The organism is Vibrio sp. 10N.286.49.B3, from assembly GCF_002873395.1.
Lineage (GTDB): Bacteria > Pseudomonadota > Gammaproteobacteria > Enterobacterales > Vibrionaceae > Vibrio.
Genome location: NZ_MCUV01000012.1, coordinates 5,014 through 62,684 on the forward strand (window position 1 = coordinate 5,014; position 57,671 = coordinate 62,684).

The following is a 57,671-nucleotide window of genomic DNA, read 5'->3' on the forward strand; positions in this document are numbered from 1 at the left end:
AAGACCTTTTTGGCCTTGCTCAACTTCGAAAGATACTTTTTGGCCATCTTTTAAAGTTTTGAAACCTTCTGAAGCGATTGCACGGAAGTGTACGAATACATCAGCACCGCCATTGTCTTGAGTAATAAAACCGAAACCTTTCTCTTCGTTGAACCATTTTACTAAACCAGTAGTTGCATTAGACATAGTGTGTCCCTTAATATTTTATTAATACATTTATCGAAAAATTGTGAAACGCTGATATTTGAATTATTGAATGTGACGAGAAGCTAAGGGAAATACTGAGGATAACAATTACGAAGAAATACTGAGGATTTACTTTTACTTGATGTTTCATTAATAACCCTGAACAACAGAGCGAGGTGGATATTACCCTGTTTTTTGGATTTGTAAAGCGTTATTAAAATAATATTTTATTTCTTTTTATTATTAAAAAAAGCAACCATACGCGAAGGTGTCACCTTTCTAGCCACTTTAGGTGCTAATTTCTTACCTGTTGTGACTACTCTATTCGCTTGATTTCTCAATGAAACGCCTCGTACTATTGTTTCAATCCGCTGACGATTGCGTTGAACATGACTCGCCTGCTCCACACCATCAATTAGCACTTGCTTCAAAGTATCCACCCCAAAACTTGGTTTATTTTTTGCTACGGACAGAGGGAAAGCAAGGTCGGTATTGAGAAGTTGCTGGTTATAAGTCACAGCTTGAGCGATGATTGCTGCTTTTTCACCGACTGGATTTTCAATATCATAAGGTGGAGACCATTCTGAGGTAGGGCTAAGCTTGTCAACCTGGTTAACCGCAGCAAAGATGATTGGTTTTTTACGAGAAATATTCTCTTGTGCCAAGTAAAAATCTTCAAATTGAGCACACAAACGTTTATCCAACTCTCGAGCAGACTGATTGGCCTTAGTCACCCATAAGATAAGATCTGCCTCTGTCATCTCTTTTAACATTTGAGCGCTTGTTTTTTCACTACCGTCTAAGCCTTTAGTATCAACGATTCGTACTTCATGCTCGTTAAGATTGGTTTGATAGACCGTTGAGTTATCTGTTGAGGGTAATGGATCAACCTCGGCAATATTATGCTCTTGAAGCACATTGATTATCGATGACTTCCCACTTCCGGTCTGACCCACGAGAACAACACGAATAGGCTCTAAGTCTGGAGCGAGACGCTGAGCATCTCGCTTCGTAACTTGTGAACATTGAATATCGCCCTCTTCAAAACTAAACCGTCCGCTGTATAAGTCGATAGCAACGGCTGTAACTTCATCTAATAGCGCCTCTTTCGCTTTACTCTGCATGTCATCAGCAAAGCCTTTTGTCATCGCAGACGTTGCTTGCTGTTTAGCTAAATCAGACACCACTTTTAATGGATTGAAATACAGGTTTTTGACATGATTAGCCCAAATAGCGCCATGAATGATGCGTTGGCCTGTTTCGCCATACTGCTCATAAGCTTCATAGCCCGCCTTAATATAAGAAACCTTTAAGTATTCAATCGCTGGTATATTTTCTTTAATCACCATTTTATAGCGACGGCTCACCTCTTCAAATAACTTCAAGGCTTCTGGTATCGAGAAATCTAAGGTTTTTTTATCAAATTTTTCCGCCACAAACGCTAACACATCAAGCCCTAACACATCGAGGTCACGCCATTGAGGCTCGGCTTGTAAACGCTGACGAGAATAGCTTTTTGTTGCCTGCCAAATAGCTAATTCTTGTTGAGACCAATCATCTGAAACTTTGACCAAACTATCATCTAAATCCTCTTTGCTATCCGACAAACCCTTATTTTTACGTTGAGACGCACGATTGACGACATAAAGAGGGAGAGTCACGAGTAAAGAACTAACCGCAATAGATAAAGACAAGATCAGAATATGACCATGCTGAAAAGCCAATACAAAGCCAAAACCCATAGTAATGACGATCGGCAATACTGCGGAAATGATCGCAATGCCCCACTTACCGCCCGATAAATCAGAGAGTAGACGATAGAAACCTTTAATCTTCATCATAACCAGATACTGCCTTTCCTTTTCTTAATGCATTTTTATATAACGTTTGCATCTTTTGTTGGGAAACAGGTTCTCCCTTACTCTTATGATAAAAATAAAAGCAAGCTGCTCGCCCTAAACCATAAGTAGTACCAAAACTCATCGCAGCTGCCGTCACAGAGCCAACGGTTTGTCCATAAACGGGAATAAATTTAACCAGTTGTCTTGCACCTAATTTAATTGAATACTGCATGGCAAAACTACTGCCTAATGTAGCCACTAATTCACCAAGGATGCGTTTATTCCACTCTACGCCATATTGATTTGCTAAACTGTGCAACATTTTTGCTTGGAGAGTCGGTACAGTAACCAATCCAACCGCTGGGACTAAATCACTCACACCTGCGCTGCCAGCGTACCAAAGTATCTCTTTCTCTACCTGATTAAAATTACTTTCTTCTATACTTGAATGCGTTTTATCTATTACCATCATTTCAATAATTGGGAGCAACTTAATTAAGCTATCTATAAGGTGACTACTGTGGTCATCTGAATACTTATCTGCGTGAAAATCAACGGTGACCGTTGCAAAATCCTTTCCCCATATACCGGCAACTTGGCTATGATTAAAAGCAATTAAGCGCGCTCGCTCACTCTCATCGACAAGTTGCACACCGCTATGTACTAACAACAACTGACGAATGATTTTTTGTTTTTTGATTCGCTTTAGTGCCGCAAGTAAAGAAGATTGCTCGGGATCATCGGCCTTCATAACCACAACTAACCCATGACTTGACGGGTTTATCGCATCTAAATCATCACTTGGATCGTACTCCGCCTCTCCTAAGCCTCTTGTATCAAGAAATCGCATCACAGGTTTTTCTTGAGGAAAATCATAAGCTTGCGCAGTCATGGTACATGGAGCAAAGCCATTCCCGACTTCAACAGATGAAAGCCCAGTAATCGATTGGATCAGTGACGATTTACCTGCACCGGTTTTGCCAAGTAACCATAAAGTAGGTAAATGCTGGCACTGATAGTCACAAGCTTGAAGCAAATCAGGGTTCTTACTTGGGTTCAAAGCCTTTTTTATTTTATCAAACATACCCCCCCTCCCTTAAATCTTCTTTGTTTCATACACTTGATAGCAATTAAAATAATAGTATTTTTTTTCTCATTTCCAGCAAACAGATATGAATTATGATGCACCTGATATATAGTATGTCATGCCACCAATAACACAATACTTTAGCAGATGAATATCATTTATAAGTCAGGAACAATACTACTTATCACTAGTTTACTTGTCATTTTATTCCAAATAAGTACTGAAAAGACATTTAACTTACTTGATTACCCTACCACCCTTTTTGGCGATGAAGAAAATAACGGTGGCAATACAAGAGTCTCCATTTTAAAAGGTGCTGACGATATCACTTATGAATGCCAACTTGGTGACCAGTATGCTTGGCCATTTTGTGAGTATGAGTTTACCTTGTCTGATGATGGCAAAAATGGTGTCGATTTGCGCCTGTATGATGTTGCTGAACTTAATATGAGCTTCTATGTTGGCGGGGAATTACTACAAGGTGAACCTGTTCGTATTTATATAAAGCAGTATGATTCCTCGCTGCCACCAAGCGCGGGGTTCAAAGCAAACCTTATTGAAATTGATGCGAACACCTCTAATGATGCCGTTAAAATGCCTCTAAAATACATGCGTACTGCTGACTGGTGGCGCTATGAGCATAGTATCCCCTTTGAAAAAGCTCACACCGAACGTAGCAATATTGTTTCTATCTCGATATCAACCCCAGATAAAGCTAAGGTAGGCACTTATAAAGTCATTATTCACTCTTTTGTTTTAAAAGGTAAGTATATACACAACCAAACTTTATACTTATTTCTCTCAATTGCCTGGGCTACCTTTGGTATTTCAGTTTTGATGGCTGCTTTCATAAATTACAGAAAAGAGTTATCGCAACTACAAGTCAACAACACAAACTTGCAAAAGTTAAATCAAAAATACAAATCGTTATCGACTTATGATGCATTAACTGGCGCACTAAACCGAAATGGTAGTGCAGAGCTGACGCAATTAATTGGTAAAGGTTTAGGTGGAATGGGCGTTATCTATATTGACCTAGACCACTTTAAACAGCTCAATGACAACTACGGACATCATATCGGTGATCAAGTGTTACAATCATTTGCACGTTTATGCCATAACTATCAATATCAAAATAAGCATCTGATCCGCTGGGGTGGTGAAGAGTTCATGTTATTTATTGAAAATGCTTCTGAAGATGAGAGTTACCAACACGCTAGTGAACTATTAGCCGCAATGCGAGAAGTGGACTGGCCTTACGATATTCATCTTACCTGCTCAATTGGGGTTACCAACTGCAAAGATATCAAGTATTTTGATTTAGCGATCCAGCAAGCTGATAAGGCGATGTATCATTCGAAGAAAAATGGCAGAAACCAAGTAACGAAATGGTCTTCGATTATAGAGAAAGTATAAAAGATTAATGCTCCTCACTGATAATGTTAATCAGCGAGAAGTAGATTAGCGACTTAGCTAGTATGAACAATGGCGCTATTCATTTTCTAACTTAATCGTATTGAATCAACTCAATACGCTCACTGTCAGGACCAAGGACGAAAGCGATCGTACCTGTCATACCACGTGCGCTTACAGGCGTTGGTGGTGTTACTGCTGTTGCACCCGCTTCTAGAGCCGTGTTGTAAACTGCTTCAATTTCAGTAACCACAAGGCCAAAATGGTTAATTGGTTGTTGGTATGCTTGACGCTCTGACTCTACACCATCACCAAACATTTCGATGATACCACCAGCGTCATCTTCTAGCATGACACCAGCCATATCGATAGTCATCGAGCGCTCACCTGAACCTAATGTCATCGTATCCCAACGTGTTTTCACTTTGAAATTAAATGCTTCATTATAGAACTCAATTGAACGGTCAAGATCGATAACTCGTAGTGCTACGTGGTCAAGACGTACAACAGATTGTGTTGATTGAGCAGTTGCTTGAGCATCTGATTGTGCGGTTGCGATTGCAGGTGCTAGAGAAATAAGAGTAGCAAGAAGTAAACTAGCTATGCTTTTCATGAGGATTATCCTTTAATTGAAATTATCCTTATTTTATCGATAGTTAGATTTATACAACAGGTCACTTCATGCCATCAGATACTCAGCATAAAAAGACCTGAATTGACATACACTTGTGGGTATAGTCATTTCAGACCTTTTTTAAGAAATATAGCTCATTAGATTAACGCTATTTTAGAGGATCGTTATCTGGTAAGGCTCGATGTATCCACAATGCTAAGCGTTTTTTGATATTCGCACCATCAAGCTTGCCAGCAGGAAGTGGCGTTATTTGGTTCACTTCAACTAAGAACAAATAGACTGCTTTAATCGTTGTCGGTTGTGATGTACTAGATAAATCAAAACCTTGCAGCTTTGCCATTTTTAAACCGACTTCTACTGCTTTTTTAACTAACTTATCCTCATTAAGGATCTTCGCCGTTTTTGACATATCACCACTACCCTCGCTATCCATTAGAGTGTTCAGTATATCAAACCAATATGATGGCTTGATTACCTTGATCTCAAATTGAAGATTTTTTAACGATAAATAAAGAACATTTTTCAACCTCAATCGCAAACTTGTAAGAATCCCCATGACTTTGCTAGATAATCGACCAGAGGCTACTAATATTTGTCTATCGAGAGGCGATTTATAAAATAGATACCGATAAGTTCAATAAAATACGTAAAGGGAATGAAGATGAATTCAGAACAAGAATCTTTGATACAAAATTTTGATGTTGTGATCTTACATGGTCGAGTGATGGATCCTGAAACAAAATTCGATGCAGTCAGAAATGTTGGTATTAAAGATGGAAAAATAGCCGCCATAACTGAAGAAGCAATTCAAGGCAAAGAGACCATCAATGCTAGAAATCATGTCGTTGCCCCTGGTTTTATTGATGGTCATCAGCACTGTATGGAACCTTACGCTTATCGCCTAATGTTACGAGATGGGCGTACTACCATTCTAGATTTAGAAGTTGGTGCACATGGTTCTAAAATCGATGAGTTCTATAAAGCTCGTGAAGGTAAAGCACCTCTTAATTTCGGTGCCGCTGTTGCTCATGAATTTGCCCGCGCAGAAGTCTTAGATGGTTTTAATTATTGGAAGTATCTAAATACACCTGATGCCGCAAATTCACGTAAAAGTGACGGTTGGACAAAAACAAGACCGACCCTCGAACAAGGTAATCAAATATTAGCGGTATTAGATGAAGGACTGCGCCAAGGTGGTATCGGTATTGGGTCGACCGTTGGTTACATGCGTGAAGGTGTATCAACTCGTGAAATCTATGAATTACAAAAATTATCAGGGTTATATGGTCGTCAGATAGGTATGCACTTTAGGGGGACTCCTGGTGATGATGTTGCTGAGGTAAACGGCATTCAAGAAATGTTAGCTAATACTGCTGCTCTTGGTTCACCAGCTATTGCATGTCACTTTAATAATCCTGGCTATAACTTAGTTCATGAGCTACTCGTCAAAATGCGAGAGCGAGGTTATAACGTTTGGGGAGAAATATACCCTTATGCCGCTGGCTCTACTGCCCTCAATGCCGTTTTTCTTGAGCCTGGTATTTGGGTTAAAAGCCTAGGTTATAAATACGAAGAAACCGTTCAAGATGTAGAAACAATGGAGTTTTATACTGAGGAAAGTCGTATTGAAATGCTGAAAAAAGAGCCAACTCGGGCTGTTATTGTTTATAAAATGCCAGAAAGTGCTATTGTCGATTGGTTAAAAATGCCTGGTGTTGCTATTGGCAGTGATGGCATGCCTTTGTTCCCCGATACTGGTTTAGACAGAAATACCCCCTTTGAAGATTATCCAAATACTCACCCTCGTTTTGCTGGAGCCTTTGCTAAAACATTACGCTTGGGGCAAGACAATAATATTCCATTAATGCAACTCGTTGCCATGACCTCTTACAATTATGCAAAGCCTCTTGGTGATATGGGGTTAAAATCGATGCAAGTTCGTGGTCGAGTTCAAGTTGGAATGGTCGCTGATATTACGATCTTTAGCCCTGAAGATGTACAGGATAACGCAACGTATACGCAAGGGGTTATCCCATCCACCGGGATCCCATATGTACTGGTTAATGGTGTGATTGTGGTTAATGAGTCAAAATGCCTACCCGATAATATCAACCCTGGTCAAGCCATTCGCTTTGAACCCATAACAGAAACTAAACTTGTACCCTTAACGATCGATAGCTGGAATAAAGAGTTTTATGTTATTCCTGATGACTTTGGTGGTGCAGCAATGAAATGTTGTGATTTTGCTGATGATCCAGGACATAAGCATTAAATATAGGTACTGACTAACAAAAAAAGCGAGCCACTTGGGCTCGCTTTTTAATATTCTAAAGACTAATGAAGTTTATAGCAATTCAACTGATTGTTGAGCAATTACAAACTCTTCATTAGTTGGGATAACAATGGCAACAGGAGAGTCTGCTTGAGTAATAACGCCTTGTGCACCAAAACGTGCAGCTTCGTTGGCTTTTTCATCTTCTTTGTAGCCTAAGATTTTTAGGTAGCTTAAGATTTCACGACGAATTAGCAGTGCGTTCTCACCAATACCACCAGTGAAGATAATTGCGTCTAGAGAATCTAAAGACACCATGTAAGAAGAGATGTATTTAGCAACACGGTAAGTAAACACTTGGAATGCGAGTTTCGCTTGCTCATCACCCGCTTCCATTGCTTCTAGGATACCGCGAGCATCACTAGTCAGACCTGATACGCCTAGGAAACCTGATTTTTTGTTCAGTGTTTCAAATACTTGCTCTGGCTCCCAACCTTTTTTGATAAGGAACTCGATGATGCCTGGGTCTAAATCACCACAACGTGTACCCATCATAAGACCAGATAGTGGTGTGAAGCCCATGCTCGTATCAACACTTTGGCCATCACGGATTGCACATACTGATGCACCGTTACCAAGGTGAACAGAAATGAAGCTGCTTTCTTCGATTGGCTTGTTAACCACTTTTGCTGCTTCACGGCTTACGAAGTAGTGACTTGTACCGTGGAAACCGTAGCGACGAATACCATAATCAGTATAAAGTTCACTTGCAATAGCACCAGTGAATGCTTTCTTAGGCATTGTTTGGTGGAATGCCGTATCGAATACAGCAAATTGTGGTAATGCAGGGAATGATTCAATTGCAGCTTCAATACCAATAGCGCCGGCAGGGTTATGCAAAGGTGCTAGGTCAGCTAGGTTTTTAATTTCGGTTAATACTACGTCATCAATTTTAACCGTTGATGTGAATTTCTCACCACCGTGAACAATACGGTGGCCAACAGCAACAAGTTTATCGGTTAGGCTTAATGTATCAACTAAATCAACGATACGGTTGATTGCGTGTTTGTGGTGCTCAGAGTCAGCCGTGATTGCTTCTTCTGTTTTTTCACCATTAAACTTCCAGCTAATTACGGCTTCTGGCATACCGAAGCACTCACCTAAACCACTCACTACAGCATCACCCGTTTGTGAATCGATTACTGCAAACTTAAGAGAAGAGCTACCTGAGTTGATAACTAATACTAACGAGTTAGACATGTGAAAATATCCTATTTCTGACTGATGTGGTAAAGCACAGTGCTTCCTGATTTGTAGTACCTATTATTCAATAATTTTTGAATGTTTCAACTTTATTTTATGCATAACTCGATAAGAAACCATTATATATTGATCTAGATCAATATTGACTTTGTTTCTATCACTGAAATATATCACCAATTATTTATGCACAATTAAATTGCTTTATATTTAGGCACTTTATGTATTATTAGTCGAAACACTGTCAAATTGATACTAATAAATTCAAATTACTCAACTAAATTTGATGATAATGACTAAAAAGCAGATGTTATTGCTGAGATTAATCGATGGATTAAAATTTAGTTAGCGATTTTACCATCCATAAGTATACAGCCAATCCATCCTCTCAAACTGTTATAAAGCTCCATATCATAACGTCAATGAATGTAATCGACTCTTATTCAAGCTCTATTTACTCTTTAATGATAGAAAAGTGAGCATTTAAACTGTAGACATCACAAAAATGATAAGAAATGTGACTTCGCCCTTACGTTTTATCTTCCTATTGTATTACAATATGCCTATAGACAATAAAGCATTACCAACTATGAGAGAGTTCGTATGAGCAATGACAAAGCGTTAGATGCTATCAGAAAGATGAAGCTGGAGAATGATACTTCAGCTGGTAATCTTGTAGATCTACTTCCAATTGAAGTACAAAAACGTGATTTTGACCTATCATTCCTAGATAACTTGAGCGAAGCGCGTCCTCGCCTTCTTGTTCAATCTGAAGATCTAGCTGAATTCAAAGCAAAAGTAAAAGCTGATGAATCTCACTGCATGTTCGATGATTTCTTCACAAAATCGACAGTTAAGTTCCTTGAGACTGCTCCTTACGAAGAGCCTCAAGCTTACCCTGCAGAGACAGTAGGCAAAGCATCTCTATGGCGTCCTTACTGGCGTCAAATGTACGTTGATTGCCAAATGGCGCTTAACGCAACACGTAACCTAGCTATCGCTGGTGTTGTTAAAGATGATGAAGATCTTATTGCTAAAGCAAAAGCTTGGACTCTAAAACTGTCTACTTACGATCCAGAAGGCGTGACTTCTCGTGGCTACAACGATGAAGCAGCATTCCGCGTAATCGCAGCAATGGCTTGGGGTTATGACTGGCTACATGGTTACTTTACTGATGAAGAACGTCAGCAAGTTCAAGATGCACTAATCGAGCGTCTTGACGAAATCATGCACCACCTGAAAGTAACGGTTGATCTACTGAACAACCCACTAAACAGCCACGGTGTTCGTTCTATTTCTTCTGCTATCATCCCTACGTGTATCGCGCTTTACCACGATCACCCGAAAGCAGGCGAATACATCGCATACGCACTAGAATACTATGCAGTACACTACCCACCATGGGGCGGTGTAGACGGCGGTTGGGCTGAAGGTCCTGATTACTGGAACACACAAACAGCATTCCTAGGTGAAGCATTCGATCTATTGAAAGCTTACTGTGGCGTAGATATGTTCAACAAGACATTCTACGAAAACACTGGTGATTTCCCACTTTACTGCATGCCAGTTCACTCTAAGCGTGCTAGCTTCTGTGACCAATCATCAATCGGTGATTTCCCAGGTCTAAAACTGGCTTACAACATCAAGCACTACGCTGGTGTTAACCAAAAGCCTGAGTACGTTTGGTACTACAACCAACTTAAAGGTCGTGATACTGAAGCTCACACGAAATTCTACAACTTCGGTTGGTGGGACTTCGGCTACGATGATCTTCGTTTTAACATCCTTTGGGATGCACCAGAAGAGAAAGCGCCTTCAAACGATCCACTGTTGAAAGTATTCCCAATCACTGGTTGGGCTGCATTCCACAACAAGATGACTGAGCGTGATGAGCACATCCACATGGTGTTCAAGTGTTCTCCGTTTGGCTCTATCAGCCACTCACACGGTGACCAAAACGCATTCACACTGCATGCATTTGGTGAAACACTGGCTTCAATCACTGGTTACTACGGTGGTTTCGGTGTTGACATGCACACTAAATGGCGTCGTCAAACGTTCTCTAAAAACCTTCCACTATTCGGTGGTAAAGGTCAATACGGCGAGAACAAGAACACGGGCTATGAAGGTCACCAAGATCGCTTCTGTATCGAAGCTGGCGGTACAATCTCTGACTACGACACAGAATCTGATGTGAAAATGGTTGAAGGTGATGCGACGGCTTCTTACAAGTACTTCGTTCCTGAAATCGAATCTTACAAGCGTAAGATCTGGTTCGTACAAGGTAAAGTATTCGTAATGCAAGACAAAGCAACACTTTCTGAAGAGAAAGATATGACTTGGTTAATGCACACTACGTTTACAAATGAAGTCGCTGATAAAGCATTCACTATCCGTGGTGAGAACGCACATCTAGACGTGAACTTCATCAACGAATCTCAAGACAACATCACTTCTGTGACAAATGTTGAAGGTTTCGGCGAAGTTGACCCATACGAATTCAAAGATCTAGAAATCCACCGTCATGTTGAAGTGGAATTCAAAGCATCTAAAGAGCACAACATCTTGACTCTTCTTGTTCCTAATAAGAACGAAGGCGAGCAAGTTGAAGTTTCTCACAAATTAGTGGGTAACACGCTTGAATTGACAGTTGATGGCGAAGTAGTCACTATCGAGCTATAAACGACAATTAACCGTTATATTCTTAAGCCTCAGTGATTTCACTGGGGCTTTTTTGTCTCTATCACTATCTACTCACAAAACGACAGGTATAAAAAAGCCTCTGTATAAGCAGAATACAGAGGCAAAGCTTAGTCAAATTCACTAATCAAATTTTGTTCTCATTTCCCCCCGAAAAATCAAACTGGTAGCGCGTCGTATAGTTATATTCTTGATCTGGATATAAAATACAATTCTCTTGCTTAAAATTTATATGATTAGGTGAATCTGGTAAGAACTGAGATTCTAGCGCAATTCCAGCGTAATTGTTATAGTTATCACCCTTTCGATTCGGTGTTCCGGATAACCAATTACCGGTATAAATCTGCACACTAGGTTTATCTGTTATTAAACAAAGGCTTACTTTATCATCTGGTGAAGTTAATCTGACCGCATACTCTTCATTTTTAACCAACAAAAAGGCATGATCATAACCATTCGTTAATTTTTGCTGCTCATCAATTAGCCAATCTGTTTTGATTTCCTTCGCTTTCGTAAAGTCAAAACTGGTATCAAACACAGATTTCAACTCACCATAAGGAATTCCCACCTCATTAACAGGTAAGTAAGTCTCTGACTTTACTTGCAACTGATGGTCTAAACAATCAAAGTCTGACTCCGCGCCTAATAGATTAAAATACGCATGGTTGGTTAAATTAACTGGCGTTGCTTTATCTGTTTTGCCGCGATAGCGAATAATGACTTCATTATCAGAAGTTAATTCATAGCAAACAGAAACCACTAATTGCCCAGGGAACCCTTGATCACCATCTTCTGATACTAATTTAAATTCAACATAGTCCGTATTTTGTTTAACTATTTCCCATCGCCTTTTATCAAAACCATCCACTCCACCATGTAGGCAATTACCGGCTTGATTAATTGATACCTGATAAGCAATACCATCAATATCAAACTGACCAGCAGAAATTCGGTTAGCATAACGACCAACGGTAGCGCCCAGATAACATTTTTGCTGATAAAAATCGTCAATGGTGGACACACCCAGCAACACTTCCCTATTTTGCTGTGCCATTGGTAGCCTGCAACTTAGCCATGTCGCACCAATATCCATAAACACCACACTCATGCCATGAATATTAGTCAGCTGCACTAAATTAGCCTTATGACCATCAGTTGCTACACCTTGTCTCATTGTAGTGAAAAGAGGTGATTGAATTTTATCGATATTTTCCATACTTATTACCTGGGACGCATTCATAGTAATACTCTTAATTATAAAGTAACGACACCAGCACCCTCTTTTGCCTGGCATATATAAATGGACTCTTTCAAACCAGTTTGTGCTTGGTATTGCGTTTCAACTGCAGCAATTAAACCATCAACCATTGTAGGTTTCACTAAGGCAACAATACAACCACCGAAACCACCGCCAGTCATACGCACCCCACCTTCAAGACCAATTTCTGCTTTAACAATATCAACTAATGCATCAACTTCACGAACAGTAATTTCAAAATCATCACGCATAGAAACATGCGATGCTGCCATTAGGCTTGCTAACTCAGTCATATTATTTTCCGACAGGGCTTTAGCTGCTGCAATGGTACGATCATTTTCGCTGATCACATGTTTTGCACGTTTAGCGACAACAGGATCAAGTTGCACCTGACTCGATTCAAACTCACTTAGGCTGATATCGCGCAGCGCCTTAACCCCAAATGCCTTTGCAGCCTCTTCACATTGTTCACGGCGAGTGTTGTATTCACTATCAACCAAGCCACGTTTTTTATTACTATTAATGATAACCACAACCATATCTTCTGGCATTGATACCGCTTGAGTTTCCAATGTACGGCAATCAAGTAACATCGCATGGTTCTCTTTGCCTTCAGCAGAAATCATTTGATCCATGATCCCACAATTACAGCCGACGAACTCATTCTCCGCTTGTTGACCATTCAGTGCGATTTCAGCTTGACTAATTTCAAGTCCATAAAGCACTTTAAACGTCTGACCAATAACAACTTCCAATGCAGCTGAAGAACTAAGACCAGCACCTTGAGGGACATTACCACTCACTGAAATATCAGCACCGCTGAATTGATAGCCACGCTTAAGCAAACAAACCACAACACCACGAATGTAGTTAGCCCACATTTTATCTTGCTGAAAAGTAATCGGTTGTGTGAGATCAAACTGATCAATTTCATTACCGTAATCAACCGAAACAACACGAACCACATTGTCATCACGTTTTGTTGCTGCAACAACCGTTTGATAATTTACTGCACACGGTAAAACAAAACCATCGTTATAATCGGTATGTTCACCAATCAAATTAACGCGACCTGGCGCTTGAATAATATGAGTTGGCGAATGATCAAAAGTATTTTGAAAAGCCTGTGTAACGTTATCAATTAATGTTTTCATCGGTATACTCCTAATCTAAATTATTGTTCTTTATAGTGAATATCGCTAAGATCTCGCAAACGTTGTGCTGCTTGCTCTGCTGTTAAATCACGTTGAGACTCTGCAAGCATTTCATAACCAACCATGAATTTTCTCACTGACGCAGAGCGTAATAATGGTGGATAGAACAAAGCATGCAATTGCCAATGATCGATATCTGTACCTTCTTCAAAGAAAGGCGCATAGTGCCAACCCATTGAATATGGGAAAGAACACTTGAACAAATTATCATAACGGCTGGTTAGCTTTTTAATCGCAAGCGCAAGATCATCCCTTTGCTCATCGGATAGTTCACTCATTCGACGAATATGTGTTTTTGGCAATAGCATCGTTTCAAATGGCCACGCAGCCCAATATGGAACGACGGCAATCCAATGCTCTGTCTCAACCACAGTACGAGAACCATCTTTCATTTCTGCTTGAACATAATCCACCAGCAGATTGCTACCATATTTTTCACTGTACTCTTTAAGCAGTTTTTCTTTACGTTCTATTTCATTGGGTAAAAAACTATTTGCCCAAACTTGTCCATGTGGATGAGGTTGAGAACAACCCATAGCCTCGCCTTTATTTTCAAAAGCTTGCACCCAAAGATAATCTTTTCCTAGCTCTTCAATCTGATCATTCCAAGTTTCAACAACGCCACGAATTTGCTTTGTACTTAACTCTGGCAGTGTTTTGCTATGATCAGGTGAGAAACAAATCACACGACTAAGACCACGTACCCCTTCTGTTCTAAATAATGGAGAATCGGATTGTGGCGCTTCCGGTGAGGTTGGCATCAATGCAGCAAAATCATTATTAAAAACATAAGTGCCAGGGTAATCAGGGTTTTCATCACCAGATATACGTGTATTGGTTGGACATAAGAAGCACTTGCTATCATATTTTTCTAATGTTGCCGTCGATGGCGTTTCATCTTGACCACTCCACGGTCTTTTCGCTCGATGCGGAGAAACTAAGATCCACTGCCCTGTTAATGGATTATAACGACGGTGTGGATGATCCACTGGGTTAAATTGAATATCAGACATATTTTTTCTCTACTAAAATTGGTATTTGCTTAAGATGATGGCTTATGCACATCACCTTAATGATTATTCTTGATAGCCTTGAGGGTGCTGTGATTGCCAGTTCCAGGTATCTGCACTCATCTCGTTAATATTGCGCGTCGCTTTCCAGCCAAGGTCTTGCTCTGCTTTATCAGTACTTGCGTAACATTGAGCGATATCACCAGGGCGGCGCTCTTCTATTTTGTATGCAATATCATGCCCACAAGCTAATGAAAATGCATCCACCATATCAAGCACGCTGCTGCCCTGACCGGTTCCCAAATTATAGGTATGTAGACCTATGCGCTTTTGTAATACTTTGAGCGCTGCAACATGCCCATCGGCCAAATCCATAACATGAATATAATCACGTACACCTGTGCCATCCTCTGTTGGATAGTCATCACCAAAAATAGACAAGTGTGTTCTACGACCAACTGCTACTTGTGCAATAAATGGCATTAAATTATTCGGTATACCTTGTGGATCTTCACCCATAGATCCTGAAGGATGCGCGCCCACAGGGTTAAAATAGCGGAGTAAAGTGATGCTCCAATCTTTCTCTGCAGCAAAAAAATCTCGTAAACACTCTTCAACCATATACTTACTACGACCATACGGGTTAGTCGTTGCGCCCGTTGGTGAAGCTTCAGTAATAGGCACTTCTTGAGGATCGCCATAAACCGTTGCAGATGAACTAAAAATAAGACTCTTCACATTGGCTTTTTTCATGCAACGTGCGAGAACAAGTGATCCGTTGACATTGTTATCATAATACTCAAGCGGTTTTTGTACGGATTCACCTACCGCTTTTAACCCTGCAAAATGAATAACAGCTTTAATATCATGCTGAGCAAAAATAGAATCAAGAAACGCCTCATCGCGAATGTCACCACAATAAAAAGTCGGTCGGTGCTGAGTCAATGCCTCAATACGCTCCAGTACCAGCGATTTACTATTTGATAGGTTATCAACAATAATCGGCTCCATACCTGCTGCTATCATTTGAAGACAGGTATGACTACCGATATACCCCATCCCTCCAGTCACTAATATCTTATTCATCGAATCATCCTTACTTTATCAACTCGCCTTAGGGTAATCGTTTACACAAAGATTATCTTAAACGCATTCGCCTTATCTGCTGAGTATTCTAGCAAGCTATGACGGTAAAATACTGTGAGCTAGATCCATTAGTGGAAACGTTTACATAATTAAGTACGTTCGCTCATACAAAAGATATGTCATGTACTTAAAAGTTCATCATTTCTTAATAATGCTTGTTTAGAGTTGCCAGTTACTGCCAATAAGAAGTTCTAATGTGAAAGCACTCAAACGTTATCAATACGAACGATATGCCGTATTATGCAATCTTGCTTACCCTCGTGTATTTAAACAAACTCGATATGGTTTTGATCCAAATGGGCAACGTATTATTCGTAATGCTTCAGGCAAAACAATGATACGAGTTCTGTGGTCGCAAAAAAGTAATGAAGTCGTTGTAGTGATTAAGGGTTCTCACAGCATCACGGATTGGTTATTGAACCTGGCATTATGGTCTAGGAGTTGTAAACCATTGGGGCTAGACTACCGGATGCATGCCGGTTTTTATCACCTTCTTTTTCAAGAAAGCCAACCAGGTCGTAATGAAGATAAATTAGGTCTTAGCGTACTGGAACGGTTAGAGGCAACGCTTATTCCTTTAATCTCACAGGGAAAAAGAATTACTATTACAGGTCACTCATCTGGAGGGGCTATTGGCTGTGTTTTTGCTGACTACTTTGAAAAGAAATACCCTAAAAGTATCAAGCGAATCGTCACATTTGGCCAACCCGCTGTCGGTAATTGGCGCTTTAAGAAGAACTATCAACTGAGTATGAAAACCTATCGAATATGTTGTGATATCGATATTGTCACTTTTATGCCCCCTATTCCATTTTTATACTGGCATGTAGGGAAAATGCTATGGCTCTATAATGGTCGAATTTATGAAAACACGCCGACATTAATTCGCTTAGGACGATCAATATTCAGCTGGCTTATTCGCCCTTTCTCATATCATTTAATGAGCAAGTATATTCGCAATAAGGATTTCTTTGACGATAGATAGATAGATAGATGTTTTAACAGAAGAAAATAACAGGGATATCACAGGTAAGAATAAATAATGGAGGCGCCTCCCGGAGTCGAACCGAGGTCCACGGATTTGCAATCCGCTGCATAGCCACTCTGCCAAGGCGCCATTATTTATTATCAATATGTATAGCATTACTGCTAAATTTGCCTTTTGAAAGCAAATGAAAAGATGGTGCCCCGGGCCGGACTTGAACCGGCACAGCGCGAACGCCGAGGGATTTTAAATCCCTTGTGTCTACCAATTCCACCACCAGGGCACGCAATTTCTTGCGATGCCGCTTACTGAAAAGTAAAACACCATCTGTATCTCACCGCATGAGCCATGAGATTTTAATTCTTTATGCTCATCAAGTTCATAAGCTTTGTTTTCATAGGTTGCCCTTGAGAACGAGACGTACTTTAACGTATTTAAAAATTGAGTCAACAAATAAATGCGCTTTTTTATTTAAGTGATTAAAAAGCGATCTTGCCGGTATAAATCACCACCGATACGTTCAAATAAACCACTACACACTCAAAGGATATGTATTTGTAGAGAATAATAAAAATATCTTTCATCTCTATTAAAAAAATAAAGCGAATGACTTTCATCATCCGCTTTCATTTTATTGTTGATAATGCTGCTAGATAGCCCAACCACCCAGATAAAAAATAATAAGCGCTATCGCGATAGAGACGATACCAACATTTAACTTTTTATATTCACCCGCAAATAAGCGTCCAACCACGAGTGTCGTAAAGCCGATCATGATTCCGGTAACGATATTGGCAGATAAAATGATAAATACAGCACATACAAGACCAGACAAGGCATCAACTGAATCATCAAAGTCTAATTTTGATACATTGCTTAACATTAATAGGCCAACATACATAAGAGCTGGCGCCGTCGCATAAGCAGGAACAAGGTAACTCACTGGCGATAAGAAGATCATCACCAAAAATAGCAAGCCGACAACCGTAGCTGTTAGACCAGTCTTACCACCAGCTGCCGTTCCTGCTGCCGATTCAATATATACCGCTGCAGGTGCTCCACCAACAAACCCAGAAGCAATCGAACTTACAGAATCAGCGGTTAATGCTTTACCACCATTGATGATTTGACCATTTTCATCCAATAGATTCGCCTGACCAGCAAGAGCTCTAATGGTACCTGTCGCATCAAATACTGCCGTCATAACCAAGGCAATAACCACAGGTAAAATAGCAGGACTCAGCGCTCCCATGATATCCATTGAACCAATTAACGAGCCACCATCAGCAGACTGCAAACTTGGCAGGGCAAAAAAACCGTTATAAGTCACCGTAGGATCGAAAATCAGACCCAAGATAGAAATAGCAATGATGACAAATAAAATACCACCAGGAACTCTTTTCTTTTCTAGCCCAAAAATAGCAGCTAAGCCTAATACTGACATAATGACAGAAAAAGAAGTGATATCACCCAGTTCGATAGGCAAACCTGCATGAGTATTTTTAACAATTAAGCCAGTGCTATCAGCAGCAATAAGCAATAGGAAAAGACCAATACCAATACCGGTCCCGTGCGCGATACCTGTAGGTAAATTATTAAGGATCCATTGACGTACACCTGTCACGGTTATCAGAGTAAATAGCACACCCATGATAAATACCGCACCAAGCGCGACTGGGATACTCACGCCCTGCCCTAAAACTAAACTAAATGCGGTAAAAGCCGTTAAGGATATAGCGCAACCAATTGCCATCGGTAAGTTTACCCACAAGCCCATGAGTAATGAACCAAATGCGGCAACTAAACAGGTCGCTATAAAGACGGCTCCAGCCTCAAAACCGGCAGCACCTAGCATGCTAGGAACAACAATCACAGAATAAACCATCGCCAAAAATGTGGTTAAACCTGCAATCATTTCAGTTTTAACCGTACTCCCACGCTCTGATATTTTAAAGAAACTATCGAGCTTATTATTTAGGTTGGACTGAGGTGCAGTTTGTGGAGCATTGTCCTGAGACATGGGTATATTCCTTACTATATATCTGGATACCAAAAATTCTGAGCGCATTCTTGCATAATTTACTAAAAAGACAAATAAGCAATCGTTATCGTCAGCTATATAAAATGGAGTGAATACACATAAGAGATTGAATTTATTTGATTAATTTACGACATAAAAAGATAACTATTTTAATAAAACTTGGAACTTAAAAAGTCTTTTTAAAAGATAAGCTTCAATTTTCAATTAACCATTCACCAAGCAGATAATGTACGCCACTCTTCATCGGTTATTATTATATTAATTGATACTTACAGCCACTTTCCTTGCAACGCTTGGTTAATGCTTCAAAAGTTAAAGGTCTGTCAAAAAGATAACCTTGAGCAATGCAGCAACCATCATCTTTTAGGCTCTGGAACTGCTCAATAGTTTCAACCCCCTCAGAGATAACTTTCACCTGCGAAGCTTCACTAATTGCAATAACAGCCTTAACTAGAGACATGCTTTGTGGGTTAGTTAGCATTTTATCTATAAAACAGCGATCTATTTTTATTTCCGTGATTGGCAAAGTATTTAGATAACTCAAAGATGAGTAGCCAGTTCCAAAATCATCTAAAGATAAACCAAAGCCCTCTTTACGTAGCTTTTGAAAAATAGGAACCACTTTGTCAAAATCACTGATAAAGACATTTTCTGTTATTTCTAATGTAATTTGTGATACATCGATAGCTATTTTATTAACGATACCAATTAACTCATCGGCAAAATTGACACTCATAAGTTGTTTGGGTGATATATTGACTGACAAGGTTACATTATCCAGCGAGCATATTTTAGATAACTCGATAAAATCATTGCACGCCTTGGTAAAAACGAATAAACCTATATCATGAATAAAACCCGACTCCTCAGCCAATTCAATAAATACATCCGTTGGAACAAAGCCCATTTTATCATTATTCCAGCGAACCAATGCTTCAACCCCTACAATTTGTAAAGAATCAAAGTCAACTTGAGGCTGATATAAAACAGTTACTTCATTTTTAACAAGAGAGGAACTCAGTTGCTCTTGCAGTTGAAAAGTCTTTTGTACCTGGTCATTAATAACCTGATCATAAAAAATAACAGCCCCTTTATTGAAATCCTTCGCCCTATGTAAAACAATATCAGCTTTACGAATCAGTGTTTCAACTTCCTCACCATCATCTGGATAGATACTGACTCCGATACTACAATCTATTAATAGGGAATGATAAGGGATATCAAAACTCGTATTAAAAATATCTTTTATTAATTTTATTTTGTATTCTGCTTCTTTTAGGCTATTTAATGATGAAAAGCAGAATACAAACTCATCACCACCAAAGCGAGCCACAAAATCATCATCGGTCAATACTTGGTTAAATCGATAAGCGACTTCTTTTAGCACTTTATCACCTACCGAGTGACCTCTTAAGTCATTAATTAACTTAAAATTATCTAAATCTAAAAATGCTACTGCTAACTGTTTATTCGAGCGATGAGCATGCTTCATACTACTTTCTATATACTCAATGAGTAATGATCGATTAGGTAGTCCCGTTAATTCGTCATGCAGTGCCATATGCTGCATACTATCTCTCGTATTTAAAAGTTCGATAATATATGCATTAATTCTTTCTTGAAATCGGAAAAAACGTTTAGAAACTTGTATACTTAACATTAATGAAGTTGCCATAACAGCTAATGTCACGATTAATGATAGCATACCAATTTGAAATGACTTTTTATTATTATCTTGCTGTAATTCAATTTGCTTATAACGTATATATCTCTCTAAGTTAGAAAGATTGAATCCAGCGCCTATTGTCCACCCCCACTCATCAACCTTTTCTATATAATATATCATTCCGTTTTTTTCTGAATTGACCGGTTTGTACTCGTAGAAGTCACTATCACCTTCTAAATCATGCATGACACTCCAAATATCACCTTTATCTTTAAGCTCTGATATTGATTTACCGATCAAGCTTGAATTATTATGCAATAGTAGGACATTGTTGTCATCAACAATAAAAATATTACTTTGTTGCTCATTTCGGTAACTGTTTACTCTCTTTAATATCTCACTTTTCAAATCACTTTCAACATCTTGGACATATTCGCCAGTACCAATAAACCAATCATAATAAAGAAACTTTTTACCATAACCAATTTTTTCAAATTCAATATCCTGTTGCTCACCTGGTTTTATATACCACCATTGATAATATGCCTCACCATTTTTTTCAATTAAGGCAATATGATCGCGGAGAATATAAGTCCCCCTACTGTCTTGTGAGTCCCATTGTGATTGATTTTCAATATCAGGCCGGAGTGCATGCATTACATTAATGCCATTCATTTTGAATATAAAAAAATATCCCCTACCTGAAAAAAATCGAATCGGACGAAGTGCATTGTTAATAAGAGCGGTCACCTCAGATTCAGGTTTACCTTGGTTATGATTATAGATATTCAAAGCAATTTGATACGCCTCTTCAACTCTGTTCTTTGCTTGCTTCTTAAGCTCAAACTTAGTCTGCGTATCTTGATACCTTGCCTCATGTGATATATGCATCACTTCCTGCTGGATCATGACTTTATGGCGCTCAATGATCTCATAGCGCAGTTCATCCACACTGTGAGCGGCTTTGTCATGATTATCAACAATTGTCAGAATGCTTATTATAATGCTTACAATGCCTATAATAATGACGGGGATGTATCTAATCAGTAGTAATAGCTTTTTTTCATTGATAGTGTGCATCTATAACCAATTAAGCGTGTCTAATAAAGCAATTATAGATGTAGATATGAGATCAGGTTGATAAAAGTGTAGGTAAAATGAGAAAATGGTTAGTTTCAAACGAAAAAAAACCAGCATAGAATGCTGGTTCTTTTAAAGATGGTGCCCCGGGCCGGACTTGAACCGGCACAGCGCGAACGCCGAGGGATTTTAAATCCCTTGTGTCTACCAATTCCACCACCAGGGCACGCAATTCATTGCGATGCGCTAACTGAAAAGTTAAACACCATCTTTACCTTACCACCTAAGCAATAAGATTTTAATTTGGAGCGACACACGAGGTTCCCGATCTTCGAGGAGCTAGGCATGACCTCAACCTTGGCAAGGCTAAGTTCTACTTTAAACCTGTATTTCGCATATTTCTCAACATACATCAAGAAAACTTAAATTGGAGCGACACACGAGGTTCGAACTCGTGACCTCAACCTTGGCAAGGTTGCGCTCTACCAGCTGAGCTAGTGTCGCATTGTTTTCTAAGGTTTCCCTTGAGAACGAGATGTACTTTAACTGATTAAAAATATGAGTCAATAGTTTTTTACTCTTTTCTTTTCAATCGGTTAAAATAAATACAGAGTGCACACAAAATCATCAAATGCATTGTGAGGGGTGAATAATAAAAAGGAATTATTATTTAATCGTCCATTTTTCGCATCGATAACTATACTATAAATTAGAATCATTCTTAGGTTAAATGATTGATGTTAGCAAAACATCAAAGCAGAGAATACATCCACTACCCTAAAGAGGTATTTAAAATATATAACTTTATAATTCATCGACACTTAGTTTCGTTTTTACTACCATCATCAACTTTTATAATCGCCAACAACTAAATAGAACGATAAATAAATGCCATTTTTTTTAAGATTTCTTTTGCTTGTTTTATCTTTTTCAACCTGCGCAGAGACGCAATCTGAACCAGTATCAAAGCAAAACTGGTTCGAGTCAGTATTGGCTTTTTTTGGGTCAAGTGATGAGGTTGACGTCAGTAAAGGCATTGATTGGGGTGTACTACCTGGCCCTTTCTCAAATCCTGAACAAGGAACTGGTATAGGTATTGCAGCAGTTGGCTTATATGCACCTCAAGGACTAGAGTCAGGAAATCAAATATCAACCCTAACGATTAGTGGCTATGCTTCATCTAAAGGCACCTATGGTATAGGTGTTAATAATTCGACTTTTTTAAATGAAAATCAATGGAAAATAGGGTTACAAACCCATCTATCATATACACCAAGTTTATATTGGGGTGTAGGGAGAGAGGCAGCCAAAAAAAATAGCAATAAAACAGAACATACCGCTTTATATTTTGATTTTGAACCTAGTATTTCCTATCAATTTATCTCCAATTACTTTATCAGAGTAGGTCTCAGCTCAGCATTTTTATTCAACCAGCGTTCCGATGGCCCAGCCCTAAGCAATGAAGACCTTGAAAACACCTCAAACTTGGGTGCGATTTTAGGCATTGATTATGATACACGAGATTACGAAAATAACCCTTACAGCGGAAGACTTATTAGTCTCGAGCAACGTTGGTATAACCATGTTTTAGGCGGTGATTTTGACTATAACCAGCTCACCTTTAATTATCGAGAATACATAAATATTATTGATGACAATGTGCTTGCTTATGACGTGTTTTTTCAAGGCTTGAGTGATGAGCAAGAGTTACCTTGGTTTGCATTAAGCCAATTAGGTGGCGATAAACGTATGCGCGGTTACTACACTGGTCGCTATCGTGACCGATACCAATTAATGGCTCAAATCGAATATAGGCATCGTTTTTCCAAGCGTAATGGCATGGTTGCCTGGATTGGTGCAGGAAATATAGGTGGTCATTTTGATGAATTATTTCATGATAACTGGTTACCCACCTATGGCGTTGGTTATCGCTTCGCTTTTAAGCCTAGAGTCAATGTCCGTCTCGATTTAGGCTTTGGTGATGAAACCACCGTTTATTTCAATATTTATGAAGCATTCTAAATGTTTAGCTCTTCCCACATATATGAATAGAGGAACGATATGAAATTAAAGACATTAATATTAACGAGTATTTATCTGCTCTCCCCTATGAGTCACGCAGAGGAAGTTCCAACGCCTTCTGGACTTCGCCCTTGTTGTGCATTTGGCATTAATATGAAATCTGAGTTAGGCGTCATTCCAGTTCCATTTTTTAAAGTCAAAAATATTGTTGAAACAAAAGAATTAGCCACTCATCGTTATAATGATGGTAGCCAAAGTATTACCAGCAGTTTAGTCGGTAGTGGTGATGAGGCGAATGGACTTATTTATACCAGCTATGGTGGGATCATAGATACCGCTCATGTTCGTGATACGGCTGATAATACTTTTTATCTTTTTAGTGAGATAAGAGGGAACTTAGGCACCTACAAAAGTATTGAACTGGATGATGAACTTCGCCACCGAGTCGTCACCCTTCAATCTGCTCCTGTCAATATGATGGCAAAAGATAAATTAGCAATAGAGATAAAATTAAGTGGCTTGCTCGCTTTTAGACTTGCTCAATGGCACGAAGTTGCACAATGGTTTGGTTTTACCTCGGTGGCTGGGTTTAAAGAGTACCCATCAGCTTACTCGCCTGAAGACCTCTATTCAAATATGCTTGGTAGCTTGATTACTATTGAGGTTTTAGAAAATAATCCCAATGCAACTAAAGATGAATATCAACATTTATTTTCTACTATATTTCTACGTCGATTAGATGAACTCGGTGCTCAAGATGCAAAAAAAACTGAAGAAGTAATGAATGGACTTGATGGTTATTGGTGGGATAGCCATAAAAGGCTGCCTGATAAGTGGGTGGTTAAAACAAGGGATTACCAGCCCCGCTTAACCCTTAAACCGCACTGGGGTGAAGAAGCAACAAAAATAACCTTATCTCTCGAGGCGTTTTCTGAATTGGAAGTTTGGGGAAATGCCACATTTACCGCATCGAAAAAAGAAAAGCACTTCAATAAATTGCCTGACAAATTGAAACAAAAAGCAGTATGGAGCATTCAGGACTTAGAATATATTGCAGCCTATGCAAAAGCAGTGGATGATAAAAATGACTTGAGCAACAATCAGCTTCTTGATGCCCAATAAAGATGTTTTTCTCTTATAACTGACTAAAGCCTGTGCTGTACAGGCTTTAGTCTCTCTTAAGTGGTTTGACAATACTGTCTAAACCTTCCACTTTTAACGCTAGGCAAAGTTGCATGAGATCGCCCAATTCACCCGGTGGAAAGCCTTTCTTATTGGCAAACCATAGCAAATACTCCTCAGGTAGATCAATAAGCACTCGGCCACTGTATTTTCCATACGGCATAACCACTCTGGCAAGTTTAACGATGTTCTCTTTATCTAACATTATTCGACTCATTTAAGCTGACAAAAAACGGTACAAGTGAATAATTAACTCGGCATTAAGACTAATGGATTACTCAACATAGTATCAAATAATTTTAATTTTATCTATAATACATACAGAGCCAATAAAATTTAACTGTTAAGGTAAAAAATTATATGAAGAAGTGCACATATGGTTGCCATGTTATCATTTACCTTTTACCGCTATTTATTGTCTCAATTGGCATTTATTACCTCTCGGACAAAAGCATTCATAAAACCCTAGATGAGATCTCAACAAAGTACGTTATTAACATTGATCGCACTTTTGAGGGAATCATTATCGAAAACCAAGTGGCATTATTTAATCCTAATGATTGTGATTCAAACTATCAAAGTTTACATAACCAAAAAGGAATTGATGAATTACTCATTCTATATAAAGGTCAAGTAATTTGTTCCACAAAAAAGAAAGAAGATAGTCTATTATCAAATAATTTTCATGATATTAATCATCAACTTTCCCTCATCCACTGGTATAGCGATCTTAAAAACCAAACCGTAAGAGTTGCAACTTATAGCCCTAGTGATTCTGACTATATGGCTGTTAGCTTACTTAACCGGGATTATATTCGTGCTAATGTCGGCTATAAAACGGAGCCTCGCCTATTAAGATCATTATTTTTTGTCAATGGTGAAAGTACCTCTGCTGATAATGCTAGGCATGGTAGGAATCCTATCAAAATCACAAAGTCAATAAACTATAACTATGATATTTTAATTGAAGCAAGTGACGAGTATATAAAAAATGAGCGCGTTTTTTATATACTATCGGCGCTTCCTCTTCTATTTACTATTTACCTCTGCCTATTTGTAATGCAGCGCTACCTACGCACACATACGAGCGCCAGTCGTGAAATTAAGCAAGCCATTAGACGCAATGAATTTATCTTATATTATCAACCTATAGTTAATGCATCGACTAAACAAACATTTGGTCTTGAAGCGTTAATTCGCTGGCAACATCCTACACGGGGTTTGATTCCACCTAATATTTTCATTCCTTTGATTGAAAGTTTAAACTTAATGAACGATATGACGGATATAGTTTTTTCATCTGCATACGAAGACTTAGCGAAAATCAAGATAAACGAAAGCTTGCACATAAGTATTAATGTTCCAGCATGCTATCTTTCTGACTCTAAAAACCGCGCAGCTATCATTGATTACTTTCATAAATTTAAGACAATGAATATTCAGCTAGGTATTGAACTTACAGAAAGGGAATTAATTTGTGATGACACACGTCTATATCTAGAAGAAATGCGTAAGGTGGGTATTGAGATATTACTGGATGATTTTGGTACCGGCCAAACCTCCTTGTACATTTTAGAGAAAACTCAATTAGATTACCTAAAAATCGATAAATGTTTCATTGACTCAATCGGCAACAATAGCGTCAATTCACCGGTCCTTGCCGCAATAATTAATGTCGCCAAAGGGTTGGAAATAAAACTTATCGCAGAAGGAATTGAAAAAGAACATCAATCCAAACACTTATTGGCACAGGATGTTTTTCTTCACCAAGGTTATTTATATAGCAAGCCTATGCCTTTAGACCTTATTAAAAAAAATCTCGAGTGTAATCACGATTCTTGATAAGAGTTCTTTGCTTATCCCTGCAGTGTTTGCTAGTTTTAAAGAGCGAACAAAAAGAATGAACTACTTGTTACCTATTCAAAGGGACTGTCTATGAAAGTAAATATCCAAACTCATCATGTATCTATCAATGATGACTCAAGAAAAGAAATCGAACAAAAATTCGACAAGATATCTTCTCATTTTCCTTCATTAATTAGTTGCGATATTATTATTACGCAAGAGCATAACCAACATCATGTTGAAGTGTTTACAAATTATGAAGGCGTTCGTGTTTCCGCTAAAGCAACCAATGATGTCATGTACCCTGCAATTAGCGCTGTATTAAAAAAACTTGAGACTGGGTTAAGTAACCGAAAGGGACAATTAAAAGCCGATCTGCATGAGAAGCCAACTAGCACAAAACCTGAGATTGCCTCAGATATAATTCAAGAAATGAAGCTCGTTTAAACCTCATATTAAAATAATTTTTATATCAAAGCCAATTCATTCCGAGTTGGCTTTTTTGTTTTGCAACGAATTAACTAGTGACTCTTAATGCATCTCTATAGCAAACCTAATTTCCCCTATTGTTATATGCTTTAACTCCAATACAGTGCGCTGTGATGTTACATATTCTTGTATTACAAACTAACCACCACATGAACACACCAAACTGTAATGCTTTTGGCTTGATTTTCACAGCATCAAACTCTCCTGTGTAGCAATAATACCTCTCATACAAACTCAAATAACCAAATAAAACACGTTCAAACAGCACCTTATCGCTACATACCTACCCAATTAGTTACATATGATTACAATTCACTATGTTTTGTGACTTATCCATCACTTTACACGGACAAATTCATTTCACTGTGAGAGAGATCATTTTATAGCGCATGAATGATTGATTGATAAACTCTTATTGTCTAACAATATGACATAACAATTACAAAACACATTACTAAACACATATTGAATAGGACGTTCTAATGATGCAAATCACCAAAATTGCTGCAGCCATTGCTCTTTCAACGGGTTTACTTGCTGGTTGTAACACAGACTTAAGAGATCCGGTTGAGCCAGTTGAACCGCCTGCTGCAGTATCACCACTACTTGGTGCTGCTTGGGATATTGGCGAAGCGGCTACCGCTACGGTTTCAAGTTTAGATGTCACTGACTTACCAAACGTCTACGTTTTTAGTGGTACGAGCCAGAAGTACTACAACGATGACGATGACCACGGTACATACACACTTTATTCTTCTGAATTTGAAGAAGATATTGACGCTGGTACTATTACTTTTAATTATTATGGCAATAGTGAAGATCTCACTGATGTTACAGAGGTTGAAGGTAAGTATACGGTAAATAGTGATGGTGTACTGACTATTACAGAAACAAACCTAGGCGAATTAATTGCTGCTGATAACTCTGATGATACTGCTGTCGCTGATGCTATTACTGCTGCAAATTCAGAGGCAGGTATTAATGGGTATGTGCAAATTCTAGATACGAGAACAGATGATACAGGTGAGCTTCGTATCAAGCTGTCTGAATCTACTGATGTCTCTGAAATTGCATCAGGTAAGTTGACTGTCGACCTAGTTTATCAAGTCGATGAAGACTCTGAAATTGAGCCTACAAGTAAAAATGCTTACATCTCCTTCTATGCAGAAAAAACTTCAAACTCAAATCTTCACGGTGAAGTGGCTTTCGAAGATGGTGTAATCAAATACCGTGATGCTAGCGGTGCTTTAACTGAAACTGATGGTACATTTGATCTAGGTGAAACATTAGAAGTTGAAGTGACTTGGGAACCAAATTCTTTCTCCTTCTGGGTTAACGGTACCGAATACAACACTATTGACTTACCTGTTGCTGACGGAACAGCGGTTACCAATATTTCACTGCGTTTAGGTGATAACAGCGGCACGACGCACTTTGAACTGCTAGGTGATAACCTTTTTGTTTACTCAAATGATACTGAAGCAGATACGCTCGTTCTTGAGGAAGACTTTGATAGCTACGCCGCTGGCACAGATCTGTCTACTATCTACAATAGCAACTCAAGTGAAGCGGTTGTCTTCCTTGACGGTGGTGATACTGACCCAGAAGAGCCAACGGAACCAGGCGACATAACTGACAACTTCGATTCTTATACAGTGGGTACGCAAATCGATGCAGCAAACTCTGCTTACACCGTTTCTAGTGGAGTAGATGGTGTAGATGTTATTGCTAATATCAGCGATGACGTTGCAAAATCAAGTTCAAACTCGTTGTACATTGCAGACTTCAGCGATACGACTAAAGGCGTTGTATCAAGAGCCTTTGCTGAGGGCGCTGCTGAAACTGGTTCAGTATCAACATCTGTTTATATTCCTGCAGATGGTTATGTGAAATCCACCTACCTATACCTTGGTGGATCGAATAGTGGTTCATCAGGTGAACGTTTTACAGAGGTTGTTTTTGGTGGAAGTGACATTAAATTCCGCGATGAAACAGGTTCTCAAGTGGATCTAGTAGAGTACACGCAAGACACTTGGGTTGATGTGGAAATTTCTTGGGCACCTGCTGATGATGCAACCTATGACATCACAGTAACTATTGATGGCGATGTATTCACATCTCTAAAAGCTGAAAATGCGGCAGGTGAAGGTCCGGCTCTATTTGCACTTTATACTGGTGATAACGGCTCTGTTGGTACCTACTCATATTTTGATGATTTAGATTCTGAACAGTTCTAATAATTAAATTATTGGTCAGCTGGTTAATTATTAATTAGCCGCTGGCCTTTACAGTGACATTAAATTTTGATGCATACGTGCGATACCCCCCAATATTATTGTATTGCATGGATACTTATTGGGTACTGGATGTACCCACACTATATAGTGAGAAAATAACATGAAAGCCGTAACAAAAATCGCAACACTTGTAGCAACCACTCTTTTAGCTGGTGGTGCTGCCGCGACTAGTCTAGATTACCGCGCTGAATATAAACATGATTCTAAAGAATATACCCACCGCATTAAATTGGGTGATAGCACCACAATTAATGATAAAACTAAACTTAGCTTTGGTATTGAGCAGAAGTTTAATAGCCAAGATAAAAGCAACTACTGGGATGAAATGGTACGTGGTGACTCTGAGTTTGATTGGGGCGTTCGTTATGCTTTAAATAAAAAATGGTATCTTCAACCTGGTATGCCAATCACCTTTGCTAGTGATAAAACAACTTATAAGCCTCAATTTCGCGTAGGTTTCACCTCTTCTTTTGGTCTAACGACAGCACTACGTTACCGCCATGAATTCCAAGTTTATTCTAGCGAAGCAGGTACAAAAACACTGACTGATGGCACAAAGGTAAGCGTTGCAAGCAAAACAGTAGAGCAAGGTAAATTAACATTAACCGGTTCATACAAGTTTGCTGATAAAGAGCTGCAAAAGATTAAACTGAGCTACGAAGCGAACTACAACAAAAACTATGATGAAGTGCGCTTATACAATGGTGATAAAGATTGGCAATGGGATGCTGGTATAATTGCTGGTTACCAAATCGGTGATTTCCGCCCATACGTCGAGTTATGGAACGTTCAAGTAAGCAGCTCAACTGACGAGCGTCAACTAAGAACTCGTCTAGGTCTAAAATACTACTTCTAATAGAAAGTTAATTCTTAGATAAAAATAAAAAGGTCTAGTATTTGCTAGGCCTTTTTACATTCTCACATTTAATACATTTAGCAACTTCTTGTCTTTATTAAAACATAGCACTTTTAAAATCAACAACCCTCCCTTAACATTAATAGCATTCCAAGTATGAGAAGTTTTATCGAAATATAATCGCTATTGTTATAGATGATAAAAATTGATCCATGTCATGTTTTTATTTAATTGGTGTGTATTGATAATATTAACAGCAGAATATTATTCGATATATCTACGAGGTTATATTGTGCCAACATAAGGACAGAAGCATGCGAATATCACAGATTATACCAATACTGATCACTCTAATATTGTCGGGTTGCTTTCTCGACAATGAGCCAGAAGCGATTACCAATCCAGACAATGCAAAATTAGCACTAGGAGAATACGATTACACAACCAGAGAAGGCGATGAAGGAGTCATTGCCACTATTAACTATAATGTGACCTTAGAGGCTGAAAGCCCTCAAGATGTGATGGTTGATATCTATCTACTTCCTATACTAGATAATAATTCCACCGAAGATAGTAGCGAACTGGATCCTGATGAGTATTCATTGCTGACACGAGTTACTGTTGAGCAAATGCCTCCAGGTTTAAACTCTTTATCTCTAGAGGTACCGATTAGCGATCTTAAGCATGATATTGGTGAATACGAAATTGTGCCTGTTCTTAATCCACTAGAGTTAATCACTGGAGATGACTTCTCTAATAATCTACCCAGTCATATAGGGAGCTCAGAACCTCAAACTAGTGATATCGATGGGGCTATATTAGTTAATGGTACCTCCATACCAGCAGAGGAGATCCACGACAATGTATCTGTTCTTTTATTAGAAGAACAACATGTTTATGAAGATATTGTTAACGTTGATATAACCTCCGATGAACCAACCGTAATCATTAACTATACCAAGTATGATTATAATAATGAACCTCTCGTTTACTTTTATGACTCGGAAATAACAGGTGACGTTATATTTCAAGATGAAACACTATTGTTCGAAATTGATAGTCAAACGAGCGAGGTGATTCCACATACCTACTACCTTACCGCGCAAGCTACTATTACAAATCAAACCTACCCTTTAAAACTAAAACTGTGGAATAAAACAGAGCAGCAATATTGTAGTTATCAAGAGATTGATATTACTAGCACGGAAGAAGCTAAGTTGGGCTACGCCATTGAGGTGTATGATATGTTCAATGAAGCGTTTGGCGACATGTGGCCAACCGAAGATGCTTATGATACCAACTATTTTTGGGGCTATATTGCAGCAGATCTGGCATTTGACCAACTTCCAACGAATGAAGCTCTTAATTTCAGCATTCAATTCAACCTTATTAAGGCTTCTGATTTACCATCCGATATTGCATGCGATGAAGTTATAGATACTGAGCCTGCGTTCTCTAATCAATTATCACTAGTTAGCTACTTTTTTGAAGACCCCTCTTTATTAGATATAAACGGTAGTGACAATAGGTATGCAACCAAGTCAACCGATATAGATTACGAACTTTTAAGCTTTGACAAATCATTCAAAAAAGGTGACGAAGATAAATTTCAAGCTGTTGTTGGTACTGGCTTTGAAGTTAAATATAAAGCCGATGTTGATGATGAAGATGAAGATGAAATAAAGGCTGGGATATTTTCCGAAACAAACCTAGTCACTACCGTATTTGATGCCGAAAATGAACTTATCACTTTAAATGGTGAGGTTGGTCTTACTGGCGCAAATACAGTTGGTTATACTTTCGAGACAAGCGTACTTGGCTTTGTAGTATACAGTTCAAGTCCTGAAGATGTTATTGACTGTAACGATACAACGTGTCAAGAGGATAAAAAGTTTCTATCCTTCGATGAAGAATGGGAAAAAACAGCGGAAGCCTCTACTTCAACATTTCTAATTGGCCCAGTCCCCGTTAAAATTTCTGCTGGTGTTACAGGTACCCTTGAATTCAATACAGGAATTGGCATAAATGAGGAATATGGTTTATTTGTAGGTGCTATAGATACCAGTTCTATTATAGCGGTTGACTTCGATGGATATTTAAAGGGAGGGATTGATCTAGCATTAATCTACGCTGGCGCCATCGGGCAAATTGATGTCGTAGAAACCAGTATTGGTAGTGTGGCTTATATTCGACCATGGGATAATGTTACCTCAGGTATAACTGCGCAATTAGACCTAGAGCTCATTAAAGGTCAAGTTGGCGCTTATGCCGATGTTAAAGCTTTTAAGTGGTGCTCTAAGAAGATATGGGGCAAATCTATTAAGTATATTTGTGGTAAAGAAACTAAGAAATACACATTCTGGATATATAACACACCAGCACTATATGAAAAAGAAGGCTACGAGTTATTTGATGTACAAAAAAACTGGTAATTTTCATCTAAATACATGCCCTCTTATGAGGGCATGTATTCACAGGCATTTATTATGATTCGATTATATTTTTTTATACTCTTTATTTTCTCAATACCTGCAGTGGCTTGCGATCCGCAATATTCTCTGTCTTCCACCATTAACAGTAACAATTCAACTTTGCTTGGTTCCTCAAAGACAGACTTTTCTGCTGTAATCACGCTCAAACCTGTGACATTACAAGGTCAACCTGGATGGTGGGCTATAAAAGCGGATCAAGTAGCTATTAAAGACAATCCGCATTTAATTAGAGAAACATATGAGCTTCCCTTTGCTTTTTACATCAACGAAAATGGTCTCATAGATCGCTTCTGGTATCCAAAATACCTCAACCGCGAACAAGAAATCACTTTAAACGGTTTTGCACATTATTTCCAATTAAAACAAACTGAACAACAAGGTGAATATTCAACGGAAACCGAGTCTAATAATCGTTACTTGTACCAATATAATACCGATAGCACTTCAAATGAACTGGTCAAAGTAAAAATAAGAAAACTCTCACAAAAGGGGGCTAAAAAAGAAGCTTCAGATTACAACATTTTAGAGTCGGAGAACCGATTCACGTTAGATAATTGCTTTTTTTCCAATGCTAGTGGCAATGAAACCATTGATGTCACCTCACCCATTTCTGCATTCTCAGCATCCGTGACCTATCAATTTTCACTACAAAGGACTCAAGTTCCAATAAAAACGTTATTACAAGATCTACCAAATGAGCTTAATGACTGGCCATCATTTAGCGAAAATATATCGACAACCGAATTAGAACGCCAAAGAAAAGAGCTAGTAAAAGTCGTCACTCGTTTTAGTGCCACTACAACCGATGTGTTTACACTTGTACAGCAACTAGAAAAAAATGAAGCAGCTCTTGCAAGCATCACTGATATTCTGGCTGAGAATAAACTCGCTAAAACTGAAAATATGCGACTATTTAATGCTCTTGGAGTGATGGATAGTGATAATAGCCAGTTATTACTTCTTAATATTGTCAATGACTCCGAACTCGATGATAGCTCTCGTTTTAGAGCTTTACAGGCCCTCACAGGTGGAAGTAACCGCTTAAGTGATGACGTAACAAACAGCATAAATAGTTTATTAATACAAGGTGTTAACACTGAAGATCCAGTTCTCATTAATAGCTTACTACCTAGCCTTGGCGCTACAATTAGTTCTCGACCTGATGATCATAATACTCAATCACTGCTTTATACACTTGAAAATGAACTAAGTAATGAAGTGACCCCTCAGAGAAAGAGTCATTTACTACTGGCGATTGGTAACATCGGAAGTGAGCTTCTTACTGATAGTGTTATTGAATCGACAAATAATGATTCCGCTCATGTGAGAAGTAGTGCTGCGTATGCACTTGGAAAAATTCAAACCGAGCGTTCTTACCAGGCTCTCGGAAACATGTTGAATGAAGAAAGTAATGACAGAGTAGAACAACGTATTATTGAATCTTTTAAAGGCTACACTCTTCAAGATAAGGAAATGCAGCAGATCCTTAGCATTTCCACCGCTTCAAAAAATAACCAATTAAGAAAACAAAGCATCAAAACGATTATCGCTCAGCCAAAAGATACTCGCACACCTGCACTGAAAGCACTATTGCAGTCAGAAACAAATCGAAATAACCAAAAGCTAATCATTAATGCAATACATGGAAATTAAAAACATCAAAATCACCTGATAAAGCGAAACAAGGGCACTACCTCAGTGCCCTTTGTTACTTTATTGCTCGATATTTTTTTATGGTGATATTTTAAGATCACTACCTTGCCCTGGTTTTCATGAACAAAAATCTGCTTGGATCAGCCGCGCCCATATTAGCATTTAATTTATTTTTCAAGCTCAAATTAAGCTAACTTAATTGTATTATTAAAATACATGACGTACTCGACAAATTAGAACAAAACACTCATTTTTGAGGGGGGATAACATGCAAAGTAATTGCCTAGATATACGGCTTATTGATAATGTACTTTTTAAATTAAATACCCTCAAAAAGAGATAGTCATGAAAAAGGCACCAATTTTATTAATCGCAGGTTCTTTGCTGCTAACGGGTTGTATTTCTAATCAAGGAAACACAAATCAAGTAACGCAACCAACATTGGTTATGGTCGATCAAGGCGTTGCTATCGCTTCAATGCAACAAGTTTTAGAGCTAAGAGAGAGCATCTTAAACGCTCAAGATGGCGATGTAATCAGCATTCAAGCCGGTCATTATAGAGATTTGGGTAGCGTCACTTTAACGGCAAACAATGTAACGATTAAAGCAGAGCAACCAGGAACGGTTATTTTTAACGGTTCAACTCAGTTCATTATTGAAGGTAATGACAACTTAATTGAAAGCTTGGTATTTACCGACGGTGGTGCAACCTTAAGTACTGAAAGCCATGACGCAAACATCATGGGTGTATTTGGTATCTTCGGAAAAAATAACACATTAAATAACTCGGTAATTTACAAGTTCAACGACTACGAATATGTCGCGGACGAAAGTGGCAAATACCCGAACATCAGATGGGTAACGGTTGGTGGTGAAAACAATAAGATCACCAATAACACTTTTGAAGGTAAGTATAAGCGTGGTGCTATGCTTGTGGTTGCTACTTCAGATAAGTTAGAAAAAACGCTAATCGAAGGCAATATATTTAAAGATTTAACCGCTTTAGATATTGAGTTAATTGAAAACTCAAACCCTAAAATGGTAAGAACAAATCGCAATGACAGACAAGCAATAAGATTTGGTGATAGCCACACTTCGTTATTCGATTCTCAGAGTGTTGTAAAAAACAACTACTTTGACAACATCAGTGGTTACTTAGGTAAAAATGGCTCTGGTGAAATTGAATTGATTTCCGTTAAAGCAAGTGGTGTGACATTTGATGGAAATACAATCAAAAATAGTACTTCTATGATTTCGTTAAGACATGGTCACAACAATGTAGTAACCAACAACGTGATCTTGCCAGGTACAACGGCTAACTCTGGCGGTATCAGAATCTATGATGAAAATCACTTAATCGAAAATAACTATATTGAAGGTACATTAGGCAAAGGCGCATACCGTGGCGCACTTGTTCTAAATACCGGTATCATTGATGTGGCCAAGGGTGAAGTGTTAAGTAAAGATTCATCCGATGGTAAAACATTGCAGAAACAGTGGACGCCTAAAGACGTTGTTGTTAAGAACAATACCTTAATCAACAACACGCAAGGCATCTATGGCAGTAATGCTGTTCACCGAGTGAGTTTAACGGATGATACTCGATCTGAAGCTATTTTCCCTGCTGTCGATACCGTATTTGAAAACAACTTATCGATTGCTGAAACGGCAGACACAAATGCATTCAAACAATTTGATGGCGAAAAATTCAAGATGGTAGGTTCTCAATTTAAGAACAATATCTTCTATGGAGAAATCCAAGGGCTAGACGCACCTTTACCACAAGGCATCTCAACTGATGCTCCAGCGATGGAAAGGGATGAGCAAGGGTTAATTAAAGCAGTAGGAACCGTTGGCGCAACTAACTTAACGGTACTCACTGAAGATATGGTTGGCTCAACTATAACATTCAAGTAATAGATTTATCGAATCTAACTACTTACGGGGCTGTTCTTAATTTGTATATTTAAATGTAAATTAAAGAGCTGCCCCATTTTTTATTTGTCGATTAGATAGAGACGAGGTTAACCAACGTATACCCCTATCCTAACCACCCTATTCAGCGCTAAAATAAATATCACCATAATAGGACTCTGCAATCGTACCGCTATTATCCGTATCGGTCATGATAGCGATAACGTCTATATAACGATACGCTTCCATATTCTTTTCTACACTTCCCATATCACCGAAAAAATCGATCAGGTCTCTATACACGTCACGTTTTTCATTATACCAAGTATCTACATTCGACTGATGCCCACGAACAGCGATCATTCTAACACTCGATCCTGCATAGGGATTATTCCAAACCTCTCCGACATTTTGCGAACTGGACCAAACGTAATTGAGCGCTTTCGTTTTTAAGCCCATAAAACCCTTTTCAATGACGACATAGATCCTTGCAGCGTAATCATCACCACTTTTACTACGTTCATCTAATATTGGAAGCATTTGTGACACTCGCCAACGCCAACTCATATAAGGTGTATCAAGCAAATCAATACGCGTTTTTAAAGCGACACCCGAGGCACTGCGATGACTTAGCGCCTTTAATACTTGCGCACCCTCAAACGAAACTAACTCATATACAGTTTCACCTGCAAAAACCTGCTTATCCCATGTATCAATGTCTGTCGTATCAAATGAAGTTATATTGATATTTGCACTGGTAAAAAAGGAAAGTACAGATAATGTCAAACATAGGAATTTATTCATTCGTTCAGCCTTATTTTCCTTGTCTATTAATATTAGACAGAATTACTAGAGGGAAACTTTCACGAAGTCACATAACGCTAAAAAACCACTTAAGAAACAAAGCTTAACTCACAAAAATACTGCATAAGTGTGTAAATATGCCAATCTAAATGTGATGTAGATCACACTGCAACTGATCGCTTAAGCTTTTTTCTAATTTATATTTAGAATTAGAGTGCAACAACTCAACCAGCAATTCATCGCACAAATACATTTAACATCAATGTATCCTTTAAAAAAGCTTGGAACTATACATGAAATTTAATGGAAAAAAGTTACTGCTAGCTTCTAGCGTTGCCGCCGCATTAGTAATATACATTAGCAACAATTCAACTGACGATACTATCAGCATGGATTTACGCTTAATGGAAACAACTGATATTCATACTAATATCATGCCTTATAACTATTTCTTAAGTGCTGCTGATAACAATGAAAAGATGCAAGACTGGGGACTAGCTCGTACTGCGATCGTGATTAACAATACTCGTGATGAGGTTGATAACCACATGTTGTTTGATAACGGCGATTTAATCCAAGGTAGCCCAATGGGTGATTACATGGCTAACCTAGGTGTTGATCATGTTAGAAGTAATACACACCCTGTTTATAAGGCGATGAATGCCCTTAACTACGACGCAGCAAACTTAGGCAACCATGAGTTCAACTACGGTCTTGACTACCTAGATGAGACTTTAAAGGGTTCAAACTTCCCTTATGTCAGCGCGAATGTTTGGAAATACGATAATTCACTAACAAAAGTATCTCAAGCTGCTGATGAATGTGAAGTTCGTGTAGATGACGCATTTTATGCCAATGCTGAAACCATGTACGCACCATACGAAATTCTAACTCGCGAATTCACTGCAGAAAATGGCAATAGTTACACGGTCAACGTTGGTGTGATTGGCTTCACTCCACCTGACATCATGGGCTGGGATGCCACTCACCTAAAATGTAACGTGCTCGTTTCAGACATCAAAAAGACAGCAGAATACTTTGTACCAAAAATGAAAGCAGAAGGCGCGGATATTATCGTTGCTATTCCGCATTCAGGTCTAACGGATTCAAATAACGAATTTGCTGAAAACGCAACGCTACAACTTGCCTATGTCGATGATATTGATGCCCTCATGTTTGGTCACGACCACCGTGAATTTCCGAATACAACCGGTGAATACGGTCACATTGAAGGTGTTGATCCTGAAGCTGGTACAATTAACGGCAAGCCAGCAATCATGCCTGGTATGTGGGGCGCTAAATTAGGCGTTATCGACCTAAAACTGACGTCTTCTGATAAAGGTCAAACATGGGCAATCGCATCAAGTACCACTGAATTGCGTTCACTTGTGGAAGATCAATCAGATAAAAATATCGAAGCGGCTGTAGAAAAAGAGCACCTTGGCACCATTGAATACATGTCTGATGTTATTGCGCAGATCGATTCAAATGTGAACAGCTTCTTCCCTCAGTTAGTCCCTGATCTTTCTATGCAGATTGTTAATGAAGCTCAGTACCACCAGCTAAACAAGTGGAAAGAAAGTGGCGAATTTGAAAACGCCGATGACGCAATTTTCTTATCGGTTTCAGCGCCATTTAAGAGTGGTCGTAATGGTCCGACTGATTTCACTAATATCCAAGAAGGTGAACTGACGAACGCAAGTGTTGCTGACCTTTACGTGTTTGATAACAATACACCAGCAGTACTTAAATTAACCGGTGCTGATCTTAAAAACTGGATCGATTGGATTAGCTCAAACACTTATAACCAACTGCCATTAGCTGACAATGAAACGTTCTTAGTTGAGTCTTACCCTGGTTATAACTTTGACGTTTTCTACGGCGGTTTTAATGCTGAGCAAGAAAGTCGCTTACACTATGTTATCGATGTAACAGCAGAGTCGGCTTTCACTGATATCAATGGTATGGAATACACAGCAACAGGTAGTACTCAAGTTGTGAGTCTAACTTTTGATGGTGCCGAGATTGCTGATGAGCAAGTGGTCTATGTCGTCACAAACAACTACCGTGCTTCAACGAACAAAATGCCTGGTGTTGATAATGCTAAGGTCGTAAAAGAAGAAGCAGCCTTCAATAACCGTGAACTGGTTCAGTACTACTTAAGCGATCTTTTAGAAGAGCAAGAGGGTGAGACTAAACTTGAGTTTGTTAATGCAAAGAACTTCACTTTAGTGGCTGAAGGAATCAAGAGTGTTAACTTTGCATCAGCAACAACTGATGAAGCTTTCCGTTGTGCCGCTGAAATCACAGGTCTTTCGACTAATGAAGAGCTTGTTGATAAAAATGGTACGCCTGGTTTCACTACCTTTAGTTTCAATTTTGATTACTCAGGTAACTTTGACTGTGCAGTAAAGCAAGACTAGTGACATTGAATATCTAATATTAAGCCAGCTATCCATGTAGCTGGCTTTTTTTATTTTTGTATGATGATAAAGCCTCTATAGACTGAGCATTCATTGCATTTAAATCGTTAAATGATTATCCCTTATACATTTTTTGTATATTTACACTTTGGATAGTTAGCGCAACCAAGAAATGAATTACCTTTATTTGGCCCTGACTTAGCTACTCTTTTTACTAGTGAAGCATTACAGCGAGGACAAACACTACTAGAGTTGTGCCGGATATTAAGTGAATTAATATGGTCTTTTGACGTAAGTGTCGTGGTAGCAGCATACGCCTCAATCAACTTAATTATATGTTGCTCTTGTTGATAATCAATTTGTGGAACCCTAAATGATTTTATATACCGACCTAAACCATTCGTCATAACATTTAATGGCAAAGAGGTCCGTAGGCTACAATCCCCACAAAAATATACAGCCGTTCTAATTAAATCCTCATCAAGGTTAAGAAACTCAGAAAGCACCTTCTTTTGTCTATATGTCTGTCTTAATGGATTTTGAAACCTAAATTTTTTTCGATGAAAAGATTGTGTCCATTGAGCTGAATGTTCATCACCAAAAATCCAACCTTTCATATTCTTAGTTTCAACAATAAACAAACCATACTTAGATACGACTAAATGATCTATTTGAGCAGTACCATTATATGATGGCAGTATTAGATCATGAAAACGTGTATACGTTGCTTTATCAAGAGAAAACCACATGCTGACAGACGTTTTCTTTTCGCCAAACCAACCTTTGAAAATATTAAACATTTGTAGCTCGATTTTTAAAATATATACACAAAATAAAACAGACCTTGAAATATATCTACACCACCTATTCTATTGTTAGCAGTGTATTAATAATGTTGGAATGCTATATTTTTAGTAGCTTACGTTTTTTTTCTTCATATTCACTAGCTGAAATTGCACCCTTTTGTTTTAGCTCAAATAGCCTATCTAATTCTTCGGCAGGACTAAATTTGACTGATTCTCCTTTTGTAATGAAGCACCAAACAAGTGCGATAAACCAACCCAAACCATAGATTAGTCCGCCCAACACATTAAGAAGAATTATGGCTGTTTTATATTGGTGATCTTTTCTGACAGCAATGATACTTGGAAGTAAAAATAAAAATATTCCAATGGTTAATAAAATAATGAATTCCAAACTGACTACCTCTACGGTTTACGCTGACATAAAAGTCCATTTTCATGCATATAAAAGAATTTTACATTTTAAACTTACACCATTCTCTTTACTAGGATTGTATTTACTACTAGCCAGAGTCAACTATCTGAAAAAGTAGGCTTTACATGATTTCTTACAATTGATATATCTACTTAGTCATATGAACCAAGGAAACAATCAATAATTTAACTCATATGGTAACGATAAATAACATTCACCATTAATAAAGGCCGAGCTCTGTGAGGTCGGCCTTTCAATCATTAATATGCTTTATACAATTCAGCTTCTTTACTATTTTTTAAGCTAATATATGCGAGCAAAACTGCAAGCGGTAGTGCAACTTTTAAGAAGTTAATACTCGCCCCATAAAAGTCTTTTAATCCTGCAAAAATCGACCTAGATTGACGAGGATCAGCTACTCGAACACCATCGACTTGATAAAAGAATCGATAGACATTTTCGAGGTCCGATAACTTTGTATAGCCAATGTAATCGTACATAGGAATAGCAATATCGCGCAGTTGATAAATACATTCAATTAAGGTTGCCATTATCATCAATGGTACAACGCATAAATAGCCTAGCACTCCGATATTATCACTGGCAACAAAGAGTATTCTCACATAGTTAAATGAACCCGTTACAAAACCCAAAACAAGCACTGTTATGGCGATAAAACCTAGCGTTCTCCATTTAGCTCGCTTACCGACCTCTTCGTTATAAATCCCAGCTCTATCTAGTTTAATTGACCAGTAGATATTAAATAGATTAATACAAATAAGTACAAACGAGATAAAAACAGCAAGGGTTGGCGCAAGAAGTGCGCGATACTTCATAGTGAGATTATGACTAGAGTTCTCTACATTATATCTTGCAATCGATGGAGCTAGGGCCATTACCTGATCTCGGCTAACTCGGATAGTCGTTAACCTCTCCTCGGTAGCCGAAGTAAAGTTCCAACCTTTTGTAGCGGTTATAAGGCTGGCTTGCACATCGGGATGACGAAGAGGGTTCCGGCTCTTTGTATCGACCAAGCTGACACCTAGACTTCTTAATGTACGAATACTCTCAGCCTTAACTTCACGAGCCACTTTATCATAGATAGCATTTTTTGCTCTCGTCACCTGCTTGTGATTCCAATTACTGATTCTCACTCCGCGCTTTGATAACTCTCTCAACATTATCGAAGTGATACGAGAATCAGACATTTTTGGATTCTTTGCAATAAACTCTCTATATGGCGTACGATATTCAAGATAAGCAGCCTGTTGACGTTTGGCCAACCGAGCGGGCTCTAGATTTAAATACGCCATATTTGCCATCCAACTTTGCATATAAAGTGCATCTAACATCGTCAAATTAAAGAAATGCCTCGGCTTATCAAATTTCTTGATCGCCTCTGCGTTACGAGTCCGATCTTGATATAGTTTTTGAAGTTCAAGATGGTTTTCATAATGCGGCCTTGGTAAAGCTCCCTTAGCAAAATTAGATCGTGTGTACAGATCATAATTATTGCTCAACTCAAACCTAGCTACTTCTGTCATTTGCTTAATGCGTTCAGATTGACTCAAATTTCCCGTTTCTAAGCTAAAATCTGCGATACCAGAGACAACTAAAAAAGGCGCCAAGGCAGACTGAATAATGGCTTTAGATGAGTAATTACCGTCAATGCCCTCATTATCTTCTTTTAGTAGTTGAACTTGATGATATTTTGCATGCATGAAGTTCTCAATCACTGCAATTTTATGCTGATGATATGTCTGCTTGGCTATTTCATCGACAAACTTTTCCTGTCCGTAATAAACGACAGCGATGATGACCGCAAATGTAGGAACACTATAGAAGAATAATTGTCCCGCATGAAGTTTACCTTGAGTGGTTAATCTATAGCGCCAAGCTTTTATCACAATTAAAGATATACCGATTCCAGACAGCAATCGACCAATTTTGTCGACGTTTTCATAGAAGTGAAGTCTATCAAGGGCAATTATTTCAAGTAGATGTAAATTAAACGAAATTTCAAAAACTAAGTAGACGACGGTACCAACAATGAGCGCGATGGTAGACTTTCTCACCTTTTTACCACTCGATTTTACTACCTTGATAGCTTGATCATTGTTAGATGCTTGTTTGAAAATGCTCCCCCACTCAAGGCGTTTAAGCATAATATAAGCAGTGACATAAGAAAATAGTGCAAACAATGCCGTTAATATAGGATGAGTAAGCAGGTCATAGAAGCCGCGACTCTCCATGATCTGATGGTTGTAAAAATCACCATTTTGTATAAGAGCGAGCAGAAGGTTGATAAATACTTCTCTGGCACATAGAGCAGAACTAAACAGTAACGCAAAAAAACTAGCACCACCGAAAAATAATGCGACTTTTTGCCCACTTTTATTTTTACAGTATGAATAAAACTCTAAACTCCACAGCTTTGTTCTTTTTATGAGGTATTTACCAATAAAGAAAAATAAACCTAACACCGCTAAGTAAAATATGCTTTTATACATGATACTGCCAGGCCAACAGAGCACCTCTAGAGAGAGCCCCACACTAGCAAAAACTGCCCTAAATAATCCAAAGCTGTGAAGGTAGTGAAATACTATATTTATTAATAGGAATAAAAAAGACGCCAGTAGTAAATTACGGACGGGGTAAGGGATCTTGAACATAAGCAACCAGTTAAACCTTAATGGAATGGTAAAGTCAGAAATCTAACTTACGCATTGTACTCACTAACCTCTTTTAATTATTGATTTTTAATGGCTTTGACATACTTGCTTACGAATAAACCCGCTCACAATTTTCATCATCACTTGGTTCTTCAAAAAAGCTATCAAATAATTCTATATCTTTCTGTTCTATTTTAAATGAATGTACATCATTGCTAGCATTTCGAATTAAGTTACGATGTAACCTTACATCTAATGGTATGTCAAAGTACTTAAGAATGACCTCATAACCTAAACTAGAAAAGTATGCACTTACCTCGTTTCGAGATGATTTTGACCAAAAACCCCAATCCAAATTCACATCAATGTCATTTCTTAAAAATGCCAACGCTATTCCTTTAAGGTAATTTCTAGTACCAGTATGTGAACTATCAAGCTCTTCACGTGTAGGGTTCTGACCAAAGACTGAGAGATGTAACTCATCTACAGATAAAAAAACTGTACCATCGGATTTTTGTTGATTACGAGCGAAAGTTGTCTTTCCACAGGCTACCTTACCAATAAGTAACGTGACTTTCGCCCTACTGTTATTTCCCAACTTATAACCACCTTTGTTTGATAATAAATCATTATATTACTATGCATGCGCATCGGCGTTTTTCAAGCTAGCCTCTCCTGCCTTGTGAACAATATCAAGGCGATGTACCCACCATACAAGATCGCACAGTTTACTGTACAACACTTAATCCTTGTTATTATACGTGTTCTTTTATCCTTGCCATATGGTAAACAGATACGTATTTACCATTGCGAAATGCAAATGATTTAGACTCACCCTCGATTGCAAAACCCAGTTTTCTGTAAAGGTTTATTGCCCTTTCATTATCAATATAAACTGTCAATTCTATACGCTTCAAATTGAGCCAGTTATCCGCTAAGTCAATAGCTGTTGTCAGTAATGCACTTCCAACACCGCAACCTTGCATAGTATCTTTTACACCCATGCCAAACGTAGCGACATGTCTACGACGAGGATTTAGCTCAAGCATTAATCCTAAGTTTCCGGCAATTTCACCATCAACGGTTGCAACATATGAATAAACATTATCTGGTATATTACCTATGCGCTTTTCCCAAAGTTCTAGAGATGGGTGTGGGAGTTGAAGGGTTCCACTATAGGCATTTTCACACTCATATATTTCCTTGATTGCCCTAGCATCGGATGCTTCAGAGCGTCTAATTTTTACTTCCATGATTTATGATTCCTATGTTACTTGTACTACTCGTGCCCTGCTGTCGTTATCTTAACGCTAGCTAAGAAGCATTACCGCTTACTTTATAAACAACACCTTACCAACATCACACACCAAGATAAATGCCTTATAGTCAATAATTCTTATTTCGCGTGGTATGTCTTAGTAAGTTAACTGCTGTTGCTAGCATGAGGTGGTTTGCGTGAGAATAACTCGACCGAGTTAGTTGAAAGGTGAAGACAATAAGGATAATGGCTGGAATATAATTAGCTCAATTGAGCCAATAAAAAATGGACAAGCCATCTTATACCACGTTTCGAACATATTGCGCCCCACAAAATACATTTCTATTATATCAACAACTTAACATGATAAAGCCGCTCTCTGGGGCAGTGTTGGGGCGAAATAAATATGACAGAAATTCGTCAAAATTCAGATTTTTCTGAGTTTAAAAGTCGCATAATGCGACCTGACATTTAACAAAATAGCAGAAAAAACGAGGTAGATCCTAATATAAAAATCTAACCTCGTCATCAAATCATCGCTGTTATTTCGGAGTATCCCTAAAGGGTATGTTTACAGCTAACCGGTATATTTCATATAGTCGTTCTCTTTTATAGAAAAGCGACCTGGCTTTGGAGTGATCAACCTAGCACCATACTGATAAATAATTACACCAGAGCATTGTCAAATCCACTCATTAGTTTTCATTATATCCAAATGTTTTTGAGTGTAATGTTTTCTTCCACCAGGACTCTCGGCTTAGAATGAGCTTGTCATCAGTCGTAGATTTAAAAATCTCTAATATAGAGTACTCAAAGTTCTCTTTAATATGCTCAAATGGCAGTACTTTAAGTCCTTTATTTCCCCCATGCCCATTTTTCACATACGATTGCCAGCGACCCAGTAGCATATTTTCACCACTCGCAGATCCAACATACCCCTTTCCATTAGTACGATCTGTAATTAGATAGACACCTTTTTGGTTTCTTAGAGCTGTAACCCAATTAGACTTATCAATAACTGCAGATAACTCATCCCATTTAAGCCTCACGTTTTCATAACCTGGGAAAATGTCATTATCAAATTTGTCTGGCAAAATCTCTAGTACTTCACATTCATCAATAACACTTGTTGCTTTGCGAACGGTCTGTTGCACCTTGTTTTTAAATCGAATAACTAAACGACCCAAATACTTTTCATACTCTGGCAAAGGTTCATATTCATACCCCATCCCACCTAAAATGTTCAGATCTTTTGTTACACGCCCTACGTGAAATAATAGCCACTTGTCAGCTTCTATCCTCATAAAACCAACCGTAATTTGTCCTTCTTGATAAGATTTATGACCTTTCCTATTGTAGTAATGACCATGCATCAAATCGTCAAATTGTCCTCTCTTATATAGTTGAGTGGGTTCCCAGTTACCACCAAACATTAAATTGAATCGGATTTTAACGTTATCTAAGTCTTTCAGATTTAGTACATCATTTAACTTTATCATTAATTTAAGCCTTAATTTTTAATCTTATTTCTCTAGCTATATTGCGGTGTTTTCATTTATTTATTGATGTCAGCTCTAGATCTAACTGTGACCAAAACTTTAAATATCGAACCAATAGAGCCACTCACCAAAAGTACTAAATGTCATATTCTTATGCCCAATAGAACCGTCATCTAGCACTTTAATATTCTCTTCAATACATCCATTGTGTTTTACAATGATCGTCTTACCCCTTAATACCGCTTCATAGTTTTTCTTACCAGTAACTAAGCATTCATTATTATTAAAATATGCGATGACTTGTTGAGTTATATCATTTCCCATTATTTATCCTCTTAATCAAGAACCAAACGTAACCCTGCTACACTCAGAGGGGTTCTGACGCTAGTTCAACCCACTTACCCACTAATTTATATGCTACCATCGCGCATAAACGTTCAGCGTTATCTCGAGTAACACCTATGATATGAAGTTCAATAAGCATTAGATAAGCGGCTAGTTTATTTTTATCTCCTGTTTGAGCCAAGCGATTAACAGTAGATTCATAGTCCACATATTCACCTTTCAAATCTTCATCAAAAAACTCAGGATCATAAACGCCTATCGGATCCCATTCAGTTAACAACACATGACTCACCGTTTGGGCAAAGCGATTATCTGGCTTCTCAACTGAGAGATTTTCTTCTAACTCCTTGAGCATAGTAGCAAACCCATCGGTAATAACTGATGTTGTATTCAGTTCACCTTCGTAACTAAAATTATTGTCATCAATTAACTCACTAGGTGAATCACTCCAACCATCTAAGTAGGTGTAATACCCTACTAAAGCATTCTCACCTTTTGCTGCATTGAAATCGACACAGACCACCTGATCACTTAAACATTCTGGGAAAAGTGTCGGTGCTAATGTGTAATGGCCCACGACTACAGGGAAGAGCAAATTTTGTTTGTTAAACGCTATTGCGCCTTTTGCTAACTTTTGATTAGGGATCATATCGGCTTGCCCGGTCGGAACTACCGCCAGATCTTGGTAAGTTTCTAAAGAGTATTCATCCTTCCACCATGCCGCACGGATATGGTGGCGCTGGATACCATTTTTATCCTTAAAATAACAGTCAGTAGGCAATGAAACTTCAGGACCTTTGAGTAGTACTTCTATAAGCGTATAAAGCTCATGACTAGGGTTAAAAGCATCAGTCCAGTGTACTGATTTCAAGGATCGATCGGAATTGAGGTATTTCTCTAGTTTCTCAATACTCGGTTCATGCCAGCAAGCATGTATAGCTCGAATATCACCAGCATTAATGTAAAGCGGTAGTGTCATAAACCACTCGATCCACTTTTTATGTAATAGTGAGTCTTCTCCGATTTGAACTAGGAAATGGGCATGCTGTTTCTGGTTTCCGATTTTAGTACGATCACGTAAATAGGTACCATTAGCATCTTTTAAATACCAACCAATGGCATTGAATTCGTGATTACCCATTAAACACAATGCTTTTTTTTCATCAACGAGTTGCTTTACCTTATTTAATAAAGCTACATGATCAGTATCTGATTTCTCACTGTTATCAATCAAATCACCAATAAACACAATTTTTGTGTCTATATCAGCATCAATATCATTCAAGCCTTGATCTTCTAATAGCGAGTTAAGCTTATTCGTTTGTCCATGAACATCACCAATAAAAAACAAGTTTTCTAATTTATTGATCTCTTTAAACTGTAATCCCATTTCTAACTGATGACAGCGTAATGATAATGTCGGGCGCATGTCTGCAAACCAGTGATCTATATCTAACTGCCCTCCAGACATTCCTCCTTGGTTCAGCGCCTCTATGTAAACGACACGTTGATCTTGTGAGTCATCATTCGATATGGAGTTAGTCAATGCCTCAACATATTCGTCGACCTTGTCCATTAAATGTTTAGCACTATAAGCGTCACCTTTTTTTATTAGTACTTCTCGGATCATTTCCCATAATGCACTGTTGCCTCGCAAGCTGTAGTTATTGAGATCGCTAAACAGTGTTTCAAAATATTTTTTTGTAATTAAAGCCAAGGTGTTTACTCCTGCTACTGGCGTTGTATACGATATAATTAGTAATATTTACTGCACGTTACACTCTATATTTTGCTTATCAAAAAACGTACTCATTTTGCATCTATTTAGCGAGCCCATAAGGTATTGAGCGATGTATTGAGCGTCTTTAAAATTGGCTTGCCCACCATCGCCTGCTAATTTGAAATCACCTTGGCTTTTGATAATAACTTTTCGCGTTGTTTGCTCTTTCATTGGGTAGCACCACACGCTGACCTCAACGCCTTCAGGAATATCCTTTTTTGAAACCGTGCACAGTTTACCATCTAGCCATAACATTAACTCGTTGTAACTTGTAACAAATTCATCAGAATAACCAAGTGCCATTTTCCAAAATGAATCAATTGGAGTAGGAACACTACCTTGACTCTGAATTTCTTTAACCATATTTTCAATCGAAAATGCTAGCAGAGCACACTCATCTATTGAGCGACTTATTCTAAAAGTTGAACCTTGAAATATATATAAATACGTAGCTAAATCACACGCTTTGTTCGTGTTTTGAGGGCTACCTATCAACAAACGGGACACTTCCTCAGTCATAAGCTTAAACAATGCTTTTTCACCAGGAACGGTAGGTAGTATTGGTAAGGGGTAAAAGGTCAACATCTCCTTTCTTATCCTTCGGACTATCTCTAGGTTATGGTTACTTTCTTCAATAATGGCTTTTATTGCTGGTCGCATTTGAAAAAGTTGATGTCTAATGTGATTTCCTGCTGAGTTTGCCGGTTGATAGGAGCCAATATAACTGCCTACTTCATCCCAAGCATAGCCATAGTCGCCAGTCTCAAATTGAATAGCATCAATAACTTCATTATCGAGTTCAATCCAAGTAATATCGTAAGCGGTATCAATATGTTTGTACCATTGTTCAAATGAGTTGATCAATTCTTGCTGGACCGCTCGGCTCGCACTTTCTGGAACAGAACTGTGGCTTAATAAGCTTTGATAAATGGCCAAATGAACAAAAACTGGATCGATATAATCTACGAATTCTGGGTATTTATTACAGTAACTCCCCCATAATTCGTTACAAAAATCTCTTGCTACCGATGGACTTGCTTTCATCATTATCTCTCCCTACTTATCCACAAAATGACAATCTTAAAAAACTATGGCTGATCAACTTAAATACACCTTCGGTTTCATTGTCTTCTTAGATAAGGTCATTTCATCTAATATTTGCGTATAAGCTATGAAGCGACTGTGCCATGTTATTCCTTATAAACTCGATTCTCATACTCGCCATCATAATTACTCCTAAGGGTGTCAAACATTCTATTGAGCTTATCCTTTGATGGAGTGAGCATCAGCAACATTGCTTTTTCCTTGATATGATAGTGCCACGCTAGCTTCTCTAACCAAGTTGAAGGGAGTTGGCTGTAACCATAAAACGCACCAGCTAATTGACCGTAAATCGCTGCTGTTGTATCCGCATCTTCACCCAGATTAGCTGCAAGTAGCGCACCCTCTTTAAAGCTATTACTGTTTGCAAAAGACCAAAGTGCCGCTTCCAAAGAGTGAACGACAAAACCTGTCCCACGAATTTCCTCTCGTGACTTAGTAATGAAAGATCCGTTTACTATGTTAATTAAATCTTGATGTATATTGGCACTGCCCCAATAGTTCGATAAAAAACTAAACAACGATTTTTTATCTAAGGCCTGCTCTGTATCATCAAAAATTTGATAAAGTAACCATGCCATAATTTGGCAAGACTCTATTGCTCTTTGCTCTGCATGCGTTGTAATTGAACTTAATTTAGCAGCCTCAATAACCGCTTCTGGAGATGCATTTCGGAATACTGAATTGAAAATAGCAACAGGTGCTAAACGCATTAAACTGCCATTACCAGCACTGTATTCACTCGTTGACCCTGCATTCGCACAACCTGTCTCTTGAAAGTAATTTAACGCTTCAGCGACAGTGTTCCCTATATCAAAGCAGGTACCGGTAACTGAATTACTACCATCTTGCCACCACTGGCAATAGCGATTCATTTGATCGTCTGCATCATGTTCGCCCTGAGCCAATAGGCTATCAGCTAAACACAACATCATTGAGGTATCGTCTGTCCAATTACCAGCCTTTAAACGGAAAGGTCCACCACCCACAATATCCGTTAATGGTGAGTAGCTATCCTTAGGTTTAAATTCTAGAGTAGTACCTAATGCATCTCCCAATGCGAGCCCTATCATTGCACCTTGCGCTTTGTCTAACATAAACTGCTTGTGACCTTGGTTATCCATTGAATTGCTCAAAAAAAGCCCTCTTCTAATGCCTTCAAATACAATTCTATCCAATACTCTACCTTCACATAAGTGTCGTATTTTGGTACATGCTAATATTTGATACAGTAATTATTCGTTTATTGACCTACCTCTTAACACTTAAATTCCATTTTGGTGCATATTACTTCATCGACGTTCTGGCATTTAATACGAATAGCTAACTCTGCAACAATATTGACCAAAGTTGCTCTAACGCTATTACAGATAATAATGAACTAACCAAACTTTATGTGACTCTATCTACCTTTGTAATATATTAAAAACTGAGAACATCAATGAATAACGGGCGCTTTACTACAACGGCTAACATTAATAAACAAACATTATTACGCTATCAATTAATTGAAATTATTGCCTATTGGGAAGGAAGAATTACCACAAAGCACCTCTGTGATGGGTTTGGTATTGGACGCCAACAGGCATCAAGAGATATTAATACCTACCTTAAAGAGTTTGCCGCTGAAAACCTGGAATATGACATGCAATTGAGAGGTTACAAGCCTACCTCTTGCTTTCGCCCTGTTCTTACGCAAGGGCATGTGAATGAATACTTGCAGTTGCTGACTTTGAACCAAAGCCTAGTATCTAAGAGTAACATCTCCACACTTGGTCTTCGTCACGTCAATACTGTTACTCCACCACCACGATTTATTCGACCAGAGATAATGAGAGCGATTGTGCGTGCAATGAGCGAAGGTCGCAGACTCGAAGTTGACTATGTATCAATGAGTTCACCAGAACCTGAAACTCGAATCATCGCCCCTCATTCATTAGTAGAAACACCTCTTCGTTGGCATGTTCGAGCCTATTGCGAAAAAAATCGATCCTATCGTGATTTCGTATTGAGTCGCTTTATCAATGTGCCTGAGATATTAGACCGCTCACCCAACCCTCTCAATGACGATCTCAACTGGTGCTCTCCTATTTCACTGATCTTGCAAGCAGACCCTAGGCTTAATGCACACCAAAAAGCACTCATAGAAACCGATTATGGGATGGAAAAGGGTCAATTAGTTGTACCATCCCGTTTAGCGCTCATTAATTATTTGATCGACTCATTAGGGCTTAATCTCAATAGCGTGAATGCCGAACCAAATTACCAACAGATCTGCATAAAAAACATCATTGAAATTCGGACTCGACTTGGTGAGAAAGGGCTACTAAAAATAAACTAACTGTCGCTTTATGCGACAGGCTACATTTTAGGGCACTTACAAAACAAAGTTTGAATCTATAGAGTGAATGTCATACCAGCATACTCTATAGGGTAAACTATGCTTAAAAATATCAATGAAGTGAACAAACAGGTAGAGCCTATTTATATTAAAGTTTCACCTACGTTACCAGTATTACCACAAACACTTGAAGATGACTTAACCAAAGAGCAAGAACTCGCACTACTTACTAGATGCCCTAAGATTTACCTATCAGCGGAAACAAACCTCCAGCAGATAATCGAATTTTTGATTGACCTTTTCAGTTACTACTTTGAGTTACCTAAAAACATGCTCACTCCAGAAAGTGACTTAATAGATGATATTGAGCGCCAAGTATGGGCAAGAGAACTCGGTGTACCTTATGACGATGTAACCTACGGTCGAATCTTTTGCAGTAAAGACGATAAAGGTAATATTGTTGGTGGCATAGAAGATCGAGGGCTTATGATCGCCACTATGTTTATGTTGGACTTTGCCGATCTCATCGGTATCAAGGAAGTCAACAATGTATCCGATGCCACTTTTGAGGCTGCCAATGACGAATTTGGCAATTACTACGATTGCAATACGATTTCTGACCTAGCAAATTTGCTTTATACAGTTTGCATGAAGCTAAAAGATCTCGCTTAATAAAACCAACACGGTAAAAATTAGTGGTTGAAATGTAATTAAAGGGGAAAAGACCACAATAGAGAATGAGAAAAGTATCAAGGCGATACACCCACCATACAAGATCGCACAATTTACTAATAATAAGTGGCTTCGGACTTGTTCAACACCCGGAATTAAGTGTTGGCTGCGCAACACTTAATCCTTGTTTATTAGGCATTGGAACCCAAAGGTCTGCCATAAACTGAGTCGAAAGCTTGCTCTGCCTGTTCTCGCATTGTTTTACTACTGCCCGACATACTATGAGTAATAACTTTCCATTGGTAGTTATTAAATGGCTCTTTATTTATGTTTATTCCGTTTTCTCCATTAAGTTTCATACAAACGGTGTAGTTGGTTCTATCTCTATTTTCATTATAGAGGGTGTTGTAAAGATGACTTTCAACACGCTTTTTTAACCTCGTGCCATGTCCTCTGTAAATTGCCTTCAACCCATCAACACATAGTGAGCAAGGATTTTCGTCTAACTGATAATCCGTAAAAATAACATATAAGCCGGTACCATAGATAAGCTTTGAAATATCTTCATGGCTATCTACATTGACGACTTTGACTCTTTCCCCTGATATATCAGCGTAATCGAAGCCTTCAAAAAAGGCTGAAAAGTGCTCATGAAATAGTGTTTTAAGCTCTAATTCTTTCTTAACCAGTCGTTCGATATCGTACATTTTTCCTCCGAAATACCTAACATTACTATGCATGCACATCGACACTTTTCTCGTGTCAATTTACCACCAGCAACAAGCTGATTATTAAGAAAAACAAAATGCGCATGCTCACTTTTATTTTTCTCTTATACCACCAAAGCACTACCTCTATCTACTATTCATCTGATCTCGCTATCTTCATATAGCCCAAACAGAAGCATTAATAAATATTTCGTGTGGTATATCTGATTTATTAGTCATTTAACTGCTATTTTAAACATTAAACAGCACCGATTTGAAAGCCAATCGAGACGGGTGCGTATTTCGGTGATTGCGATCAGGGGGAAATAAGTGATCGCAATGCTCCGAAATATGCATTTGGAGGTGATCAGCCAAGCACCATACTGATAAATAATTACACCAGAGCATTGTCATATCAGCGGGAACTACACTCGAATACTATAGGAAATCGCCTTGCAAGCCCACTTTAAACGTATTGTTTTCAAAGTACAAAACAACACCATGCTCGGCTTCTAGCACACTATCAAAAAGAATCCCCCAATCACCCGTTTGCTGTATCAAAAACGTTGTAGGAACAAGGAGCGAGTCGACTTTAGTAGAATCATCAATAGCTGCTCCTAAATTGTCACGTAAATACTTAAGTAACATTACCTCATTATCTACAAGTATCCCGTCTAGATTTGACCAATATTGTTGATATGTTTGTCGTTGCATCCGACTAATCCCTTCTTCATCAAGGTCACTAGCACTAATGCGTAACTGGTATTCATTACCCCATAAGAAAGCATTTGCGTGCTTTTGCCAAGCATACTTATAGGTCATCTCACCAAACGTTTCATCTATAACACTTTTCATTTTTTACGCTCACTAGTTTAACTTTGTTGTTTCTTCTCAGAAATTCCTCCTGAGTGAGGAACGTTATTGTGTACTTCTGAAGGTACTAGTTGAAGAGTTTTCATATCTTCACACTCATGCCAAGTTAAATCATTATCTTTACGGTATTGTTTTACTTCACTAGCTTTCCAGTCTGTACGCCCATCTTTACCTTCCTCATTCCATTTATCGGCCGTTGCCCTATCTGCTTGAACAAAGTTCAAATCTCGATTTTCAGTAAAATCTTCAATCTCAACTGTTTCTTCTGCTATATCAGAGAAATCAGGGTAACCGTCCTTAAATGGAATTGAATCGATATCATATTCTTTTAAAATCTCAGACCAAGTCTTACCATCAGGATTTTGACTTTGTGGAACATAATCTCCATCTGGTTTCCAATCTGAGTCCCCAGGAACGCCACTCCATTCACCGTTGTTTTTAGGTAAGTGGACACCTTCAAAACGGCTTGTATTATCATCGCTTCGGTGGATTTCTTGTCCATCATTCGAATTAACTAAAATTGGAGAATCTAAGTTATCTATTTCCACAGCATCGTAGTTTGAATCTGCTGCTAAATCGTTATCTAGGTCAGCATCCCCAAAGCTTAACTCTTGAGAAAAAATCGGTTTATCTAACTCATTCAAGTCAATATGCTCACTGCCTTGTTTGGGTTGCAAACTTTTACTTTCCATATTTTGTTCGATGGCTGCATTAGTAAAAATTGATGATTCCATCTTCAGAAAAACTCCTTCTTAACCATCTTGTTCCATTGAGCATAAGCCTGTTTATACAGTTCTCCTTGACCTACTAGTGATCTGATCAGCGCTTGGTTAATCATGAGCACATGCTCCCTAGGTGTATCGGGGCATCTAGTTAGTACCAAAGACTCCAACTCATCGTTTAATGCCTTAATATTACTAATATCTACTGGGATTTTTTGTAATTGTTGTTTGCAATCCAACAATATCGAGGTAAGGGTAGAAAACTCCGAAAAATCTCTAACAGTAATGCCTGTATTTAAGTAGTTAATCAAACGAATTTTATACTGTATTGGCAACGTGGAACGCTGCATTGCTTCAACAAGTGCCTCTACACCAAAAGTAGAGGTTTGTTGGTTGTACTCTGAGAGTAAATGAATCAATACGCTGGAGCGAAAACTGCTCTCACACCATGTGCTAAGCAAGCTTGGTTTATGTCGATAAAGCCTCTCGCAACCAGAAAAGCGGTTCACTTTACATAGCACTGCTTCGAGCCATTCGTTTTGATAAACAACGGCAACGCCACGAGGAAGGCGAGCTAATTCGTCAAGTTGGTCATCATTTAGAGCAGCAGACTTACCAACCAAGATTCGGTCTGTTTCATCAGGTAAGCGCATAATCAATTTTGTATTTGTATTTCTGATTGCACTTATATGAACTGCTGACGGTGACTGATCTGCAATAATAAAGCCTTCACCATACGTTCTCATTTCCGCAATCGCATTGGAAATCATTTCAACAGACTTTTCAGCTAACTCACTTCCTCCGCCTTGATGACTCGCTCGAAGAATGTTATGAGCTTCTTCTAAAACCGTAACATGGCGAAGTGGTTGGTTCATTACTGATTTTTCAGCCCTGTACTCACTTAACTTGATTACAAGCAATCCCATAATTAAAGACTTGGTTTCAGCTGAGCCTACTCGACTTAAGTCAATAATGACATTGCTATCAAACAACTCTTCATTTGTAAGCTCATTACTTGTAAATATTTGACCATTAAGACCATTAGCTAATGAGCGAACTCTAGTAAGCAACGCACCAATATAATTACCTTTCATTTCTGAAGAATAAGCAGATTGCTCTATAACTTCCTCAAGTTGAATCAGTAAATCGGAGAAAGTCGGGAAAAAGTCTGTTGAATGCCTGCTCAAGGAAGAACTCAAGTCCCAACCACACTCATCATAACTGCGTAATAATGCATCTTTTAGAATAGCAGGCATTGCAGCATACATAGGCCAACAAACATTAAACACTTCGATAAGCCTATCTACGTGTTCAAGTACATGGGTCTCCAATGGAAATGAGAAAGGGTTTATATTCAAAAGCTTTGAATAGTTAGCATTAGTACCGAGCACTTGCACATCATCACGATGACCAAAGACATTTTTGTATTCCCCTTTTGCAGGCTCAATTACCAAAAATGGTATTTTGTGATCCTGCAACTGGTCAAGTAGCTCATAAACCGTATTGCTTTTACCTGAACCTGTCGAACCTGTTACAAATACATGGCTAGCAAGATTATCAATATCCAACTTGATTGATTGCGGAAGATCTGTCCATAAATGACGAACATTGCCTAATGTAATTGCACGGTCACCTGATTCCCCTGCTTCTGAAAGAGACTGAACTTGCCTTCCAAAAGCTGCTGCCTCTTGAACAACCACTGTGGATGTAGAGCGTCTAGGTAAGCTAAGCTGAATAGCCATTTCTTTGCTGGAGACTAATGTGGCTGGTGTCAGGTAATTGATTTTCGCATCTGCACTAAAACTTGGCTTTAGTCGAGGGTGCATGAGTTGACCAAGCCAAGAACTCACTTCGTTACTCTTTGTTCCTGACCATGTAGTTAATGCAAAGTCTTCAGTCGAGGATTGGCTTCCTCGGGTTAACCCCAAATAAATACTAGCGAGGGTTTCTGATGATGCTGGAGAATCACTAATAAAATAAGCTGTACTCAACCAACCGCCATGACTTTTTGCTTCATCAATGCGCTTCAATTGGTGATCAATTTTATCCAACATTACAGCAATACCTTTATCGGAGACTTCATAACTTACTTGCTGAGAAGTTCCTTGTGTACTTGTTGTACCTTGAGTATTAGTGGTAGACGTTGTATCAGTTTGAGTTTCCGTTTGACTCTGAGCTGTAGAGTGATTAGTAGATTTAGATTCTGTGGTTCCAACAGTATTAGACTCTGATGACCCTTTACTATTCGTTTTTTGCAACCCTGACGAAATAACACTTGCAGCTAAATAACTTGCTCCTCCTGTAACTGGAACAGCGAGCGTACCTAACGCCATAGCACCAATACTTAAAGCTTTACTAGCCAAATCTGGAGAAGATGAACTCTCATTCAAGCCATGTGTTTGGGAGGTAGATTCTGATGTACTTTCACTGGTTCCGAATGTTTCTGTTTTACCTAAGCTTTCACCTAAAGAACGACTTAAACCTTCACTGATGCTATGGTTTACCGCTTCACTATCTTGCAATCCATAGGTGTACTGACGCTTTGAAAGACTGGAGAGTTGAGTAGCTACTTGCTCATATCCCGTTCTGACACCATTAAGTGCCTGCATAGATACAGGCTCAGCCAAAATTAGACCTTCGTAAACACGATTTTCTGCTGCATCAATAAACTTCTCCAACCCTTGCATGAAATGCTCTTGGTCTACAGTAGAAA

44 protein-coding genes and 4 tRNA genes (1 of these 48 running past the window's edge) are annotated in these 57,671 nt (G+C 38.5%); 16 read left to right on the plus strand and 32 right to left on the minus strand.

Annotated features, from left to right (window positions below; all coding sequences use genetic code 11):
* The 3 genes from BCU68_RS06515 to BCU68_RS06525 form a co-directional block, all read right to left on the minus strand.
* The coding region (locus BCU68_RS06515; RefSeq protein WP_102563984.1) for a cold-shock protein at positions 1-186 on the minus strand (186 nt) is incomplete at its 3' end.
* Positions 187-413: 227 nt separating this feature from the next.
* Positions 414-2,027, minus strand: coding sequence for a GTPase (locus BCU68_RS06520; protein WP_102563985.1), 1,614 nt, complete (start codon positions 2,025-2,027; stop codon positions 414-416).
* Positions 2,014-3,111 (minus strand): GTPase, encoded by a 1,098-nt coding sequence (locus tag BCU68_RS06525; RefSeq protein WP_102563986.1) that lies wholly within the window; start codon positions 3,109-3,111, stop codon positions 2,014-2,016. Before BCU68_RS06525 ends, BCU68_RS06520 begins: the two co-directional genes overlap by 14 nt.
* A 150-nt stretch (positions 3,112-3,261) precedes the next feature.
* Between BCU68_RS06525 and BCU68_RS06530 the strand changes: the two genes are divergently transcribed.
* Positions 3,262-4,530, plus strand: coding sequence for a GGDEF domain-containing protein (locus tag BCU68_RS06530; protein ID WP_102563987.1), 1,269 nt, complete (start codon positions 3,262-3,264; stop codon positions 4,528-4,530).
* Positions 4,531-4,621: 91 nt separating this feature from the next.
* Here BCU68_RS06530 and BCU68_RS06535 read toward each other — a convergent pair whose 3' ends face one another.
* Together BCU68_RS06535 and BCU68_RS06540 are read right to left on the minus strand one after the other, a co-directional pair.
* Positions 4,622-5,140 carry a VOC family protein gene (locus tag BCU68_RS06535; protein ID WP_102563988.1) on the minus strand — a complete coding sequence of 173 codons (519 nt, stop codon included), beginning with the start codon at positions 5,138-5,140 and terminating at the stop codon, positions 4,622-4,624.
* 169 nt (positions 5,141-5,309) lie between these two features.
* Positions 5,310-5,570, minus strand: a complete 261-nt coding sequence (locus tag BCU68_RS06540; protein WP_102564037.1) for a DUF5062 family protein — start codon at positions 5,568-5,570, stop codon at positions 5,310-5,312.
* Between the two features lie 252 nt (positions 5,571-5,822).
* Between BCU68_RS06540 and BCU68_RS06545 the strand changes: the two genes are divergently transcribed.
* Positions 5,823-7,433 (plus strand): amidohydrolase family protein, encoded by a 1,611-nt coding sequence (locus tag BCU68_RS06545; protein WP_198591696.1) that lies wholly within the window; start codon positions 5,823-5,825, stop codon positions 7,431-7,433.
* A gap of 72 nt (positions 7,434-7,505) precedes the next feature.
* On the opposite strand, the gene BCU68_RS06550 is transcribed toward BCU68_RS06545, so the two are convergent.
* Positions 7,506-8,693 (minus strand): acetate/propionate family kinase, encoded by a 1,188-nt coding sequence (locus tag BCU68_RS06550; RefSeq protein ID WP_102563990.1) that lies wholly within the window; start codon positions 8,691-8,693, stop codon positions 7,506-7,508.
* A 603-nt stretch (positions 8,694-9,296) separates the two neighbouring features.
* On the opposite strand from BCU68_RS06550, the gene BCU68_RS06555 reads away from it, so the two are divergent.
* Positions 9,297-11,375, plus strand: coding sequence for a DUF4962 domain-containing protein (locus tag BCU68_RS06555; protein ID WP_102563991.1), 2,079 nt, complete (start codon positions 9,297-9,299; stop codon positions 11,373-11,375).
* A gap of 145 nt (positions 11,376-11,520) precedes the next feature.
* On the opposite strand, the gene galM is transcribed toward BCU68_RS06555, so the two are convergent.
* The 4 genes from galM to galE form a co-directional block, all read right to left on the minus strand.
* Positions 11,521-12,609 (minus strand): galactose-1-epimerase, encoded by a 1,089-nt coding sequence (gene galM / locus BCU68_RS06560; protein ID WP_102563992.1) that lies wholly within the window; start codon positions 12,607-12,609, stop codon positions 11,521-11,523.
* A 38-nt stretch (positions 12,610-12,647) separates the two neighbouring features.
* Entirely contained in the window at positions 12,648-13,805 is a 1,158-nt protein-coding gene (gene galK / locus BCU68_RS06565) for a galactokinase (RefSeq protein ID WP_102563993.1), read from the minus strand.
* Positions 13,806-13,825: 20 nt separating this feature from the next.
* Complete coding sequence (locus BCU68_RS06570) at positions 13,826-14,878, minus strand: UDP-glucose--hexose-1-phosphate uridylyltransferase (RefSeq protein WP_102563994.1); 1,053 nt, start codon at positions 14,876-14,878, stop codon at positions 13,826-13,828.
* Positions 14,879-14,941: 63 nt separating this feature from the next.
* Positions 14,942-15,961, minus strand: coding sequence for a UDP-glucose 4-epimerase GalE (galE, locus tag BCU68_RS06575; RefSeq protein WP_102563995.1), 1,020 nt, complete (start codon positions 15,959-15,961; stop codon positions 14,942-14,944).
* Positions 15,962-16,217: 256 nt separating this feature from the next.
* Between galE and BCU68_RS06580 the strand changes: the two genes are divergently transcribed.
* On the plus strand, positions 16,218-17,006 hold the full coding sequence (locus BCU68_RS06580; RefSeq protein ID WP_102563996.1) for a lipase: 789 nt from the start codon (positions 16,218-16,220) through the stop codon (positions 17,004-17,006).
* A gap of 58 nt (positions 17,007-17,064) precedes the next feature.
* Here the strand turns inward: BCU68_RS06580 and BCU68_RS06585 are convergent.
* From BCU68_RS06585 to BCU68_RS06610, 6 genes are all read right to left on the minus strand, one after another.
* Positions 17,065-17,138, minus strand: a tRNA-Cys gene (locus BCU68_RS06585).
* 64 nt (positions 17,139-17,202) lie between these two features.
* Positions 17,203-17,289 (minus strand) — tRNA-Leu (locus BCU68_RS06590).
* A gap of 366 nt (positions 17,290-17,655) precedes the next feature.
* Positions 17,656-19,026, minus strand: a complete 1,371-nt coding sequence (locus BCU68_RS06595) for an NCS2 family permease (RefSeq protein WP_102563997.1) — start codon at positions 19,024-19,026, stop codon at positions 17,656-17,658.
* Positions 19,027-19,300: 274 nt separating this feature from the next.
* Complete coding sequence (locus tag BCU68_RS06600) at positions 19,301-21,793, minus strand: cache domain-containing protein (protein WP_102563998.1); 2,493 nt, start codon at positions 21,791-21,793, stop codon at positions 19,301-19,303.
* Positions 21,794-21,932: 139 nt separating this feature from the next.
* Positions 21,933-22,019: transfer RNA gene (locus BCU68_RS06605), tRNA-Leu, on the minus strand.
* A gap of 202 nt (positions 22,020-22,221) precedes the next feature.
* A tRNA-Gly gene (locus tag BCU68_RS06610) sits at positions 22,222-22,297 on the minus strand.
* 384 nt (positions 22,298-22,681) lie between these two features.
* Between BCU68_RS06610 and BCU68_RS06615 the strand changes: the two genes are divergently transcribed.
* Complete coding sequence (locus tag BCU68_RS06615; RefSeq protein ID WP_102563999.1) at positions 22,682-23,815, plus strand: BamA/TamA family outer membrane protein; 1,134 nt, start codon at positions 22,682-22,684, stop codon at positions 23,813-23,815.
* Positions 23,816-23,854: 39 nt separating this feature from the next.
* The gene (locus BCU68_RS06620; RefSeq protein ID WP_102564000.1) at positions 23,855-24,937 is read left to right on the plus strand and encodes a DUF4056 domain-containing protein; all 1,083 of its coding nucleotides are present in this window, start codon (positions 23,855-23,857) and stop codon (positions 24,935-24,937) included.
* A gap of 46 nt (positions 24,938-24,983) precedes the next feature.
* Here the strand turns inward: BCU68_RS06620 and BCU68_RS06625 are convergent, their stop codons facing one another.
* Positions 24,984-25,202, minus strand: coding sequence for a DUF3820 family protein (locus BCU68_RS06625; protein ID WP_102564001.1), 219 nt, complete (start codon positions 25,200-25,202; stop codon positions 24,984-24,986).
* 155 nt (positions 25,203-25,357) lie between these two features.
* On the opposite strand from BCU68_RS06625, the gene BCU68_RS06630 reads away from it, so the two are divergent.
* The 7 genes from BCU68_RS06630 to BCU68_RS06660 all read left to right on the plus strand — a co-directional run bounded on the left by BCU68_RS06630 (position 25,358) and on the right by BCU68_RS06660 (position 36,546).
* Positions 25,358-26,839, plus strand: a complete 1,482-nt coding sequence (locus BCU68_RS06630; protein WP_102564002.1) for an EAL domain-containing protein — start codon at positions 25,358-25,360, stop codon at positions 26,837-26,839.
* Between the two features lie 93 nt (positions 26,840-26,932).
* The gene (gene raiA / locus BCU68_RS06635) at positions 26,933-27,289 is read left to right on the plus strand and encodes a ribosome-associated translation inhibitor RaiA (RefSeq protein ID WP_102564003.1); all 357 of its coding nucleotides are present in this window, start codon (positions 26,933-26,935) and stop codon (positions 27,287-27,289) included.
* A gap of 524 nt (positions 27,290-27,813) precedes the next feature.
* The gene (locus BCU68_RS06640) at positions 27,814-29,568 is read left to right on the plus strand and encodes a hypothetical protein (protein WP_241901296.1); all 1,755 of its coding nucleotides are present in this window, start codon (positions 27,814-27,816) and stop codon (positions 29,566-29,568) included.
* A 160-nt stretch (positions 29,569-29,728) separates the two neighbouring features.
* Positions 29,729-30,484 carry an oligogalacturonate-specific porin KdgM family protein gene (locus BCU68_RS06645; RefSeq protein ID WP_102564004.1) on the plus strand — a complete coding sequence of 252 codons (756 nt, stop codon included), beginning with the start codon at positions 29,729-29,731 and terminating at the stop codon, positions 30,482-30,484.
* Between the two features lie 314 nt (positions 30,485-30,798).
* Positions 30,799-32,916, plus strand: coding sequence for a hypothetical protein (locus BCU68_RS06650; protein ID WP_102564005.1), 2,118 nt, complete (start codon positions 30,799-30,801; stop codon positions 32,914-32,916).
* 54 nt (positions 32,917-32,970) lie between these two features.
* Positions 32,971-34,629 carry a HEAT repeat domain-containing protein gene (locus BCU68_RS06655; protein WP_157935174.1) on the plus strand — a complete coding sequence of 553 codons (1,659 nt, stop codon included), beginning with the start codon at positions 32,971-32,973 and terminating at the stop codon, positions 34,627-34,629.
* A 345-nt stretch (positions 34,630-34,974) separates the two neighbouring features.
* Positions 34,975-36,546 (plus strand): polysaccharide lyase 6 family protein, encoded by a 1,572-nt coding sequence (locus tag BCU68_RS06660; protein ID WP_102564007.1) that lies wholly within the window; start codon positions 34,975-34,977, stop codon positions 36,544-36,546.
* Between the two features lie 138 nt (positions 36,547-36,684).
* On the opposite strand, the gene BCU68_RS06665 is transcribed toward BCU68_RS06660, so the two are convergent.
* Positions 36,685-37,347 carry a DUF3047 domain-containing protein gene (locus BCU68_RS06665; protein WP_102564008.1) on the minus strand — a complete coding sequence of 221 codons (663 nt, stop codon included), beginning with the start codon at positions 37,345-37,347 and terminating at the stop codon, positions 36,685-36,687.
* Positions 37,348-37,640: 293 nt separating this feature from the next.
* On the opposite strand from BCU68_RS06665, the gene BCU68_RS06670 reads away from it, so the two are divergent.
* Positions 37,641-39,770, plus strand: a complete 2,130-nt coding sequence (locus tag BCU68_RS06670; protein WP_102564009.1) for a bifunctional 2',3'-cyclic-nucleotide 2'-phosphodiesterase/3'-nucleotidase — start codon at positions 37,641-37,643, stop codon at positions 39,768-39,770.
* Between the two features lie 122 nt (positions 39,771-39,892).
* Here BCU68_RS06670 and BCU68_RS06675 read toward each other — a convergent pair whose 3' ends face one another.
* From BCU68_RS06675 to BCU68_RS06720, 10 genes are all read right to left on the minus strand, one after another.
* Complete coding sequence (locus tag BCU68_RS06675; RefSeq protein ID WP_102564010.1) at positions 39,893-40,570, minus strand: NERD domain-containing protein; 678 nt, start codon at positions 40,568-40,570, stop codon at positions 39,893-39,895.
* A gap of 103 nt (positions 40,571-40,673) precedes the next feature.
* A complete protein-coding gene (locus tag BCU68_RS06680) occupies positions 40,674-40,967 on the minus strand; it encodes a superinfection immunity protein (protein ID WP_102564011.1) in 294 nt (97 codons plus the stop codon).
* 281 nt (positions 40,968-41,248) lie between these two features.
* Positions 41,249-43,660: a hypothetical protein gene (locus tag BCU68_RS06685; protein ID WP_102564012.1), complete on the minus strand. Its 2,412-nt coding sequence runs from the start codon at positions 43,658-43,660 to the stop codon at positions 41,249-41,251.
* A 109-nt stretch (positions 43,661-43,769) separates the two neighbouring features.
* A complete protein-coding gene (locus BCU68_RS06690; protein WP_102564013.1) occupies positions 43,770-44,258 on the minus strand; it encodes an ATP-binding protein in 489 nt (162 codons plus the stop codon).
* A 157-nt stretch (positions 44,259-44,415) separates the two neighbouring features.
* Positions 44,416-44,913, minus strand: a complete 498-nt coding sequence (locus tag BCU68_RS06695) for a GNAT family N-acetyltransferase (protein ID WP_102564014.1) — start codon at positions 44,911-44,913, stop codon at positions 44,416-44,418.
* A gap of 700 nt (positions 44,914-45,613) precedes the next feature.
* Entirely contained in the window at positions 45,614-46,417 is an 804-nt protein-coding gene (locus BCU68_RS06700) for a GIY-YIG nuclease family protein (protein ID WP_102564015.1), read from the minus strand.
* A gap of 99 nt (positions 46,418-46,516) precedes the next feature.
* Entirely contained in the window at positions 46,517-46,741 is a 225-nt protein-coding gene (locus BCU68_RS06705; protein WP_102564016.1) for a hypothetical protein, read from the minus strand.
* A gap of 43 nt (positions 46,742-46,784) precedes the next feature.
* Positions 46,785-48,479: a metallophosphoesterase gene (locus BCU68_RS06710; RefSeq protein WP_102564017.1), complete on the minus strand. Its 1,695-nt coding sequence runs from the start codon at positions 48,477-48,479 to the stop codon at positions 46,785-46,787.
* Between the two features lie 48 nt (positions 48,480-48,527).
* Positions 48,528-49,589 (minus strand): hypothetical protein, encoded by a 1,062-nt coding sequence (locus BCU68_RS06715; protein ID WP_102564018.1) that lies wholly within the window; start codon positions 49,587-49,589, stop codon positions 48,528-48,530.
* 143 nt (positions 49,590-49,732) lie between these two features.
* Entirely contained in the window at positions 49,733-50,779 is a 1,047-nt protein-coding gene (locus tag BCU68_RS06720) for an ADP-ribosylglycohydrolase family protein (RefSeq protein ID WP_198591698.1), read from the minus strand.
* A gap of 305 nt (positions 50,780-51,084) precedes the next feature.
* On the opposite strand from BCU68_RS06720, the gene BCU68_RS06725 reads away from it, so the two are divergent.
* Together BCU68_RS06725 and BCU68_RS06730 are read left to right on the plus strand one after the other, a co-directional pair.
* Positions 51,085-51,984 (plus strand): WYL domain-containing protein, encoded by a 900-nt coding sequence (locus BCU68_RS06725; protein ID WP_102564019.1) that lies wholly within the window; start codon positions 51,085-51,087, stop codon positions 51,982-51,984.
* Between the two features lie 99 nt (positions 51,985-52,083).
* Positions 52,084-52,656, plus strand: a complete 573-nt coding sequence (locus BCU68_RS06730; protein ID WP_102564020.1) for a hypothetical protein — start codon at positions 52,084-52,086, stop codon at positions 52,654-52,656.
* 191 nt (positions 52,657-52,847) lie between these two features.
* Here BCU68_RS06730 and BCU68_RS06735 read toward each other — a convergent pair whose 3' ends face one another.
* The 4 genes from BCU68_RS06735 to BCU68_RS06750 all read right to left on the minus strand — a co-directional run.
* A complete protein-coding gene (locus BCU68_RS06735; RefSeq protein WP_102564040.1) occupies positions 52,848-53,363 on the minus strand; it encodes a hypothetical protein in 516 nt (171 codons plus the stop codon).
* Between the two features lie 438 nt (positions 53,364-53,801).
* A complete protein-coding gene (locus tag BCU68_RS06740) occupies positions 53,802-54,218 on the minus strand; it encodes a hypothetical protein (RefSeq protein WP_102564021.1) in 417 nt (138 codons plus the stop codon).
* Positions 54,219-54,235: 17 nt separating this feature from the next.
* A complete protein-coding gene (locus tag BCU68_RS06745) occupies positions 54,236-54,970 on the minus strand; it encodes an HNH endonuclease (RefSeq protein WP_102564022.1) in 735 nt (244 codons plus the stop codon).
* A gap of 2 nt (positions 54,971-54,972) precedes the next feature.
* Positions 54,973-57,671 carry the 3' portion of an ATP-binding protein gene (locus tag BCU68_RS06750; protein ID WP_102564023.1) on the minus strand. The gene runs 553 nt beyond the window's last position, so the window shows 2,699 of its 3,252 coding nt (coding positions 554-3,252); its start codon lies beyond the right edge, outside the window — the gene reads right to left on this strand; it ends in the stop codon at positions 54,973-54,975.

What these genes read in the sequence shown, in the direction of transcription:
- BCU68_RS06535 (WP_102563988.1), bottom strand. Translation starts at nt 5,140, where the DNA reads ATGAAAAGCATAGCTAGTTTACTTCTTGCTACTCTTATTTCTCTAGCA.
- BCU68_RS06550 (WP_102563990.1), bottom strand. Translation starts at nt 8,693, where the DNA reads ATGTCTAACTCGTTAGTATTAGTTATCAACTCAGGTAGCTCTTCTCTT.
- BCU68_RS06735 (WP_102564040.1), bottom strand. Translation starts at nt 53,363, where the DNA reads ATGTACGATATCGAACGACTGGTTAAGAAAGAATTAGAGCTTAAAACA.
- BCU68_RS06620 (WP_102564000.1), top strand. Translation starts at nt 23,855, where the DNA reads ATGAAATTAAAGACATTAATATTAACGAGTATTTATCTGCTCTCCCCT.
- BCU68_RS06745 (WP_102564022.1), bottom strand. Translation starts at nt 54,970, where the DNA reads ATGGAATCATCAATTTTTACTAATGCAGCCATCGAACAAAATATGGAA.
- BCU68_RS06525 (WP_102563986.1), bottom strand. Translation starts at nt 3,111, where the DNA reads ATGTTTGATAAAATAAAAAAGGCTTTGAACCCAAGTAAGAACCCTGAT.
- BCU68_RS06555 (WP_102563991.1), top strand. Translation starts at nt 9,297, where the DNA reads ATGAGCAATGACAAAGCGTTAGATGCTATCAGAAAGATGAAGCTGGAG.
- raiA (WP_102564003.1), top strand. Translation starts at nt 26,933, where the DNA reads ATGAAAGTAAATATCCAAACTCATCATGTATCTATCAATGATGACTCA.
- BCU68_RS06545 (WP_198591696.1), top strand. Translation starts at nt 5,823, where the DNA reads ATGAATTCAGAACAAGAATCTTTGATACAAAATTTTGATGTTGTGATC.
- galE (WP_102563995.1), bottom strand. Translation starts at nt 15,961, where the DNA reads ATGAATAAGATATTAGTGACTGGAGGGATGGGGTATATCGGTAGTCAT.
- BCU68_RS06530 (WP_102563987.1), top strand. Translation starts at nt 3,262, where the DNA reads ATGAATATCATTTATAAGTCAGGAACAATACTACTTATCACTAGTTTA.
- BCU68_RS06665 (WP_102564008.1), bottom strand. Translation starts at nt 37,347, where the DNA reads ATGAATAAATTCCTATGTTTGACATTATCTGTACTTTCCTTTTTTACC.
- BCU68_RS06670 (WP_102564009.1), top strand. Translation starts at nt 37,641, where the DNA reads ATGAAATTTAATGGAAAAAAGTTACTGCTAGCTTCTAGCGTTGCCGCC.
- BCU68_RS06595 (WP_102563997.1), bottom strand. Translation starts at nt 19,026, where the DNA reads ATGTCTCAGGACAATGCTCCACAAACTGCACCTCAGTCCAACCTAAAT.
- BCU68_RS06695 (WP_102564014.1), bottom strand. Translation starts at nt 44,913, where the DNA reads ATGGAAGTAAAAATTAGACGCTCTGAAGCATCCGATGCTAGGGCAATC.
- BCU68_RS06715 (WP_102564018.1), bottom strand. Translation starts at nt 49,589, where the DNA reads ATGATGAAAGCAAGTCCATCGGTAGCAAGAGATTTTTGTAACGAATTA.
- galK (WP_102563993.1), bottom strand. Translation starts at nt 13,805, where the DNA reads ATGAAAACATTAATTGATAACGTTACACAGGCTTTTCAAAATACTTTT.
- BCU68_RS06730 (WP_102564020.1), top strand. Translation starts at nt 52,084, where the DNA reads ATGCTTAAAAATATCAATGAAGTGAACAAACAGGTAGAGCCTATTTAT.
- BCU68_RS06540 (WP_102564037.1), bottom strand. Translation starts at nt 5,570, where the DNA reads ATGTCAAAAACGGCGAAGATCCTTAATGAGGATAAGTTAGTTAAAAAA.
- BCU68_RS06725 (WP_102564019.1), top strand. Translation starts at nt 51,085, where the DNA reads ATGAATAACGGGCGCTTTACTACAACGGCTAACATTAATAAACAAACA.
- BCU68_RS06625 (WP_102564001.1), bottom strand. Translation starts at nt 25,202, where the DNA reads ATGTTAGATAAAGAGAACATCGTTAAACTTGCCAGAGTGGTTATGCCG.
- galM (WP_102563992.1), bottom strand. Translation starts at nt 12,609, where the DNA reads ATGGAAAATATCGATAAAATTCAATCACCTCTTTTCACTACAATGAGA.
- BCU68_RS06675 (WP_102564010.1), bottom strand. Translation starts at nt 40,570, where the DNA reads ATGTTTAATATTTTCAAAGGTTGGTTTGGCGAAAAGAAAACGTCTGTC.
- BCU68_RS06630 (WP_102564002.1), top strand. Translation starts at nt 25,358, where the DNA reads ATGAAGAAGTGCACATATGGTTGCCATGTTATCATTTACCTTTTACCG.
- BCU68_RS06615 (WP_102563999.1), top strand. Translation starts at nt 22,682, where the DNA reads ATGCCATTTTTTTTAAGATTTCTTTTGCTTGTTTTATCTTTTTCAACC.
- BCU68_RS06570 (WP_102563994.1), bottom strand. Translation starts at nt 14,878, where the DNA reads ATGTCTGATATTCAATTTAACCCAGTGGATCATCCACACCGTCGTTAT.
- BCU68_RS06700 (WP_102564015.1), bottom strand. Translation starts at nt 46,417, where the DNA reads ATGATAAAGTTAAATGATGTACTAAATCTGAAAGACTTAGATAACGTT.
- BCU68_RS06600 (WP_102563998.1), bottom strand. Translation starts at nt 21,793, where the DNA reads ATGCACACTATCAATGAAAAAAAGCTATTACTACTGATTAGATACATC.
- BCU68_RS06520 (WP_102563985.1), bottom strand. Translation starts at nt 2,027, where the DNA reads ATGATGAAGATTAAAGGTTTCTATCGTCTACTCTCTGATTTATCGGGC.
- BCU68_RS06660 (WP_102564007.1), top strand. Translation starts at nt 34,975, where the DNA reads ATGAAAAAGGCACCAATTTTATTAATCGCAGGTTCTTTGCTGCTAACG.
- BCU68_RS06740 (WP_102564021.1), bottom strand. Translation starts at nt 54,218, where the DNA reads ATGAAAAGTGTTATAGATGAAACGTTTGGTGAGATGACCTATAAGTAT.
- BCU68_RS06655 (WP_157935174.1), top strand. Translation starts at nt 32,971, where the DNA reads ATGATTCGATTATATTTTTTTATACTCTTTATTTTCTCAATACCTGCA.
- BCU68_RS06640 (WP_241901296.1), top strand. Translation starts at nt 27,814, where the DNA reads ATGATGCAAATCACCAAAATTGCTGCAGCCATTGCTCTTTCAACGGGT.
- BCU68_RS06685 (WP_102564012.1), bottom strand. Translation starts at nt 43,660, where the DNA reads ATGTTCAAGATCCCTTACCCCGTCCGTAATTTACTACTGGCGTCTTTT.
- BCU68_RS06645 (WP_102564004.1), top strand. Translation starts at nt 29,729, where the DNA reads ATGAAAGCCGTAACAAAAATCGCAACACTTGTAGCAACCACTCTTTTA.
- BCU68_RS06650 (WP_102564005.1), top strand. Translation starts at nt 30,799, where the DNA reads ATGCGAATATCACAGATTATACCAATACTGATCACTCTAATATTGTCG.
- BCU68_RS06705 (WP_102564016.1), bottom strand. Translation starts at nt 46,741, where the DNA reads ATGGGAAATGATATAACTCAACAAGTCATCGCATATTTTAATAATAAT.